Source organism: Synechococcus sp. W65.1, from assembly GCF_047461615.1.
In the GTDB taxonomy this organism is placed as follows: Bacteria; Cyanobacteriota; Cyanobacteriia; order Thermostichales; family Thermostichaceae; genus Thermostichus.
Genome location: NZ_JANSHI010000010.1, coordinates 1 through 42,618, shown reverse-complemented (window position 1 = coordinate 42,618; position 42,618 = coordinate 1). Strand labels below are relative to the sequence as shown.

Here is a 42,618-nt window from a genome sequence, read left to right as displayed (position 1 = left end):
TATTTGAAGTCGAGGACTATTTTCGCGATGTCACTCTATTTAAGAAAAACCCTGCTGCCTTAGAGCCAGGACTCTGTACTGAGCTTCAGAGAGTTTCCGGCAAGAGTCAATACTTTTTAGCTTATCAAAATGGAAAGTCAGCAGCTCGGATCCATCCCACTCTCTTACCCAATAGCGTACATAGCTTTGATATTCCAGAATGTCATACCTTGGTAACATCATTCCCCTCTATTTTGCACTACTTAAACTTTCGGGTTCCCTTTCACTTGGCCTCACGGGACGCTTATTGCTCAGGAGATAGAACTTGCATGGCAGCTCTTTATCAAGAGTTCATACTTTACAACAATCCTGAAACCAACCAGAACCTCATCGAAAAGGGTATTCTTACTCGCATCTCCTACCCATCACAGTTACTGTCCTCGCTCTAGTTCACTGGTTTAGCCTAGAGCCCTTGCCTACTCTTGAGGGAGACTGGAGCAACTGAAATAAAAAAGCTCCCCACAGGGAGCCACGGAGTACATAAAGTAGAGATAGAAACTAGTCAAAGACGTTGCAGCTCTTACCAACGAAGGTAGGTAAAGTCGTCACTACTGGTTCCTGTGCTCCCAGCCCAATGGTGCATTGAATGTTCTTACCAGACTTGTTGATGTATGGAGCACCCTTGGATGTTGTGTCCCACCTTAGTGCGTGAGGATTACTGGTCGAACGCTCACTAGCCACTGGTGTCTGGTAGTTGGGAGCCCTCCACGGATCGTTCATGTACTTGTCATTATTTTCTCCACCGTGCTCGATCCTAGAATACTTGTCAGGATAGACGCCGAAGTCGAGTCGGTAGACTTCAGAGGCACGGCCTACTTCAGTGAGAGCCGCTTGAGCTTCGGCTGTACGGGAGCGGCGCACTTGGTTTAAGAACTGCGGGATTGCCACTGCAGACAGCACACCCACAATTACAATCACCACCAACAGCTCAATCAGGGTGAAGCCCTTGGCTTTGGAGAGAATTTGCTGAGCCAGTTTGGCCCGAAACAGAGACTGACGAGACTTCGCGCTCATGGTACTCGATCCTTTGACAACCTAGAGAGTGAACCGTGCAGGTTACCTGCCGCTATTAACTTACCCCGCTGGCGGGCAGTTCATAACAGTCCCCTCCCACGGAGTGCAATTGCGGATCTCTGCTAGGGGCAGCCCAAAAACCGGTGGTCTAGCTGAGCTGGCTGCAGCGGGGCAAACTAGGACTAGTGATCTCCTTCCCACCCATGAACCCTACACTGCAAGCCCAGATCCTGGAAGCTAGGCAACTGCTTCAGCAGGCTCCCAATGCCTTTGCAGAGTGGCTGGTGGCTTTCTACCGAGAGCAAGACCGAGAGCAAGACGCAAAGGGTTGGCGGGAGTTTTTGCGGGGCTTCTGTGACCTCCCCTCATCTTCATTGGCTGATGAGTCGGCTTCTCCCTCTGAGCCAGAGGCAATCACCCTATCGGCGCTGGAGCAGGCCTTGGTTGCCAACCGGCTGAACCTTGCCTACCAGCTCTACACACCTTTGGTAGAAGCAGGAATCCTGCCGGCGGAGAAGGTGGTAGAGGTGTTGCTATCCTTGGCAGAAAGCCTGGAAAAAAGCTCCACTGAAGATTCGCAGCAACAACGTTTCCAGGTTTGCCTGAAGCTGCGCGAGCTGGCTTTTGAGCTGGATCCATTCCGGCGGGATAACACCCAAGTTTTGCTGATGCGGGCTCTGCAAGCTCAAGACGAGCTGGCCGTGGGCTTTTACGGGCAGGCTTTGGCGGAGCAATTGGCCAGTTTGGGAGAAGAGCAGACCCTAGACATTACCCAGGAGCCCCTCCTGACTCAACTTCTCACTCGGCTATGGGATGACGGCTACCTGGATTTGTTTTTTGAGGTGGCCACAGCTTTACAAGCTCGTCTTTTGGAGGACCAGAAATCCGGATTTGCTGCTTTGCTAGCCCAGCTGGCTCATGCTGTGGATCCCGAGCAGGCGAAACGCTATGAAGGTTTGTGGACGATAGAGGACTTAATCGGTGACTTTTTTCAGAGGGCAGCCCGCGCCTTCTTCCAGAACTCTACCAGTGATGGCTATTCCATTTTAGGAGAAGCTCTCATCACGGCGGCCGAGAGCTCACAGGTGCAAGAGAACTTTACTCTTCGTCTATCCCTTCTATCAGAATCGCTGGAAAAGTTGATCCATGCTGCACAGCTGGAACGGGTAAACTTTGTTATCCAGAAAATTATAGACTTAATTTTATCGAGGGAAGCCGACTTAGGATCACTAAGAATTAACGATGAAAATCTACTCGAGAGTCTAACGATTGCTAAAGCCATTCTGTTTCGAGTTTGCTTTTGTTGGAGTTATCTAACTGACGATTGCTCTCTGATTCGTCATTACCAACAAATTGGTGGTAGAATCTTTAACGACTGCCTAAGCTTAATGGCTTCTCAGCGAGACTTTCTTTGGTCGGAATATTGGCAGAAGAATCAGCGAGACTACTGCGGATCTGGCAGAACTAAGCGAAAGCTGAGGGTAGGCTTTCTGGGTAACTGCTTTCAGCGACATTCGGTTGGCTTTCTCAGTGAGGCTACTCTCAGGAACCTATCTCGCGATCTTCTGGACGTTGTCTACTACTACTACCAGGGGTGGAAAAATGAAGATATGGCCAGTCATGACAATATGTATCAAAAGTTTCGCTCTCACGAAAATCTCCATTTTCGCTTTTTTCCAGGAGAAACCAAGCCGCCTCAAGTAGCTGCTCAAGCGCGTGAGGATCGCATCGATATCATGGTTTTTATGGACTCCCTTACCAGTCACGATGCCAGCATCGTAGCAGCTTTGCGGGTCGCTCCTATCCAAATTGGTTGGCTTGGCGGAGATGCTGTTGGTTTGCCGGAATTTGACTACTTCTTTGCCGATCCCTATATCCTTCCTGAGGAGGCCCAATCTGACTACCATGAAAGAATTATTCGCTTGCCCAGCTACTGTGCTGTTGATCATCTGGACGTCTGTGCTGCCAACGAGGTAGACTTTAAGACTAGTCTGAGAATAGAGCCGAAAAATGTTGTTTTCCTAACCGCAGCTAGTGCTTACAAACGTACTCCCAAATGTATCGACGCTCACCTGCAAATCTTAAAGGCCGTTCCCAACGGAGTTTTGATTGTCAAAGGATCAGGAGAAATTGCTACGGTTATTAGACGCTACCAGGAAAGAGCCAAAGAGCTGGGCGTTCTCGATCGCGTCCGATTTCTTGCTCGAGCCAGCAGTGTGGAAGAGCATCGTGGCCAACTAGCCTTAGTGGATCTCGTTCTGGATACCTTCCCCTACACAGGTGCAACCCACACCATGGAAGCTCTCTATATGGGTGTGCCAGTCCTTACCCTAGTGGGCAGGCATTACTATGGCCGAATGAGTTACAGCCTGCTGAAAAATGTTGGCCTCGAGGATTGCATCACCTGGTCGGTGGAGGAGTTTATTGAGCGTGGGATCCAGCTAGGCAATAATCCAGAACGCTTGGCTAAAGCTAAGCAAACTATTCGAGATTCATATCACAGATCAATAGTATGGGATCCAAAGCGGTTGGCTAAAGCCATGGAGAGAGTTTTCTTCGAGCTAGCTTATGAGCATCAACTTATTCAATCTATTCCTCCTCTAGAAGATCGCCAAGCTGAGCCCAAGCCCGCTGAGTCTATTCGTCTTCATATTGGAGGTAAGCAGCCTCATCCAGACTGGAAGATTCTAGATAGTCAGGTAGGAGACCATGTGGATTATGTTGGAAGCGCCATTGATCTCAGTCAATTTGAAGATAACTCTATAGAAGCCATCTACGCTCCCTATATTCTGCAGCGCTTTAACTACACACGTGAACTACCTACTGCTCTCAAAGAGTGGCACCGGGTTTTGCGCTTTGGGGGCCAGTTGATGATCAGTGTCCCAGATATGCCTACTCTCTGCCGTCTTTATCTGAAGGATGAAGTTTCTTTAGAGCAGAGGTTTCGCATTATGCGTATGATGTTTGGTGACCAAGTAGATGAGCAAAACTACCATAAAGTTGGCTTCTCGTGGGAATACTTATTTGCTTTACTTGCTCAGGTAGGTTTCAGGGTTATTCGAAAGGTGGACAGATTTGGGCTGTTCAATGATTGCAGCGATATGGTCTTTCTCGGGGAACCAGTTAGCCTAAATGTAGTTGCAACTAAGTAGGGGTGCAACTTCAGCAACCGGAATACGGTGTGTTGAGCTGCTTGTCGATCTAAAAGCTTACTCAGGAGTTAGATTTGCAGTTTAACCCAAAGAGCGCAGGGACTCCATTAGCTGCTTGGGTGTCATCTGCTCGTAGGGTTCGAAGGGCTGGTGAATCCAAGGGTTATCGGGCAAATAGTCCACATAGTAATCCGGTTGATAGATGGAGGCTGCTTTGTACCAGAGTACACCGGTGCGGATTTCCTCGATGTAAAAGCCGTAGTGGTGCTTGAGCCAGTGGACAGAGCGCTTCAGGGTCATGCCGGAATCGACCAAGTCGTCCACCAACAACACGTGGCTGCCCAGGTTGGCGGTAGTCATGGCCAGATCCCGCGAGAAAATTAGCTGCCCTCGCTGACGATTGCCAGGGCCGGAGTAGGAGGAAGCAGCAAGAATTGCTAGAGGGAGATCGAATAGGCGGGCTAGAGTGTCGCCAATACGCAGCCCGCCCTTGGCGATGCAGACAATTTGGTTAAACTCCCAGCCGCTTTCGTAAACCTTGACGGCCAGCTCTTCGATTTTGCGGTGGTAGTCGGCCCAGGTGATGGAAATCTCGTGCAAGGGATCCCTCTCCAGCTCTAACTATCTATATCGCACCTAGCCAGCTTGGAGATGGCAACCTAGTTCAGGGGGATCACCTTTACCCAGTGGGAATAGGCGGGATCCCGGTTTTCCATGATGGCTGTTAGCTTCTGCCGCAGTTGCTCGGTAATGGGGCGGGACGACGGCAGGACGTACTGCTCGATCTGGCGGATGGGCGTGATCTTGGCGGCGGTGCCAGTGAGGAAGGCCTCGTCAGCGATGAACAGCTCTGACTTATCGACAGGGCGTTCTTGGGTGGGGATCCCTAGGTCGCGGGCCAAGGTGAGGACGCTGTCGCGGGTGATCCCTTCCAGGATGTCTTGGTCGAAGCTGGGGGTAATCAGCACGCCGTTGCGCACGATGAAGATGTTCATGCCCGAGGCTTCGCTCACTTTGCCCTGGGAGCTGATTAAGATAGCTTCGTCGAAGCCAGACTGTACTGCCTCGGTCTTGGCCAGGGAGGAGGTAATGTAGGCACCAGTGATCTTGCCCCGCAGCGGTAGGCTGCGATCCTCCTGGCGGGCCCAGGAGCTGATGCGGCAACTTACCCCTTCCGGCGAGAGGTAGTCTCCCAATTCCAACCCGTACACAAAGAAGTCTTTCTCGATGTTGTGCAGCCGCGGTGAGATGCCTAGGTCGGAGGTATACACCAAGGGGCGGATGTAGAAAGAGGTGGAAGGGCGGTTTTTCCGGATCAGCTCCACAATGACCTGCTCGATCTTCTCCGCAGGCAAATCGAAGCAGAGTAGGCGGGCACTCTGGCTTAGCCGTCGGCAGTGGCGATCCAGGCGAAACACCAGCACTTGATCCGGATTTTGCGGATCGGGGATCCCGCGCAGGCCGCCAAACGCTGCCGTTCCGTAGTGCAGAGCATGGGTGGCAATGGAGATCTTCGCCTCGGCAAAGGGAACGATCTGGCCCTGAAAGTAGGCGTAGGGCAGAAAATCGGGCATGGTCGGCACCTACTGCAGCAGGAAAAGGGGTAGGAATATTATCGCCGATTGACGCAGCAGCGGGAGTCCGCCGTTCTCTAGCCCACCTGACGGGCGCCAGAGAATCAAGGGCCGGAGGCGCTCTAAGCTAGAATGCTGTCTATCCGTCTTGCTGCTCCCCTGATGGACGACCCTCCTTTAGGCTCGGCACCTAGCTCTAAGCTTGCGTGGGGAGAGGCGTCTCTCAGTCTCCTCTGGATTATTGCCCTTCTCCTCATCAACGCTTTCTTTGTGGCGGTGGAGTTTTCCTTGGTTTCGGCGCGGCGCTCCCGCATGGTGCAGTTGGCCGGTGAGGGGAACCGCCAGGCGGCAATGGTCCAAAAAGCCCAGGAGCAGTTGGAGTATGCCCTCTCCACCGCCCAATTGGGCATCACCCTAGCCAGCGTCCTGTTGGGCTGGATCGGGGCTACCCAAGTGGCGCCGACGCTGTTCTTGGCTCTGAGGCAACTGCCCTGGTTTCAGGGTATGGATCCCGCTCTTGTGCAAGGTGGGTCGGGGGTAGCGGTATTTTCGCTTCTCACCTATTTGCAGATCGTGTTGGGGGAGCTGCTCCCCAAGACTCTGGCCATTCTCTACTCGGAGCCAATTGCCCTAAAGCTGGCCTGGCTCAACCGACTGGTAAGCCGCTTTTTACATCCTTTTGTGGAGCTCCTGCGGTTTTCCTCCCGCTGCGTGCTGCGCCTTTTGGGCGTCCGCGTTCCGGAGGCTACTTCTTTTTACAGCACGATGACGGTGGAGGAGCTACAGCTGCTGATTGCCTCGTCGGTGGAGTCGGGCAACATCGAGGCGGAGGAGCGGGAGCTGTTGAGCAACATCTTTGAGTTTGGCGAGACAGTGGCCAGCGAGGTGATGATCCCGCGCACCAGCATCGACGCCGTGCCCGAAACCGCCACAGTCCAGGAGGTGCTGGCGGAGGTGGCCGAATCAGGGCATTCCCGCTACCCGGTCTACGGCGAGTCTTTGGACGACATCCGGGGGCTGATTCACGTCAAGGAGCTCATTGGCGAGCTGGCCAAGGGATCCTTAGATTTGCACAGCCCCATTGCTCCCTTCATTCGGGAGGTTCACTTTGAGCCGGAAAACAAGCTGATCGCAGAGCTCTTGCCGGAGATGCAACGGCACCACTGGCCGATGGTGGTGCTAGTGGATGAGTTTGGCGGCACAGCGGGCCTGATTACCATTCAGGATTTGGTGGAGGAGATCGTCGGCAAGCTCTCCGATGGGCCGGATCCCAAAAGGAAGGAGCCGGACATCGAGGAGCTGGACGAAAACACTCTCCTTATCCAGGCCCAGTTGGACATCGAAGAGGTCAACGAGCGCTGCCACCTTAACCTCCCCTTGCATGAGGATTACCAAACGCTGGGAGGCTTTTTGATTTACCAGATGCAGAAGATCCCGCGCGTAGGGGAAAGGTTTACCTACCAAGGCCTCGAGTTCCAGGTGGTGCGCATGGAGGGGCCGCGGGTGGATCGGGTGAAGGTTGTCCGCCATCGCCGCAACTCTCCCAGCCCCCTGCCAGCACTCCCCCCTGCCCAGACGGCGAAGCCTGGCAGTTGAGGAGCTAGGTTTTGACGACTTTGAGGGTCTGCAGCCGCACGTCTTCGGGGCCGTTGATGAAGCCGCCCGCCTCGTGCACCAGCAGCAGATAGTCCACTGCCTCTTGGGTTACCTCTTCGCCAGGCACCAAAATGGGGATCCCGGGCGGGTAGGGGGAAATGATTTCGGCACAGATGCGGCCCACAGCTTCTTGAAAAGGGATCCGCTCGATGGGGGCAAAAAAGGCCTGCCGCGGCGAGAGCCGTTGGGGCGGGAGGGGGGGGCGTTTCAATTCGGCCAGGCGCCGCAGTTTCTCGGCCATTGCCAGGGAAGGCGGGGATCCCTGGGCATACTTCGACAAAGCCGCAAAGCTCTCCACCAGCCGGTCGATATCCCGCTGGGTATTGCCGAGGCTAACAATAAAGACCACGTTGTGCAGGGTAGACATCTCCGGCTGCACGTGGAAGTGCTCGTTGACCCAGTCGTGGGCGTCGAAGCCAAAGAGGCCCAGCCCCGACACCGTCACGGTCAAGCGGGTGCGATCCAGATCGAAAAAGCCGGGAGTGGAGCCAATGCGCTCCGGGCCGAAGCAGAAGATGCCTGGGATGCGGTTGAGGCGGGCGCGGGCCTGATCCGCCAAAGCCAGGGCTTGGCCCAGGAGAACTTCCCCTTCCAGGGCCATCTGCCGCCGCGCCACGTCCAGCGACATCATGAGCACGTAGTTAGGGCTGGTGGACTGCAGCAGCTGCAGGATGTTGCGGACTCGGTTGGGATCGACTCGGGATCCCTTGAGGTGCAGCATCGATGCCTGGGTCATGCCGGAGATGACTTTATGGGTGGACTGCACCACCAGGTCAGCCCCGGCTTCCAAGGCGGAGAGGGGCAGTTCTGGGTGAAAGCCAAAGTGGGGCCCGTGGGCTTCGTCCACTAGCAGAGGCAGGTTGTGGGCATGGGCAATGGCTGCCAGCGCTTCTAAGTCGCAGCAAACCCCATAGTAGGTGGGGCTGACCACCAACACGCCCTTGGCGTCGGGGTGCTGGGCCAGGGCTTGCTCCAGGCTGGCAGGGGTGATGCCGTGGGCAATGCCCAGCTCCAAGTCAAAATCTGGCTCAATGTAGACGGGCACGGCCCCAGAGAGGATCACGCCGGCGATGGCCGACTTGTGACAGTTGCGCGGTAGTAGGATCTTGTCCCCTGGGTCGCACACCGCCATCACCAGGGTTTCTACGCCACAAGTGGAGCCGTTGACCAAAAACCAACTGCGATCGGCGCCGTAGGCCGCTGCGGCTAGCTCCTGCGCCTCCCGGATCACGCCGTCGGGATCGTGGAGGTTGTCCACCTCCGGCAGCTCCGTCAGATCCGCTCGGAAGACGTTTTCTCCCAAAAACTCCCGCAAATCGGTGGCGATCCCCCGTCCCTGCTTATGGCCGGGCGTGTGAAAGGGAGCCTTATCCAAGCTGCAGTAGTGGCGGATGGCCTCAAAAAGAGGGGCCCGCTCCTGGGCTTTGCGATCCAGCAGGCGCAAGCGATGAGACGCTCTGGACAGATGAGATAGAACCACAGGCCACTCCTCAACACACCAGGTGGACGTCTCTGTAATTATTCACCCCAGTGGGGGTTAAGTCCACCGCCGCTACATTTCCTGCTAGCCTGGGTTTCAGGTAGCTTTTTGCCTGCGATGCTTAGTATTGCTGGCTGGAGTTGCCCCCACGGTTGGGGCTTTGCCAATCGGCCTGTTGCCGGGATCCCTTTGCTGCTGAGGGGGGCGTGAGCGTCAAGCTAGGGCCTGCGCTGACATCCCCTTCTCCGGAGGTGCTCCCAGCTTTCTCCAAAAACGAGTCCGCGCCGACATCACTAGCTACGAGGCCAACGCATATCTGGAGTTTTTCGGCCTACGGGGCTCTCTAGAGGCGGAGCTGCCCAAGGTGAGAGGGTGTAGAGAAGAACTGCGGGATGGACGGTATACTTTAGGGCTTCTGTTATTCTCCCAAGGTTTCCTTTCAACAATGGCAGGAAAGCTACCAGAAAAAAATGCAAGGCTTCTTTGGCCGAGATGTGGAGGTGCAACTGGGGCAGCCCCAAGAAAATCAGGTGGAATTGGCGCTTCTTGCCCGAGGTGGATCCCAGGCCACTTGAAGAAGCCATTAGCTGCTGAATGCAACTCAACGGATCCCGAAGCTAATGCAGCCAGTAACTCAGGACTGTCGAGAGTTAACTCATGAGGGGTGTGGGGAGCTATGGGTCCTGCGCTGTGCCTATAGTATCAGTGTTGGGAGGATGTCACGAAACTTGGCAGTTCGGCATAACCCTATTTTACGGATTGGGAATTTTACGGATTGGGAGGAAGACCAAAAGCAACATTATCATCCATAATGTAGGGCGTTAGCATGAAGACCACTTCATTGCGCTCGTTATCTACACTCTGAGAGCGGAACAAAGCACCCAAAAGAGGCAAGTCGCCTAGGAAAGGCACTTTTTGAACGTTAACGATGTCCCTGTCTTGAATGAGGCCAGCAATAATAAAGGTTTGCCCATCTCTTAACCTGAGCTGAGATGCTTCCAGCCGCCTTTTGTCGATGTTAAAAAGTTGAATGCCTGCAAAGTCTCCGCCTTGCAATACTTGAATGGGTATAGGAATAGAAATTTCCGGCTGAATGGTCAGGGTGACAAACCCATTGTCATCTATCCTAACTTCTGAGACGTTAAGGATAACCCCAGCATCCTCTCGCTGCAAACGCTCAGTCGTAATTGGAGGCTGGTTTTCGCCCTGGGGTATGGTGATGACTTCAACGTTAACAGGCACGCTGGTTCCAATGCTAATTCGACTGGATCCGCCATCTGCCACCACAACTTTGGGGTCAGTTAGAATTTTTCCAGTTCCATTTCGTATTGCAGACTGCACTCTTAGAGCCAAAGACTGCTGCAGCCGGTTGAGAGTGTTAAATATTCCCGTGATGGATCCTGATGGGCTTGCAGGGCCGATAGAGCTTACCGAGGATCCCGCAGGTTGATTGAGCGGTTGACCACCAAAATCGGCGTCTCCCAAGGTTCCAAGGGCAAAGTTGCCAGATGCCCCTCCCAAGTTAACTGATAAGCTTTCGTTTTTGTTCAAGCGAATATCAACTGCTCTCAGGGAAATCAAAACCTGTCGCCGACGCACATCCAACTGGGCAATCTGAGCAGCTACAATATCCTGCTGTTGTGGCGTGCCAATCACAGTAATAGAGTTGGTGCGTGGATCCTCAAAAAATTGAGCACCTGGTGCAACGGCGTCTAGAACTCCTTTGAGCCGCTCCACCAACTCCTTGGTAGCGACTGCCTGATTCAAGCGGTAGTTCCGCACCAGAACCCCTGCCACTCCTGGCAACGTTTTTCCAATGAATACAGTCTGACCCCGGCGCTGAGCCTGCAACTGTTTCAGCCGCAAGATATAGTTGAATGTCTCCTGCAAGGGCGAGTCTTGCACGTCCAGAGAGATGGTTAAGTCGGGCGGGACATCGTTGAGCACCACATTCAACCCTGCTCGCCGCGCCAGCAGGCTCAACACATCGCCTACGGGAGCATCCTTTAGGGTCAAGCTAATCTTGGCTGTGGATCCAAGGTCAATCGGAGGAGGATCAGGCAAGATGGTGCCGATGGCAATATCTCCAGCAGGAGGGGCCACAGCTCTCCCCTGGAAGGGGGATCCAGTGGGCAAGCTTCCTGGCGGCAATTGCGGTTGGTTAAGCTGGCCCACGGAGGGCACCTGAGAAATGACCGGCCTAGGAGAAGCTGGCTGAGGAGTAGGAGCTGTCTGAGCTGGCGGGGAAGAGGGGGAGTTTTGGGCAAGAGGCTGAGGAGTAGCAGCTGCCACGGGGGGAGAAGGAGAGTTTTGAGCAGCCGGAGAAGAGGCAGGGGTTGCCGGTGGGGCACCAGGCTGAGCTCGAGTTGGCGAGGCTGGTTGATTGGGCACTACTTCTTGGCTGGGCGCTGCAGCTACAGGAGCTGGCAGGGCAGAGGGCAAGCCCTCAAACTCGAAGACTAACTGCGTTGGGCTACGCTGGGCCAGCAAGCCTTGGGGAGCTGCCGCAACGCCGGCAATTTCTACCCGCACGCTGTCACTACCTATTTGCTTGGCTTCGATGAAGCGCACTCCCGGCAGGGGAGAATCCTGACGATAGCGGCCTTGACCTCTATCCAGTTGGGCATTGGCGATATCCCCAATCCAAGACCGGCCCTGTTGGGTAAAGAACACCTGCGGACGGGCGCCCCCCGTGGTTTGGATCTCCAGTCTCATGCGGTTGCCGTGGGGCACTAGCCGAATATCGGTGATACGGCTGAGGCTTTGCGGATGGGTGGAGGTCAATTGTTGGGCAGCAGCCTCATCAGGCCGGCTTTCTACGGCCAACAGGGGCAGAGAAAGGATCAAGCTCAATGCCCATCCCCAAGCAACTCGACGGCTCATTATCCTCACACCTCACTCCCTTGTCCAAGCGTGTTCCTGCTTGACCTTCAGCACAGGTCTAGGCCGTGCTTCCCTAATCAAAGCCGAAATTTTGGCTTTTGCCACTACCTGTAGAGGCCTTTTTCTCCAATCTTCCCTACAGTCACACTAGATAGATGTCCCTCACCTCTGGGTTGCCCCTTGCGACAGAACCCGCTGTCAGCCACCAGAGCCTAAGCAGGGTTCAGGCTGACCTATTGACCGGGTGCTGGCTGCTCTGGTTCAGATTGAGTAGGGGCGAGCTGTTCTGGTGCAGGGGAGGGTTGTCCTTTGGGCGCAGGGGCAGTACCCAAGGGAATGTCTTTGTTGTAGTAATAGGCGGTCAAGTCGAAGGCGACGTTCAGCTCCCCCCTCCCTTGAACGGGATTGAGGGAGAGGTTGCCCACGCGAAACAGAGCCCGAAAACGCTCGATGTCTCTCATGAGGTTGATAATGTCAGCGTAGGGACCCTGCACTGTGACGCGCGTGGTCTGCACCTGGATGGCTGGAGCAATGATTGCGGGCACTTCGGGGTTGTCCGAAGAAGCCGGCGTTAAAGGAGAAGGGCTGAAACTGAGCAACTGACTGTTAGGTTGCCCCTGCACCAGGCGGTTGAGATCGATCAGCTGAGTGTCGGCATTCTCAGGAGTAGCAAACAAAGCGCTGAGCTGTTGCTGCTGCCCGCGAGCCCTCTCGATCTGGTTGGGCAGATCCTGCAGGCTGGCAACCCGGCCCTGCACCTCCTGCAACTGGCTGGTTTTTTGGGCCACCTCTCTTTCCAAGGCTTGCACTTCTTCGATCAGAGGACGGAGTTGGGTGAAGGCCAGAAAGCCCGCCATGCCCACACCCAAGATTCCAATCAGAAGTCCAATGCGAATGGGAGTTAGCTCGACACCCAGCAGTACCGGCGGCCCTGCTGGAGGTGCCATCAGTTGTTCATCGTGAAAACTTTCCAGCGAGCCAGTCATCAGTTCGCCTCCGCTTGACGCAAGGTACGGATCTTTTCAACTAGGCCTATTGCTCCCCGCTGTTCCAGCTCACGGGTAAACTCTGGGTCGGGATCCCCGATAGTCCGAACAGTAACTGTTATGCTGTAAGCAACGCTGGCTTCAGTTTCAGGTGTGCCCTCCGCTCGAGAGGCACTGTTGAGAACGGCGCTGGTTACGAAGTTGGAATCCAGCAAGGTGAGCAAAAAGTCGTTCACCAAGGGAAAATCCAGCGCCTCTCCTTGTATGTTTACGGTGTCCCCAGAAGCGCTGATGTTGGTTATCCACACCCCTTGGCCAGGGATCCGGCGCCGCACTTCCTCCAAAATGGCTGACCAGGGCTGGATGGATCCCAGGAAAGAGCGGAAGCCCTCCGTCTGGGTGCGAATGGTTTGTAATTCTTGGCTGAGGCCCTGGAGTCGGGTTAACTCGGCATTGGCTGTGCTGAGTTCCCCTTCGAGGCGGGTTCGCTCTGCCCTTAGGGCATCTCTTTGGCGCAAGAAGTGGGCCTGGAAGTACAAAAAACCCCCCATGGCCACGGCAGCCGCAGCAAACCCCAGGCCAAGGGCCAGGGCCCAGCTCCCCGCTCCTGCGACAGTGGGTGGGGCAGCTATTGCCTCTGCCCCTGTCTGGACGGAGGCGGGAACTTCCGGTCTTTCTTTAAGAAAGTTGATCTCTGGGGTGTACATCTGTCGCCTCGCTTAGGTATTGCAGGTCATCCCTTGCCGGCTTCCCGCATGGCCAGACCCAGAGCTACTCCCATCGCCGGGCGCTCCTCTAGAGGCACCTCGATGGCATCCGGCACAAGGATGTTGCCAAAAGGATCCGCCAGCTCTACAGCCATGCCCAACGACTGAGATAGGAAAGCATCCACCTGGCCGATAGTGGCCCCGGAGCCGGCCAGAAAGACCTTCACCACCGGGAAGTTGCTTTCCGTGCTTGTGAAGAAGTCAATGGAGCGCTTCAGCTCATCGGCCAAGTCGGTAACAACACGCGCCACTGCGGCCACGCCTGGGTTGCTGGAAACCGCCTGCCCACCGCCAAGCAAAACCTCGTTGGGGTTGAGCAGGGGTAACCTCAGAGTTCGCAACAGCTCGCCAGTGCGACTGAAGGGCAAACTGAGAGACTGGGTCAGCACCTGCCGCATGTGGACGGTGCCGATGTTAACCGTGCGGGTAAATTGGGGGATGCCGTTGACCAAGATGCTGATCTCGCTGCTGTCGTAGCCGATGGAGCTGAGCAACACTGCCTCTTGAGGGCTGTACTGGAGGAGCTGGTCGCGGATGGTGCGAATGAGGGAGAAGCTGGCCAGCTCCACACAGCGCGCTTTCAAGTTGGCTGCTTGCAGCACCGCCAGGTAGTTGTCCACCACCTCCTTGGGGATTGCCACCAGCAGCACCTCGATGCGCTCAATGCCATCCTGGGAAAGGTCAAGGCCCAGGGGTTGGTAGTCCACATCCGCCTGATCCCGCGGGTAGGGGATGTAGAGTTCCGCCTCCTGCTCCAAAACCACCCGCCGCAGTTCATCGGCAGGCAGATCAGCCGGTAGGCGAAGGAGGCGAACAATGGCCTCCCGCGCCGGCACCGCGGTTGCCACCGGCAAGTTGGTGGGCACCTTGTACTCGCTGAGCAATTTAGCCAAGCTCAGGCCAACGGTGTTGGGATCGAGGATGCGCCCCTCGGCCATTGCCCCCTCGGGCATTGCCACGCTGTGGTAGTGAGCCAGCCGATAGCGGCCACTACCCTGCTTTTTGAGTTGGGCGACGGCGATGCGCTCGGGGTTAATCTCCACCCCAAGCATGGTTTGGGCTTTGAAACCGCCAAAGAAGCCGAACACGCTGGGAAACCCCACCCTCTGCGCCACTGCTAGACGCATACTACCCAATCTGTTGGGGGGTTACCACCACTCGTAGTTGACTGCTGGCAAAGATTTGTGATAGCAGACCCTCCCTTCAACCCCTTCTAAGCAGGCGAGGCCTGCCCGTGACTACACCTGAGGTGGGAAAGGCAGAACTTGCGGCTAGAATCGTAGTCTGTAATTGCCCCTTTTGGGAATGAGAACTTGTGAATTTGACCTAGCCATCCCGGCGCCGGCCCGCCTGTACCGGGGCAGGGGCATTCTGGGGACTGTACCTCTGACGGTTCTGGGATCCCGGGTGTTGGTCATTGGGGGGGAGCGATCCCTGGCCGTGGCAGAGCTGCCCCTGAAGCGCAATTTTGCTCGGGATCCCGCCGTCCAGGTTTACTGGACTACCTACGGGGTTGACTGCAGTGAGTCGGAGCTGGCTCGCCTGCAGGCACTGGCCACAGCAGAATCGGTAACCGGCATTTTGGGGGTAGGAGGCGGCAAGGCCCTGGACACGGCCAAGCTGGTGGCCCATCGTTTGAAGATTCCAGTGGTAACGGTGCCCACCTCTGCCGCCACCTGTGCCGCCTGGAGTGCCCTGTCCAACATCTACTCCGATGCAGGCGCCTTTCAGCGGGATGTGGCCTTGGATCAAGCTCCCGATGCCCTGATCCTGGACTACGAGCTCATTCTGCAAGCCCCAGCGCGCACGCTAGTGGCTGGGATCGGAGATGCCTTGGCCAAGTGGTACGAGTCTTCTGTAAGCAGTGGCAACTCGGAAGATGCCTTGGTGATTGCTGCTGTGCAACAAGCCCGTGTCCTGCGGGATCTGCTGTTCCAGCAATCCTTGGCGGCCTTGAGGGAGCCGGGCGGAACAGCTTGGAAGCAAGTGGTGGATGCCTGCATTTGCCTAGCGGGGATCGTCGGCGGCTTGGGAGGGGCCAAGTGTCGCACCGTGGCCGCCCACGCTGTCCACAATGGCCTTACTCATCTGAGGGGGCACCGGGCCACCCTGCACGGGGAGAAAGTGGCTTTTGGCATCTTGGCCCAGCTCCGCCTGGAAGAGATCTTGCAGGGAAGCCAGTTGGCGCTGGCGGCCCGCACTCAGTTGCTGGAGTTCTACCGCCAGGTGGGACTTCCCCTGAACTTGCGGGATCTACAGCTAGATCACCTGGGATCCGCCGAGCTGCTGCACGCTGCCCAAGTGGCCTGCCAGCCGGGATCGGATATCCACCACCTACCCTTCCCTGTTAGCCCCGAAGCCCTGCTGGTGGCCCTCACCACCACTGACGTGACCAGCTCCAGCCCCGTCCTGCCACGGGTGTAAGTCATTGTCCTTGGCAGGCTCCCCTGCTACGAACTTGGCGGGCCTCGCCGTATGCCGCGGAGGTGGCGCCTGCTAAAATCAGGGTTCCGCCTACCCAAGTCCACCCATCCGGGATCTCGGCAAACACCCAGAACCCGAGCAGGCTAGCCCAGAGGAGGCGGGAGAAATCCAAAGGCAGGAGCATCGTTACGTCGGCTAGCTTGTAGGCTTGGGCAAGGGCCACCTGGCCAAGGCTGCCCAACAGTCCCATCGCCACCATCCACAGCCACTGCTCCGGCGAAGGCCAGGTCCAAACCCAAACGGCAGCCAAGAAGGAAAGGGGAGTCTGCAACAGGCCCATGTAGGCAGTGATCGTGAGGCTGGACTCGGTGCGGGCGAGGATCTTAAGCACGATGATCACCCAGCCAAAGAGCGCCGCCGCCGCTAAGGCTAGCCCTGTGCCCAAAGAGAACTCGCGGAAGCCTGGCCTTAGCATCATTAAAGTCCCGACAAACCCCAGGCCCAAACCCAGCCAGCGGGAGGGGCGCATCTGTTCCCCCAGCAGCCAAACCGCCATCATGCCAGCAAACAAAAGCTGGACAAAGCTCAGGGCCGTGGCTTCTGCCAAAGGCAACAGGCTGGCCGCCCAGAAGGAAAGCAGCATTCCCAGGGTGCTAATTGCCGAGCGCAGGAGGTAAAAGCTCATCTTGGCAGTGTGCAGAGAGTGGATCCCTGCTCGCAGAAGCAGCGGTACCAGGGCAAGAAACCCGAATAGGTTGCGCAAAAACACAATTTCAAAAGGGTGCAGGGCGGGAGTGTTGAGCCGGATGATTACCCCCAAGCAGGCAAAGCAAAAGGTGGCTAGCAGCTTTAGGGCAACTCCTTGCCAAGCCCTCTTGTTTCTTTGCTCAGCAAGGCGGCTCCCTTGATGGCTGTACCTCCTCCTTGGAGTCACAGCTCACACCCAAATGGTTTAGGGACAGAGTTTTCGGCATCAAACTCTCAGCTTAACCAGACTTTTAAGGATCCAGCCTGCGCTCCTAGGCACCCTCTGCTGTCTACCAGACTGCTCCAAGGGGCAGGGCAAAACGGGACCCCTAGCTTTTCTTGAGAATCTCCTTGAGGTAGCCAATGACCGTTTCCGGCTTGAGGTGAACCATACAGGGGTGGCCTTCCACTAGGCAGGCTTCGTTTTTGAACTTGTTTTCTGCGCAGACCCGACATTTATAGGGAGTCTGGGTAACGTAAACATGGGGCAAGCGAGGTGCCCACAGTCGCACGGGGCTAGCTCCATCGCCGTCGGCATCGTTGCCAAATAGAGCAATGGTGGGACAGCCTACAGCTGCCGCAATGTGCATTGGCCCCGCATCCACGGAGATACAGACCCGCGCCCGCTTCAGGGCCCCCGCCAGCTCGAGGAGGGTGGTTTTGCCCCGCAAGTCAATCATCTCCGTCTCAGCCAGCAGTTGCTCCTCGCCGTCGCCGTGGTAGAGGGATCGCTGTAGCTCGGGGGCGCTACCTACTAGCCCCACCTGCAAGCCCTGGCCCTGGCACCACTGGATTACCTGGCGCCAGTATTCAAGCGGCCACATCTTGGCGCGGCGGGTGGTGGTGATGTGCACGAGGACCTCCGGCACCGGAAAATCGGGATCCCGGCTAGGGAGCTCTAGGCGGAAGAAATCCGTCTCTACGTAGGCCAGGCGGCAGAAGATCTCGGCAATGTAGTTGCTGGTGAGGATATCTCTATAGCGCTGCAAAAACTCCAGGCTGTTCCAGTCGTCGTCCTGGAGCATGCGCTGCACCGGGTCGGAGCCGGGATCCAACTTGCGGCGAAAATCCAAGGTCAGGCCAGCCCCGGCAATGTACTGGGGTCGCAGGGCCGTTACCGCTACCAGGTTGAGCTCGCTAAACTCGTCGCAATTGATGGCCAGATCGTAGGGACCAGCTTGAGCCACGCGATCCCGCACAGCGGCCGCTAGGGCCTCGAGGTAATCGGGGCGGCGGCTGTAGAGGGGGAAACTGAAGTCGATGTAGGGGCAGTGGAGCTCAAAGTCGCGGGTAATTTCGCTGCCAAAAAAATCCAGCACACAGCCGGGGTATTTTTCCTTGAGGCCACGCAAGAGGGGGATGGTGACCACAAAGTTGCCCACCTTGCTGGAAGAAAATACCGCTAGATGTGGCCGTTCCCGCAGGGGTTGGTTGGCAAACCGTTGCATAGGGCTATGCCGTCTGGGTCAGTGGTGTAGAGCCCTCTCGCTAGGCTAGCATCCCCAGGCCAGCCTTCCAGCCAAGTCCTTGGGGAGGGGCTATACCTAGGGCAAGCTGGCTTGGCTGCCATCCCAGATGACCACCACAGCAAAGCGATCCAGAAAGCCATCGGCGGCGTTCATCTGGCGCAGATTGAAGGCATCTTCGGCAGAGATCACCAGGTCATAGCCCAAGGTGCGCAGGGCGCGGATGCGGTGGGGCCGCTCCCCAATGCGGTTGACTAGCGAGCGGGCCTGCTCTTCCGAGGTGGCGTAGGCGGCTGTGCCCTCGCTGCCCACAAAGGCGGCGTTGAGATCCTGGCCAAGGTTGATGGGCGGGTAAACAGGGTTGCCATCGGGATCCAAAAGGCGCATCGACTGGCTGGGCAGAAAATCCAGGCCGCGGGCATCGACCAGCAGCCCTGTTACCTGGGGCTGGGGCCGCTGGGATCCCGCCTCCAGGCCAGTTCCACCCCCTGACCCTTGGCCTGTGCCCACCCCTGAGCCAGGACTGGAGCCGCGCACCCCGCTCTGGCCGCTGCCAGGCCCGATTACTCCCCCTTGCCCAGACCCCAAGCCACCGCCGCCGGAGCTGGGGCCAAACTGGCGCAACAAGTCCAAATTGAAAATCGGCCCTTCTGATCCTGCGTTCTCGTCAGGAAATAGCTGGTCGGGAGTGACCGAACGCCAGGGCGCTTCTTGTTTCTCAAGGGTTGGGGTAGGGGATCCCCCCTGAAGGCGGCGGGGGGGAGGAAACAGCGTCTGCGCCTCGACCGCTTCCCCCGGCAAGACAAGTCCCCCTGCCAGGAGTCCCAGGGCTGCCGCCTTGATCCGGATCCCTGCACCTTGAGTTCTCATGCCCACACCTCTTGGCCTGAAAATCCGCAGCCGCTCGTTCCCCCATGCTATCCAGGCGGGGGTGGTTCGGCAGGGGATCGCGCGCAATCCTCCTTTCTTTTTGATCCCCAGCGATCCCCAAGCTCTTGACCAATAGGAAGAAATACGTGAACATAGGGTCATCATTACTGATCCCCGCTGATCCCAACCTGTAGTCATCATCGGTTGGAAGACGCAAAGCCGGCTGTCACCCCAGTAGGTCAGGGGTTGCGCTTAGCCGCAAGCTGGGATCAGCCTTATCGGTTAGCCAGTTGAGTGTGCGCACAAGCCCGATTTGTTGAGGAGAGGAGGCCCCGACCATGCCACCAGAGCGGATCCCCTTAGAAGAAATGACCATCCGGCAGTTGCGGGAAGAAGCGGCCCGCTATCAGATCCCCAAGTACAGCCGCATGACCAAAGACCAGCTTATCGAGGCCATTCGGGAGGCCAAAGCTAAGTCTGGGCGCCCTGTCGATACCATGCCAGCGCCCAGCGGGCAAGAATCGGTTACCCAAACGAAGTTTGTGGGTCCGGAGGTTGCCAGCAAGCCGGATCTGGCCGATGTGGATAAAGGGCTGGGGGATCTGCCAGGTGGCTATGGCGAAAGCCGCATTGTTCTGCTGCCGCGGGATCCCCAGTGGGCCTACGCCTATTGGGATGTGCCCAACGAGGCCAAAGAGAGCAAGCGCCGCGAGGGAGGTCAGCAGTTGGCGCTGCGCCTCTATGACGTAACGGATATCGATTTCGACCGCCAGCCGGCCCACAGCATGCAGGAGTACCCCTGCGACGAGTTGGCGCGGGAATGGTACCTGCCGATCCCGGTGAGCGATCGCTCCTACCTGGTGGAGATTGGCTACCGGACGGCGGATGGTCGCTGGCTCGTGTTGGCCCGCTCGGCGGCGGTGATGGTGCCGCCAGTCTTCCCTTCTGACTGGTTTGAAGAGCACTTCCTGACAGTGCCCTTTGACATGCCCCTCCAGGGCCGCACCCTCTACCAGCTCACCGAGCCCTACAAGCGCAGCGCTACCGGCATGGGCGTGGTGGCCTACAAAGGCGACGAGCCGCAGCGGGAGAGGACAGCGGATCCCTTCCTGGACATGGTGGGGGCTTTCGAGGCGATGCGAGTGGCGGGATCCTTGTTTGGCAGCCACCAACTGGTGCCGGAGCAGGCCATCAGCTCGTTCATCGTTCCGTCCGGGGTGGGCATGATGGGCATGGCAGAAGTGCCTGCTGCTCCTTGGATGGCCTCTGGCTCGGGGTTGGGGCTGTTCTCGGGCGCTTCCGAAGTGCTACCGCGGCGCTCCCGTAAGTTCTGGCTGGTGGCCGATGCCGAACTCATCGTCTATGGAGCCACGGAGCCCGATGCCACCGTCACCATCGGGGGGCGCAAGATCCAGCTCAACCCTGATGGCACTTTCCGCTTCCACATGGCTTTCCCCGACGGCAACATCGATTTTCCCATCTTTGCTGTAGCTGCCGACGGCGAGCAAACCCGCGAGATCCACATGACCTTCGATCGCCGCACCCTCTCTCGCCGCACCAACACCAAAGAGGAGGCCCTTGAGGAACTGCTGCCCTAGAGGTTCTGCTCTTGCCCTTCCCCCTGGTTGCCAGGGGGATTTTTTTGGTCGGTAACCGAGGACTTGCCGACCCTGGAAGAAGCAGGCTAGAGTAGAAGAACGACGCGGGGTAGAGCAGCCTGGTAGCTCGTCGGGCTCATAACCCGAAGGTCACTGGTTCAAATCCAGTCCCCGCTATAACATCTGCAAACAGGAGGAGAGCTTCTTTACGTTGTCTTGGGCCAAAGCCAGGAAGACGGCGCATGGATTCGCGGGAAATTGAGGCGTTGATACAGGCTGCCCTACCCGGCGCCAAAGTGCATGTAGAAGATACAGTGGGCGATGGCAACCATTTTCAGGCTGTTGTTGTAGCTGAGCAGTTCCAAGGCCTGTCCCTCATCCAACAGCACCGGCTGGTGAACGAGGCCTTGAAGCCCTACCTTCAGGATGGCCGTCTCCATGCCCTAGCTCTCCGTACCTTTACTCCTAGCCAGTGGGAGGAGCTTCAGGGAGCGGATCCCGGTTCAGCTCTTCAATCATCCCCATTCCCTCCTTCTTGAGCTACTAGCCAAAGCTGATACGGAGCAGAGAAAAGTCATCTTCAAGAGCCGCCCTGCCGCGGAAAGATTGGATGTGTTGCAGAACGTGATCGACGCCAATGCAGGCATGGGCGCCTAGGAACGACTTCCAGTTCTCTATCCCCCAGATCCCTTCCGAGCTGGACACTTCGTAAACCCCGTCGCTGAACACGTAGAGACAACTGTTCGCCGGGATCCGCACTTCGTCCCTGGCAAAGTCCTGCTCGGGCCAAACGCCAATGGGCAAATTGGGTGTCTTCAGCTCTAGGGGGATGGGATCCGATTGAGCAACCAACAGAGCGGGGGGGTGGCCAGCGCTGGCAAAAGAAAGCAAGCGAGATCCCGGCTGGTAAACCCCATACCAGAGGGTGAAGTACATGTCATGGTGGGAGCCCATTGGGAAGGACTGGTTGAGGGCGCGCAACACCGCATCTGGCTGACGCAGGTCGGTGTCGGGCAGGCTCTGGGAGCGCAGCTGGTTCACCACCGACACGGACAAGAGGGCGGGTCCCACCCCGTGCCCTGAGACATCCAGAAGGTAAATAGCTAGGTGATCCTCGTCCAGCCACTGGTAGTTAAACGAATCGCCCCCCAGCTCCTGGGAGGGCAAAAAGCACCACTCAATCGCTATCTGGTGAAGGGGGAAGTGGGCCGGTTTGGGCAAAAGCGAGCGCACATAGCTAGCTGCTTCGGCCAACTCCGCCCGCAGTCGAGCAGTTTGCTGCTGCAGGTCATAGCTGAGCTGGTGCAAGCGCAGACCAGCCCTCACCCGCGCCCGCAATTCATTGGGATCGATTGGCTTGCTGAGGAACTCGTCTGCTCCAGCATCTAGGCCCTGGATGCGGTCTTCGACTTCGGTGCGAGCGGTAAGCAAAATGAAGAAGGTGGTGGAAAACTTGGGATCAGCCTTGATGCGCCGGCAGACTTCCAGCCCATCCATATCAGGCATCATCCAGTCGCAGATAATCAGCCCTGGGACTAGGAGATGGGCCTTCTCCAGCCCTTCCGAGCCATTGCTGGCTATCTCGACGGTGTAGCCTTGCCGCTCTAGGGATCGCTTCAACAGCAAGCAAATGGTGGGATCGTCGTCAACAATCAGAATAGTCGTCATCCCTGCCCTCCTATCCCCGAGGCTGAAACCGCGTTCAGGCGCTCTGCCAGAACGCCCCTCTCCTCACTCGCTTTATCTGGTCGCTAACCCGCAAGGAGGGAGTTGCCGCCAGTTAGCCCGCTAGCAGTAGTAGAGGTTGCTTCCGCAATCCCCTCTATCTCTCTCTGACGCTCCCAAACCGTAATTGCCCGCTACCCAGAAACTAACTTTCTCAGGATACTGAAGAATGGGGCTAAAGACCTTCCAGGATGCCCTTTCCCTTTGCCGCCAGGGAGAGTCGCCAAGTCCCTTGGGAGATGCAGATCACACCTACCTGGGAATACTTCCTTCTATAGTCTACCTGCAGATTCGAGAGCGTCTAACAGTCCCTTCTCCCTCGCGTTGGGGTGGTGTCCCATGAGCGCATCTCCACGATGGCCATCTTCTTCTCCACTTGAGGATGGACGCACCGCCCCGCCGCCCATGCCAACTGGAGCCCTCGAGGGGGAGATTCGTCTGGAAGACCTGGACGAGAAGCAATGGCTGGCCAGCTTATCGTCGGTGGTGCTTAACCCCGCGGCTTGGAGCTGCTTCAGCCTTAGCGAAACCAGCCGCCTGCTGCGACCTTTGCAAATTTCCCCTGATCTAACAGGAACTCTCATCCTCTCTCCCAACGCCACCGCCGAGATTGTGTACAAGTTTCTTACGCGCGACGGTCGGATTGGAACCATGAAGGGGCTGATCTCGATCGAGTCCTTTCGCAGCGAGCGGCTGTACTCCGTTTACGAGCAACTGCGTATTGAAAAAGTCATACCGGTTTTTAGCGAGTCGGTCGTCGTGCAAATCGTGGATCAGCTAAAGCCGATTTTTGCCCGCGACTTGGACGAACTGCTCTGGCAAGAAAGCTTTTACTTCACCCCCCAAGATCTGCGCCAGCCGGAGTTTTGGCTGCGCGGCCTGCGGCCGGAGGCGATCCCACGCCGCTTTCGGCCCCACCTGCAAAGGGTGTACTCCCACATCATGGGGGTGTGTCGCAGCCTGCCCAACATCGCTTTTCAACTGTGTCTGCGGGCCTACTTGGAGTACAACGACGTCAAAAACCACCATCTCCTCGCCCTGCTGCTTAGCAAGTATTTCTATACGCTCTACCGCATCGGTGGGCTGGACGGCTGGGAAAGTCGGGATCCGGTGGAGGTGGGATCCCTGTGCTCTTCCAATCGACGAGCTCGGCTGCGGGCTCTTTCTCACTTGCTGACTCTGGACAACGACAGCGACGAACCGCTGGCAAGCCTCGGGAGTCCAGGGCCGGGCGGCAGTTATTTCAGCGGAGAGTGGGAGCCTGCTGCTAGCGAGGTGCCGAGTACGGAAGAAATCGAAAAGCTACGGCAAGATGTAGAGGCAGCGCGCAGCCAGGCCGCTGAGGCCCAGCAGTTGGTGGCTCAATATCAGGAAGAGAAAAAACAAGAGCTGCTCAACCGCCTCCAGGATCCAAAGAAGTTTCTCCTTTTCAGCCTCCATCAATTTTTCGACACCCTCTTGGTCTCCTTACCCGTAGAGGTGAAAAGCGAGTACGGGTCAGCTTGGGTACCGCGCACCTCCTACTTGGACGAGAAAGACCGGGACAACCTGACCGAGCATTTGCACTGGATTACCAGCGAGGCCTATTTGCTGAGCATCCCCTTTGCCGAGTCAACCATCATCGGCTACTGGCGGGTTTTGGCCGATTCGTTCTACAGCCAATGGATTTTGAACCAGTACAAGCAGTTGCAAAGCTACGGAGTGGATCTGGAGCAGCAGGGCATCCAAATCCTGGAGCGAGAACAATTTTTGCATGAAGTGCAACTGCGCTTTGCTGCCCGCCACCGCGAGATCGTGACTCAAAATGTGGAGAAGATCAGCCAAATTCTAGTGGATAGCCTGGCCAAGCGGGTGGCCCTTAACACCAGCCAGCAAAGCTTTCAGGCGATGCGAGCCAAATTGACCACCGTTTTGGATATGGAGATCTCCCGCAAAGATATAGGGGAAGTGCGGCGGCTGATCGACTACTTTACCGATGTGTTTTTGGGCAAGCAGGAGGAGTTGCGCTCGCCCTATCCGGTGGGCACGATTTTACAGGTCAAAGCGGCCATTGAAGCTCGCCCCCCCGACAGTCGCAGCCGCATTGGCCTGGAAATCTTAAACCAGATCTACCGCGAGTACGTCCCTGTCCTGCAGCAGGCGAGGGATCCCACAGGCAGGCAACTGGCCTCAGAATAGGGCTACGTCTCGGGTTAGGCGATCGAGAGTCCCCATGCGCTACCGCCAGCTTGGCCACAGCCCTCTCCAGGTTTCAGAGATCTGCCTGGGCACCATGACGTTTGGTGAGCAGAATACCCAGGCCGAGGCTTGGGAGCAGCTCGACTACGCAGTGGAGCACGGGATCAACTTCATCGATACGGCGGAGATGTACCCGGTGCCAGCGCGGGCGGAGACCCAGGGAGCTACAGAACGCTACATCGGCGAGTGGCTGCGGCACCAACCCCGGGATCGCCTCATCATAGCCACCAAGATCACCGGCCCCGGTCGGCCCTGGCACTGGATCCGCGGCGGGTCTTTGTCGATCACCCGCGACAACCTCAAACAGGCAGTGGCCGGTAGCCTCAAACGCCTAAAAACCGACTACATCGACCTCTACCAAATCCACTGGCCGGATCGCTATGTGCCGCTGTTTGGGGGCGTGGCCTACGACCCTTCTCAAGAGCGGCCCACAGTTCCCATTGCTGAGCAACTGCAGGGGCTGGCGGAACTGGTGCAGGAGGGCCTAGTGCGCTACATCGGCCTGAGCAATGAAACCCCCTGGGGACTCTGCGAGTTCTGCCACGTGGCCGAGCAATTGGGCTTGCCCAAGGTGGTCTCGATTCAGAATGCCTACAGCCTCCTCAACCGCACGTTTGAAATGGGCTTGGCGGAAGTCTGCCGCCACGAGCAGGTGGGGTTGCTGGCCTACAGCCCCCTGGCCTTTGGGCTGCTGACGGGCAAGTACCTAGGGGGCGCCAAGCCGCCGGGATCGCGCTTGGTTTTGTTTGAGAGCTTTGGCCAGCGGTACCGCAAGCCCAATGTGGAAGAGGCCGTAACCGCCTATGTCCAGATTGCCCGCCGGCACGGCCTGACCCCTGCCCAGTTGGCTTTGGCCTTTGTGCGCAGCCGTTGGTTTGTCACTAGCACCATCATCGGGGCCACCAATCTCGCCCAGCTCAAGGAAAACCTCAGTTGCCTGGAGGTGGAGCTATCGCCTGAGATCCTGGTGGAGATCGAGGCGGTGCACCAGCGCTACCCCAATCCTGCCCCCTAAAACGGCTGGCAAAACCGGCAGCCGGATAGAACTTTTTGGAAGGTTTCCCTGTCTGAGTGCGCAGTTTGGCTCGTCTTCTTCAACCCTTCTGATATCAGCACCTAATGGGGTGCTTAGTACATTGCCGGGCTCAATGGACAGCAGATTATCGGCGGCTTCCCGGACGGCACCTTTTGCCCCAACGATGTCCCCAGCCGCGCCCAGGCCATCACTGTCTTGACCTGCGCTGCCACTAACGGCAAGCTCCTTGAGGATCCCGGCCAAATCGACGCTATCCTGGCCGGCTTCGAAGACGCCAACCTGGTTCCCAACTTCGCCCCTGCCCCCATCGCAACAGCGGTTCAGGAAAACTAGCGGACGTGCCCGGCCAATAGGCCTTAATAGTGCTTCTTGGCCCTTGCCACCCCTACATCTAGGGGGGTGAGGCCAGTCAGGATGCTAAGCTACTGCCAGGTGTGACTGGATGGGATCCATGAGCTCAGCGTTGCGGCCATTTTTGCTGTCGTGGCAAAGGGTTGGCTTGAGGTGGCTGGTGGGCGGAGTACTGTGGGCTGCTGCGGCTACTGCAGTTGCTGCCCAGCAGTTTGAGTTTACTCCCCAAGCTCCTCAGCCCAGTCCCGTCCCCACCCTCCCTCTGCTCAGCGACCCGCCCGGTTCCACGGCTCCGCAAGCCCTGCCGCCGGTGCCTCAGGTGCCGCAAATGCCGCTGGATCCCACGACCCCGGTTTTGGATCCAATCCCGGTGGTGCCCGCTCAAACAGCCCCAGGTGAGCAAGCTTCTCCAGGCGAAGCCTATTCCTACCAGCGGCGGCCCGACCTTAGCCCAGGGGGAAACCGGGCCGGAGCCACGCGGGGCGAGCTGCCAGCCGGTACCCGCCTTCTCCTCACAGTCTACCGCCCCATTACCTTCCAGCCCTACCAGGCCATCAGTGCCCATCTGGAGGTCGCTGAGCCGGTGGTGGATCGCTTTGGCCAGGTGGTGATCCCGCCAGGGAGTGTGGTGTGGGGCACCTTCGAGCCGGTCTACCAAGAACTGAAGCTTTCTAGCCGGGAGGTGGAGGGCGCCAGTTCCCAAGAGCGGGTTGTCGGCAGCCGCTTTGTGGCTCATCGCCTCACCATTGGCTCTTCCACTTATCTCGTCAGAGGTCAGTCTTCTCTGCTGCCGGTTGGGCTGGATCGCAACACCGATATGGGCACCACCGTCGCGCGGGGAGCGGGCTACGGAGCAGCGGGCGGGTTGGCCTTAGGGGTGCTTACTGGGGGATGGGGTTTCTTGCCCATCTTGGCCGGCAGTCTCGTGGGCGCAGCTGCCAGCGCTACCAACATTGACCGGGTGGTGACGCTGCAGCCCAATACCCTGGTGGAGCTGGAACTCACGGACAGCCTGATCATCCAATAGCGTGGGCAGTGTTACCCCGGCTTGCTGAGGCCGGAGCAGTCAGCGGCAGGTCGGTAGAGTAGAGAAGAGCCCCTAGATTGCCCCATGGCCGTCTGGACCTACGTTGTGCCCCCCTTGGCCGGGCTGGTGATCGGCTACTTCACCAACGACATCGCCATCAAGATGCTCTTCCGGCCCTATCGCCCCTACCGGGTCTTCGGCTGGCGCATTCCCTTTACCCCCGGCCTGATCCCGCAGAATCAGCCCCGCCTGGCCAAGCAGATTGCCAAGACCATTATGGGATCCCTGCTTACGCCGGAGGAGCTGCACAACTTGGCTCGCAAGCTGCTGCAAACCGAGCGCATGCAAGCAGGGATCCGCTGGCTGCTAGGGGTGGCTTTGGATCGGCTGCAGGATCCCCAGCACCAACAGCAAACGGCGCAAGTGCTAGCTCGCATCCTGGCGGATCTGTTTAACGAGTCGCTGCCTCGCCTGGTGAAGGTGCTTGCCCGTCAGGAAACCTTTTTGGAGGGGCCAATTAACCAACTGTTCGACCAGGTGCTGCTGGAACTGCGCCTCAATGCGGAGCAGGCCCGGCAGCTTTCGGAGTGGATCCTGAACCAGGCGCTGCCCCCAAAGGTGCTGCGGCAGAACCTAGTGGACTTTCTTACCGATCGCAACATCGAAGCCTTGGATGAAGAGTTTCGCGAGCGGGCCACCGGCTCCTACTGGGTGGTAGCCAACTTGTTTGGCCTCAAAAACGCCCTGCTGCGTCTGCGCGCCTATTGCCTGGAAGATCCGGAAGGTGCAGAAGCCCTCTTGGCGGATCTGCTCAAAGACCTCAACGCTTCGCGCCGCCTGACAGAGCTCTTGCAGAACCTCTCGCTGCAAAACCTGCCCCTTTCTGCTGTGCGCCAGTTGCGCCGCACCCTGCGCGACGGGATCCAAGACTACCTGCGCTCCCAGGGAGCCGATGCCATTCGCAGCTTGGGAGAGAGGATTGACTGGGAAAAGGTAGCCAGCTTAGTGTTGGGGCGGCTGCGCAGCTCCAAGGCCGTAATGGCTTCCATCGACCAGATCAGTGCCGATCTCGCCTTGATCCTGGAGCGCTACCTGGAGCGCGACATAGAATCTCTCATGATGCAGGTGATCCCCGTGTTGAACTTGGATCAGGTGATTGCTGACAAAGTTAACGCCACTTCCCCTGCTGAGCTGGAGCGGGCCATTCAGCAAATTGTGCGTCAGGAACTGCAGGCCATCGTCAACTTAGGAGGGCTGCTGGGATTTCTGGTTGGCTGCGTACAAGTGCTGTTTTTGCTGAGGTGAGCTGTTGGCTGCCGTTAGGATAGTGGAATGAGGTTAACAATTCTCCACACCTCCGATCTCCACGCCAACCTGCATCCCTGGAACTACTTTACCGGGAGCCCTGCAGAGCACGGCCTAGCTAAGGTAGCCACCCTGATCAAGGAGGTGCGGGCTAGCAGCCAAGACCCGGTGTTGCTCATTGATAGCGGCGACACCATTCAGGGATCCCCCTTAGGCACCTACTACGCCCAGGTGGAGCGGACCTCTCCTCACCCCATAGCCCAGGCTCTCAACGCCCTTGGCTACGATGCCTTCACGCCAGGCAATCACGACTTCAACTTTGGGCTGCAGGTGCTGCAGGATTTCGCCGCCGACCTCCGCTGTCCCACCCTCTGCGCCAATATTCTCCGCCACAACGGGGATCCCCTCTTCCAACCCTACGTCATCCGGGAAGTGGGCGGGATCCGCGTTGGCCTGTTGGGGCTGACCACTCCCCGCATCGACACCTGGGAGCGTCCCGACTACATCGCAGGGCTGCGCTTTGCCCCCCTGCTGGAAACGGCCCAGCACTACCTGTCGCTGCTGCGGCCTCAGGTGGACGTGCTGGTGCTGATTTTGCACAGCGGCCCTGACCAGTTGCCCCCTCTGCGCACCCCCGAGGCCTGGCTTAGCCTGGAGCGCTCCGGCTGGGTGAGCAACAAGAGTCTGGCAGGAGAAAACGAGCTGCTGGCTTTGGCCCAGCTTGAGGGCATCGATGTCATCCTTTCCGGCCATACTCATCAGACCATTGCGGGCTTAGGGGGAGCTAAGGCCCTGGTTGTCCAGCCCGGCTACTGGGGTAGCCACCTTTCCCAAGTTTCCCTAGAGCTGGAGCGCCACGGCAGTGGCTGGCAAGTGGTTCGCAAAACCGCCCAGTTGCTGGCGGCAGAAGGGATCCCGGCCGATCCCCAATTCCTAGCCCTCACCGAGCCCTACCACCAAGCTACCTTGCGCTACATCCGCCAGCCCATTGGCTATGCCTGCTGTGCCTATCGCGGCGGGCTGGCAGCCCGTTTGGGAGCCAATCCTCTAGCGGAGCTGCTGCATCAGGCCCAACTGCAGGCGGTGCGGGAGGCCGGCCTCTCGGCGGAGCTCTCTCTGGTTAACATCTGTAGCAATGCGGGGTTGGCGGCAGGCCCCATCTTCCTGCAAGACGCCTACAGCCTCACCGTCTACGACAACACCCTCTGCCTTCTGGAGATCACCGGCGACATTCTGCGGCGCGCTCTTGAGCAGACGGCTGGGTATTTTCGCCAGTTGGATCCCAAGCACCTGCCAGCCGATCCCAAGGCTGTCGTCGCCCCCGAGGCTCGCGGCTACACCTTCGACCTCTACCACGGTATCCACTATTGCTTTGACCTCACTCGGCCCGTGGGCGAGCGCCTGGTCAGCTTGCAATTTCGCGGCCAGCCGGTGCAACCGGAGCAAACCTTTCGCCTAGCCATCAACCACTACCGCGCCGGTGGAGGCGGTGGCTACAGCATGTTCCAGGAAGCCCAAATGCTCTGGATCTCTGCCGAGAGCATCCGCGATTTTCTCGCTCGCCACATCCGCACCCATTCCCCCCTCCAGCCCATCTACAGCCACAACTGGCACCTCATCCCCAACTTGGCCGAGATCTACTTTCCCCGGAGCTTGGATCGATCCCAGGAGAGTCTGCTGGTGGGCTAGAGCCACCAACGCCACAACTGGCCGCTAGAGCAGCCGGTAGAATACGATCAGCATAGAGCCTGGTTTGGCTGAGTACAGCAGTGGTTCTGAGGCGCCAAACTCGGCAGTTGTGGCTACTGCTTGGTGCTTGTCCTTATGACTGCTGAAGAAAAGCAACCGATGCCCCCAGAAGAGACCTATCCTGAGCTCCAGGAAGAAGAAATCAACGTGGAAGCAGAGCTGGAGAAGCTCATTTTGGAAGACCGTGAAGCAGAGGTCGGCACCTCCCCTAGCGAGGCTTCTCCAGATCTCAACGAGACCCTCAGGCAGCTCCAGCAGGAGTTGGAAATAACGCGCCAGAAACTGAAAGAGAAAGAAGACTCCTACATACGCCTTTACGCTGACTTTGAGAACTACCGGAAGCGTACTCAGCGAGAACAGGAGGAGCTTAGCCAAAGGGAACGACGGCGATTTGTGCTGGAGATCCTGCCGGTTGTAGATAGCTTTGAGCGGGCCCAGCAGCAGTTAAGGATCGAGACTGAGCGCGAGCGGGAACTGCACAACAGTTACCAGAGCGTCTATCGCCTACTGGTGGAGTCTTTGAAAAAAATGGGCGTATCCCGCATGAAATCAGTGGGCCAGCCCTTCGATCCCAGCCTGCACGAAGCCATAGCCCGCCAACCCAGCAGTGAGTACCCCGAAGATGTGATAGTTGCCGAATATCGGCCAGGCTACAAGCTGGGCGATGTGGTGATTCGCCATGCCATGGTAGCTGTCTCTGCGGGCAGTCCTAGCCCTGAGCCTTCTTCGCCAAGCGAGGGGGCCAACCCTCAACCCAGCGCTGAAGATACCCCTGATTCTTCCCAAACTGCTCCCAGTCCCTAGCAAAACTGCTTCCATGAACCTTGACCAGTAGAGCCTAACCCCCTTCAGAGAGCTACAGTGAAGGTGAAAGCACCACCTGAAGGTTTCTGGGGGACTCTGGGCAAAATGATTCGGTGGGATGGCGTTTGATGCGCGGGAAAAAGGGCTATGGGGAAGGTTGTCGGGATTGACCTAGGGACTACCAACAGCTGTGTGGCAGTCTTGGAGGGGGGTCAGCCCGTGGTGATTACCAATGCTGAGGGAGGGCGCACCACCCCTAGCATCGTCGGCTTTGCCAGGAACAATGTCCGCTTGGTGGGACAACTGGCCAAGCGCCAGGCCGTCACCAATGCAGAAAACACCATCTACAGCATCAAACGCTTTATTGGCCGCACCTTTGCTGAGACTGAAGAAGAGCGGAGGCGGGTTCCCTACAAGGTGATCCCTGGCCGGGACAACATGGTGGAGGTGGTGGCGCAGGATCGCGCCTACACCCCCCAGGAGATCTCCGCCATGATCCTGCAAAAGCTAAAGGCCGACGCGGAGGCCTACCTAGGGGAGCCAGTGACCCAGGCCGTGATTACCGTCCCTGCCTACTTCACGGATGCCCAGCGCCAGGCTACCAAAGATGCCGGTACTATCGCGGGGCTGGAGGTGCTGCGCATCATCAACGAGCCGACAGCGGCAGCTCTCGCCTACGGGCTAGACAAGCAGGATCAGGATCTGCGCATCTTGGTCTTCGACCTGGGTGGGGGTACCTTCGATGTCTCTGTGTTGCAGGTGGGCGGCGGCGTGTTCGAGGTAAAAGCGACTGCTGGCAACAACCACTTGGGCGGGGATGACTTCGACCAGCGAATTGTGGATTGGCTCATCCGTCAGTTTCTCGAGACGGAAGGGATCGACCTTTCTCAAGACCGCATGGCCCTGCAGCGGATGCGGGAGGCGGCGGAGAAAGCCAAAATCGAGCTCTCCAGCACCCAGGTTACCTTGATCAATTTGCCTTTTATCGCCGCCGACGACTCTGGCCCCAAGCACCTGGAAGTGGAGCTAACCCGCGCCAAGTTCGAAGAGCTGGTGCGAGATCTGGTAGAGGCCACCGTCGAGCCTACTTTCCAGGCCCTGCAGGATGCGGGCCTCTCCCCGGAGGACATCGACCGCGTGCTGCTGGTGGGAGGATCGACGCGGATCCCGGCTGTTCAGGAGAAAATTCGGCAAATCTTCAAAAAAAATCCAGATCGCTCTGTCAACCCTGACGAGGCAGTGGCCCTTGGCGCAGCCATCCAGGCAGGCGTGTTGGGCGGAGAGGTCAAAGACCTGCTCCTGCTGGACGTGATCCCTCTCTCCATTGGCGTGGAAACCTTGGGGGGGGTGTTCACCCGCATCATCGAGCGCAACACCACCATTCCCACCAGCAAAACCCAGATCTTCTCCACAGCCACTGACGGCCAGACAATGGTGGAAATTCACGTCCTGCAGGGGGAGCGGGCCATGGCTAAGGATAACAAGACCTTGGGCCGTTTTCAGCTAACTGGGATCCCGCCAGCCCCTCGCGGAGTGCCCCAGATTGAAGTCTCGTTTGATATCGATGCCAACGGTATCCTCAAGGTCTCAGCCCGCGAGAAGAGAACAGGGCTTGAGCAAAGTATCACGATCACCAACCACGGCGGCCTCAGCAGCAGTGAGATTGAGCGGATGCGCCGGGAGGCGGAACTCTACGCGGAAGAAGATCGCCGCCGGCGCCAGTTGGCGGAAGCCCGCAACCAGTCAGACAGCCTGCTCTACAACTACGAAAAGACACTGCAGGACCATGCTAGCCGCCTCAGTGAGGCCTGCCGCCAGCGGGGGGCCCGGGCAGCGGGCACATTGAGGGCACTGCTGTCAGATGATAACGTAGACTTAGCGACTTTGCAGAAGGCAATGGAAGAGCTGAGGGCAGCGCTGCTGGAGATGGGGAGCGAGATTTATGGACCTCGCTGAGCAAAGTTGCCGTTAGGTCGTCTAGCCAGTTGTGTCTTCAGCGAGTTTGAGCTTTCTTTTTCTGAAGCGTTTCTATGGCCCGCGACTACTACGAAATCTTGGGGGTTAGCCGTGGTAGCTCCAAGGAGGAGATTAAGCGCGCCTATCGCCGGCTAGCTCGCAAGTACCACCCCGATGTCAACAAGGAGCCAGGGGCTGAGGATCGCTTCAAGGAGATCAACCGCGCCTATGAGGTGCTCTCCGATGACGAGCTAAGGGCCCGCTACGATCGCTATGGCGAGGCAGGGCTAAGCGGAGCAGCAGCAGCCAGTGGGTTCCAGGATTTCGGTGGCATTGGCAGTTTTGCTGACCTGTTTGAGAGCTTTTTCACCAATTTTGCCGGAGCAGGGATCGGCTATGCCCGTAGCCGCCAAGGGCCGGTACGGGGGGATGATTTGCGTTTTGACCTGAAGCTGGAGTTTCTTGAAGCCATCTTCGGGGGCGAAAAGCAAATCCGCATCAGCCACCTGGAAACCTGTCCTGTCTGCGGGGGCAGCGGCGCTAAACCGGGCAGGGGTATGAAAGCCTGTCCCACTTGTGGCGGCATTGGCCAGGTGCGACGGGCCACCCGAACGCCCTTTGGCAGTTTTACCCAGGTCTCCACTTGTCCCACCTGCGGAGGAAGCGGCCAGGTGCTGGAGGAGCCCTGCTCCCACTGCAACGGAGAGGGAGTGATCCAGACTACCAAGAAGCTGCGCATCAACATTCCTGCTGGCGTGGACAGCGGCACCCGTTTGCGGGTTGCAGGCGAAGGAGACGCCGGTCGGCGTGGCGGCCCGCCAGGAGATCTCTATGTCTACCTGTCGGTCGAGCCGGATCCCGACTTTCAGCGGGATGGCCTCACCATTCTCTCCGAGGTGCGGGTGAGCTATCTGCAAGCTATCTTGGGAGCCAAAGTCTCGGTGCCCACGGTAGACTCAAAAGCCGGCCTAGAGGAAGAAACGGAGCTAGTCATCCCCCCTGGATCCCAGCCAGGCACGGTGCTGGTTTTGGAGGGCAAGGGGGTGCCGCGTCTTGGCAACCCAGCGGTGCGGGGTGACCACAAAGTCACGCTGGTGGTGGAGATCCCCACCCGCCTCAGCGCGGAAGAGCGAGAGTTGCTCCTACGCTTGGCTGAGCTGCATGGAGAACGCACCAACAAGCGGGATGGCTTCTTGAGCGGGCTGTTGCGTGGGCTAGCCCAAATGCCTGGCCATCGGGAGCGGGAGGAGGAATGATGGCAGAGGCAGTTCCCCCCCAAGACGTAAAGCTGGTTCTGGATCAGCGCGGGATCCCCTGTCCGCTCAACTACGTGCGCGCTAAGTTGCGCCTAGAACGCATGGCCCCAGGGGAGCTGCTGGAGCTGTGGCTGGATGCAGGGGAGCCCCTGGAGCAGGTGCCCAAGAGCTTGACGATGGCGGGCCATTCCATTGAAGGGCAACAAGCGGCGCCCGAGGGATATTACATCCTCTGGGTACGCCGTGGGAACTTGGCATGAGCCACCGGAGGGAGGGGCAGGGATCCACTTGCACCGGCTGGGTGCGAGCTGCCCAGGCCAACTTTTATCGCGTGCGCATCGATCCCGAGCTGGCTGCCCTCTTTCCCGAGATCGAGGGGCATTTCCCCGCCCAAAAGCCGCTGCCGGCAGAGCTCCTCTGCACAGCGCGGGCCAAGCTCAAAAAAGGGAGACAGCAGGTGATGGTGGGAGACTGGGTGGAGGTTAGCCTGCCCCCAGCAGCTGCTCCTCTTTGGCCAGAGCGGGGGGCGATTGAGGCCATTCTGCCGCGGCGAACTCAGCTGTCGCGGCCGGCCATTGCCAACGTGACCCAGGTCCTGGTGGTGGTGGCTCTGGCGGATCCGGAGCCTGACCCCGACGCCCTCAGCCGTCTGCTGGTGCAAGCAGAGGCCAGCCACCTGCGGATTCAGGTGGTGTTCAACAAGTGTGACTGTGTCGAAGCGGCGGTAGCCGAGGAGTGGCGGCAGCGTTCGCAGCGGTGGGGGTATGAGCCCCTGTTGGTCAGTGCCCTGACTGAGGCCGGGATCCCCGAGCTCCGCCGTCGTTGTCGGGATCAGATCTCCGTGGTAGCCGGCCCCTCGGGGGTAGGCAAGTCCAGCTTGCTCAACCGGCTGCTGCCAGGTGTTCAGCTGGCCACCCAAGCGGTGTCAGAGAAGCTGCGCCAGGGGCGGCACACCACCCGCCACGTGGAGCTGTTCCCTCTGCCAGAAGGCGGTTGGATTGCCGATTCGCCGGGGTTCAATGCTGGCGAAGGGATCCCGCCGGTTTCGCCTCAGCAGCTAATCCACTGCTTTCCGGAGGTGCGGGAGCGACTGGGCACCTGCCAGTTTCGCGATTGCCTGCACGATCGGGAGCCGGGTTGTGGGCTGCGGGAGCTAGACTGGGAGCGGCGAGCGTTCTACCTGCAGCTTTTACACGAACTCCAGGAAGCGCAAGCGGCAAGTTTCAAGCTAAGCGGGGAAAGACATCACTTTTCCTGCCGCAAGCAGAGCCGTCAGGTCCTAACCAATCCCGAACTCGACTGGCAGGAGGATTGAGGCAGCCTCTGCCGCAGCCAAGGTTATTGTCTCCGCCGCTTGCTTCATGATGTGATGATGGTGGTACCTCTTGGGCCATGCTCCTCCAGAAACAGCCTAAGCCTAAAGCTCTCGCGTAGCAGCTCTTATGGCTCTCTCGGATCCCCTTGGCCTTGTTGTGCAGGCGGTGCAGCAGGGCGGGTATGCAGACCGGGTGAAAAAGCTGGTTTACTTCACTTGCACCCGCACTTGGACCAACGACGCCAGCAAGCTGAGCGAGGAGGAGCTAAGGGCCCTGTTGGAGCAGCTCTGCCGTGAGCATGCGACCCTTGAGGACCTGGGCCAGCGTTTTCGCGACGCCATCCATTGCCTTAACAAAAAGGCCGAATACGCCCGCGTCGCCAAACTGCTGCTGAGCAAGCTCCAGCCCCTCTACCAGCCTTCTCAGCTACCCCAAAGGGATCCCAGCAGCTCAGCCAGGGAGGCTCCTCCGCTGGAGTACGGCGGCCTACACCTGCGCAAGCAGGCCTACGATCCGTTTGAGCTGCGGGCTGGGCTGATGCAGCAGACCAGTCCGTTGCGGGCCAAGCTGGTTCTGTTTACAGCGCTGTACCACAAGCTAGAGCCCACAGGGCAAGGGTTGGCGACCCTGAGGCGCTATAGCCTCGACGAATTGCTCAAGGCCCTCTACGAAGCCTGCAACTCCCCCCAGGAGCTGGAGGCGCGGCTGCAGCAGGCGGTGCGGCAACTCCAGGAACCTGAGCAAGATGCCCAGGCAGCCAATGCCCTGCTGCAGATGTTGCAGCCCCTCTACGCTTATGTGCCCCTAGAAACGGTTGCCGGCGGGGGGCTGGCTGCCGAAACCCCCACTGCTGATCTCGACTGGCTGAAAGGGGAAAGTGAGGCTGGGGGGGTGGAGTCCAGTGGCATGAGCTGGCTGGAGCCGGAACTTTCCCTAGCTGGCCCTCTTGCCATCGCAGCCCAAGAGCTCCCAGAACCCTGCCGCCAACTGCTGCAGCGCAGCGCCGGATCCCTGATGGTTACCCTCGAGAACACCCTAAGCGACTTGGGCAACGCCCTGGACGAGATCCTGCAGGACGAGGATCCAGCCCAATACCTCACCCTCAAGCACCAGGTGCTGCGCGGCTTTCTCAAAGACTTTGAGGGATCCGCCGCCTTGTTTAGAGGGATCCTCGAAAAGCTGGAGCAATCCGAGTGGCGCTTGTTAAGGCCGACAGAAGAAGGGGTCGAGACGCCACCTCAGCCAGGAGATCCCTATGCGGCCCTGCGGCAGGTGCTGGCCAATAGCGATCTGGCCCAGCAGAAGCCTCACCTGCAGCAGGAGGTCATGCGCTTGGTACGGCGCAGCAGTGGCACGCTCAAAGCCGCCATTGAAAATGCTCTGAGCGAGTTGGGACAAGCCTTAGAGGAGCAGTTGCAGAGCCATCCTCTCGAGGAGGCCCTAGTTCTCAAGTACCAGACCTTGCGCGCCTTTTTGCAGGAAATCGAGGCTATCTCGACCAAGTTCACCACCTTCCTAGCGCGCATGGAGGAGGCGGAGCGCCGTCTGTTTGGCCTGGCCTGAGAGTCGGGCCTCTTAAAATGGCTGCTAGGAGCGGACCAGCCTGCTATGGATGCTAAAGATCTGCTCCGGCTGTACCGAGGGGGGTGCACTTCCTTCGTAGGCGAGAACCTGGCCGCCCTTGACCTCAGCCGAGCCGATTTAATTGGGATAGACCTCTCCCAGGCCAACCTGCAGAGAGCCAGCTTCATCTTTGCCTACTTGGGGCGAGCCAAGCTAAGCAAAGCCAACCTGGTGGGAGCCGACCTCAGTGGAGCCAACCTCAACCAGGCCGACTTGAGCGAGGCAGATCTCAGGGATGCTCAACTGCACGGTGCCACCTTGCAAGGGGCGGACTTGCACCGGGCCAACCTGAGGCTGGCCCTGTTGATTGACGCCAACCTCATCGATGCCGATCTCCGCTGGGCCGACTTGACCAGCGCCAACCTGGAGGGGGCTTGCCTGCGTGGAGCCAATCTCCGCTACGAGAGCCGCCGAGGAGCGGTGTTGCGTAGCGCCAACCTCAGCCGCGCCGATCTTAGGGGGGCCAACCTATCGGGAGTAGATCTGACGCGGGCCAATCTCAGCAGGGCCAACCTCAAAGAGGCTAGTCTAGTTGGGGCGCACTTGCAGGGGGCCAACCTGCACCAAGCCTGCTTGCAGGGAGCCATCCTCAGCAACGCTGACCTAAGGGAGGTTTGCTGTTTGGGCGCAAACTTGCAAGGGGCGCAGATGGGAAAGGCCAATTTGAAGGAGGCGAAGCTTAGCCAGGCCAACTTGGCAGAGGCCAACCTTAGCGAAGCAACTCTAGAGGGTGCCGATCTTTCTGCTGCCTGTCTGTGCTCGGCCAAGCTGGCGCGGGCGGATCTGAGTCGAGCCAATCTGGCTGGAGCTGATCTGCGGTCTGCCAACCTTGTGGACGCCTACTTGGGTCGCACCAACCTAGAAAATGCTGATCTCAGCAACGCCCTCCTCACGCGCGCCGATCTGAGCACGGCCAACCTCAAGGGGGCCAACTTGCGTGGAGCCACGCTTCCCGATGGGCGAACTGGCTAAGGCGGGGATCCACCCCGCTAAAGGTGAGGTTTTCCGCTGTCTGAGGGGCATGGCAACCGCTACTCTACCAGGGGAGGGGTGGGAGCAGAGGGATCCGTGAACAGCCGCCGATTTCTGTCCCTGCTGGAGGCCCTCTGGGCTGAGCTGCCCCTGCCAGAATGGTTGCCGGGGGCAGGGGGGCGCGTCTGGCAGCAGGCAGTGGCTGCGTTGCTGCGGCTATGGCAGGAGGTGGGTCAATTTGGCGTGGTTATCGGCGGGCCGGTACCCTGGTGGCCTTTTTGGATGATAGGGGATCCGCCCTCCCTAGAGGCGTTGCCATGCCGCCCCGGAGAGCTTGCGCGGGAGACCCCCTGGCTGTTTACGCCGAATTGGCCGCCGGAGTCTATCCCAGCTCCTGGCCACACCGTGATCCCTCTCTTGCCCCAGGATCCGCTGGTGGAGGAGCCATTTCTGCTGCTACTTACGCCTGCTTTTGCCGTGATAGCCGTCCAGGGGTACCACCCCCACACCCGCCAAAGGGGAATGATGCTCTCTTTCGAGCCGGAAGTGGTGCGGCGGGCCTGGCAGAACTTGGAGGAACGGGTGCAGCAGAGCAAACCCGAGCAGCTAGCCGCTTGGCGGGAGCTGGCTCTCCACTACCCCCTGACCAAGCCTCCTGGGCGGGTGCTGGCTCGCTTTAGCAGCTTCCTCTTGCTGGGTTCACTCGCTGAGGCGGGATCCCCGCCTGCCCGCCTGCCTCCCGCCAGAACCGAAGGGGAAAGCCGGGCAGCCCGACCCAGAGAAAAGTCGCAGAAGCCCCCTTCCGCTGTGGCAGAAAACACCCGCACCCCTGCTGCGCCAAGCTCCCAGAGCAGCCTCTCGGAGGCGGAGCTATTGCGAGCTCTCATCCACGAGATCCAGACTCCCCTCAGCACCATCCGCACCCTGGCCAGTCTCATCCTGAAGCGGCAGGACCTGCCACCGCGGGTGCGGGAATACGTGGAAAAGATTGACCGCGAGTGTACCGAGCAAATCAACCGCTTCAGCCTCTTTTTCCAAGCCACTGAGACAGTGATGCCCCCTGCTGGGAAAGGGGAGGGGCGCCGACTGCAACTGGAGCCGATTGCGCTGGTGGATCTAGTGCGGCAAAACCTGCCGCGCTGGCAAGACCAGGTAGAGCGGCGGGGATCCCGCTTGGAGTTGGAGATCCCTGCCGAGCTGCCCGATGTGGTCAGCGATCCCAAGGCCCTGGAAGCGGTGCTATTTGGAATCATCGACCGCCTGGCCCGCAGTACCCCCGCTGGCAGCCACATCCGCGCCCAATTGCTCAGCGCTGGCGAGCTGGTGAAGCTGCAGTTTCAGGTAAACACCCCCGAGGGGAGTGACACCTCTAGCTTGGAACTCAAGTCCCCTCAAGCAATTGGCCAGTTGCTGGTGGTGCAGCCAGACACTGGGGCCATTAGCCTCAGCCTGCCAGTGGCCCAAACCCTGTTCCGGGCCTTGGGGGGCTATCTCACTGTGCGCCACCGGGCTCGGCAAGGGGAAATTCTCAACATCTACTTACCCCGCCAGCTCTAGTCCGGATCCCAGGCTCGAGGAGATAGGGCTAGGATCCATTTATGTGCCCCAGGAGAGCCGAGAGGGGGGATCCATGCCAGCAAGAAAAAAAGTTGCCCAGCCCCAGCCAGAGCCTGAGCCTGCCTACAAGGCCAGGGCTGCCAGCCCAGGGGAAAGGATCACGCTGCCTGTTCAGCAGCTTTCCACCCTCATCCACCAGATGCGCAACCCAATCACGACCTTGAACATGCTGGCCAAGCTGCTGCAAAAGCACTTGCCCCCTGAAGATCGCAACCACTGGATTGGGCTCAGTATCGAAAAAGAGTGTAAGCGCCTGCAAGACTTGCTGGGCGAGTTCGAGCGCCTGGATGGAGTTCCAGGCCCCCTGCAGCTCCGACCCCTCGCCCTAACTGACTTGCTCCAGGAGTGGATCCCTCTCTACCAAGCCCTGGCAGAGACCCAGGGGCATCGCTTCCAAGCCGTTTTGCCCTCCTTGCTGCCCCCAGTTCAGGTGGATCCCCGGGCTCTGCGCCAGGTGTTGGACAACCTCATCGACAACGCCTGCAAATATACCCCTCCGCCAGGCACCATCCAGCTTAGGGTGGAGGTTAGGCCTGCAGAAGAAGAGGCCAACGAACCTGCTCGGCAGGAGGTGTGGATTGCCGTCTGTGACAGCGGCCCCGGCATCCATCCCGAAAACCTGGAGCGGATCTTCGATCCGTTTTTTCGCGCCGATCTCACCAAGCCCGGGCAGGGCCTGGGGTTGGCCATCAGCCGCGACTTGGCCACCCAAATGGGAGGAGATCTCCAGGTGGAAAGTTCCCCCCAGGGCTCCTGCTTCCGCCTCCGCTTGCCCCAAGCCTCCTAGAGGTTAAACCTCTGCAAAACCTTGAAAGCTAGCCAGGAGTTGTACAATGGCCCCTTCTGACCACGCCAAACCCGAAACCGCCACCGGCAAATCGGCCCGCATCCTGCTGGTGGATGACGAGCCGGGCCTGCGGGAAGCGGTGCAAGCCTACCTCGAGGACAGCGGCTTCGAGGTGATCCCGGCTGCCAACGCCCAACAGGCTCTGCAACTGCTCAGCACGGCCCAGCCCCAGCTAATCATCTCTGACATCATGATGCCGGGCATGGATGGCTACCAATTTTTGGCGCAATTGCGAAAACTCGAGCCCTACAGCCATCTGCCGGTGGTATTCCTCACCGCCAAAGGGATGACCACCGACCGCATCCAGGGCTACCGGGCCGGCGTCGATGCCTACTTGCCCAAGCCCTTCGATCCAGAAGAGCTGGTGGCCATTGTCTCCAATCTCATTGAGCGCTCCCGCGCGGCTAGCCCCTCGGAAGTGGTGGCCCGCGAGCTGGCCTCGATTCGCGCCCTGTTGTCGGAGCGTACCCTGGCTGCCGCTCCTCCTCCACAGCCCTCTGCCCCTACCCCCTTGCCTCCACCCATCAAGGTAGAGCTGACGCCACGAGAACAGCAGGTGTTGGAGAAGGTGGCGGAGGGGTTGATGAACAAGGAGATCGCCAAGCAACTGCAGACCAGCGTGCGCAATGTGGAAAAATACGTCACCCGCCTCTTGAACAAGACGGGCACCAGCAGCCGCACGGAGCTGGTGCGCTACGCCCTCACCTACGGCCTGATCCGGTTGTAGTCCGCTTCCATTACTTGCGCTCCCGCCTCCTGAACCAGCCGATCCCCAGCCCAGGCTTGCAGCTCCTTCGCCTCTTCCGGTTTGGTGGAAAAGGCCAGCGCCAGGGGCGCCGACGGAGGAACCAGCGCTGTCTCTGGCAGAACATCGTCAGGAAGCCTGAGCTGACAGGATCCCAGAAGCCAAGAGCTTCCAACCACAATCAAGAGAGGGGGAGAGTTTGGGGACGAAACTGGAGACGAAGCTGAGGCTGCGTGATAGCTACTTAGGCAGCTAGTGGTTGTAGCCAATCGCAGCACTTGGGCAGAGGCCCACGAAGCCAAGTTCTTAAGTAGAAGTTGCGCCTAGCACCATCTTCCCTTTAGCCTTAGCAAACCGAAGCGCATGGAATACTTGCCCCGTGCGCTACCGACGAGATTGGAATAGTGAGTATCCGAAGAGGTAGTTCTACCTTCCCTAGGAGTCCTCCCTTTTCCAAAAGTTGAAACCCTTGCTATGCTTGGGCAGAGTCACTTTCTCCGCCGGTAGGGAAGAGCACTAGAGGTTACTAGCTGTGACACAAGCCAAGAACTTCGAGCAGTTAGGAGCTTTATTTTGGCAAGGATCTTACTCTGACTTTTTTGCCCAAGCTGAGCAAGAAGGTATCCCTTCAATTCTCCTGGAGACCATTGCTCTATCCATTGCCCCTGAGTTTGCGGAAAGGTATGGGGGTGGATCTCCGGAAGGATTGCTGTGGCCACAGGCAAGGCGATTTTTGCAGGTTCTTTCGATTGTCTATCAGCCTGTTGCAGAACGCATGCGGCAGGAAGCCTTGAAGCTGCCCGCACGCGACTACCAGCGACTCCAGCTCCTGGGACACAGCCTTGACTACTTCGCCAAAGCTGGGGAAGAGGATTCTGTGTGGCTGGTGTTAAAACAAATCCTAGCAGATTGGCCACCGGATACTTTTGTCAACTCTCTTTACAATCCTCAAATGGGAGAGGAGGTGGCGCGCCTGTGGCTATTCCAGATTACTCGATACCTTTATGACCTCTTTCAAGACGAACCTGATGCCTTTTCATCTCAAGTTAGTTCCCTCTATCATTTCTACCATCGAGAAGCTGCTGTTGCTTATAGTCATTGGGTCGGTCAACAACGAAAAAATGACTCTGCTCAGCCAGAGTGGTACATCCCACCAGAGATTCGACTGGATGAACCTTTCGGGACAGCTCTTGCAGAAATCTGCAGGGATTCTTCTCTGCAAGTGGTAGTCGAGATAGGAGCAAGTAGTGGCGAGGGATCTACGGCTGTTTTGCGATATGCCCTTCCCAAATCTGCTCGTATTTACAGCATAGAAGCTCATCCTGAGCGCTACAGGGAGCTGGCTAAGAGGGTAAGCGAGGATCCCCGCTGCATTCCCATTCACGCTGCTGCCCA

General features: G+C 58.5%; 35 protein-coding genes, 1 tRNA gene and 2 pseudogenes. 26 read left to right on the top strand and 12 right to left on the bottom strand.

All coding sequences use genetic code 11. From position 1 onward, the window contains the following. Positions 1 to 428, top strand: a pseudogene (locus tag NW806_RS07095) (glycosyltransferase family 2 protein); the annotation flags it as partial. Positions 429 to 537: 109 nt separating this feature from the next. Here the strand turns inward: NW806_RS07095 and NW806_RS07090 are convergent. Continuing rightward, complete coding sequence (locus NW806_RS07090) at positions 538 to 1,053, bottom strand: type IV pilin protein (RefSeq protein WP_414410550.1); 516 nt, start codon at positions 1,051 to 1,053, stop codon at positions 538 to 540. Between the two features lie 203 nt (positions 1,054 to 1,256). Here NW806_RS07090 and NW806_RS07085 point away from each other — a divergent pair, with 203 nt between their 5' ends. Continuing rightward, on the top strand, positions 1,257 to 4,205 hold the full coding sequence (locus tag NW806_RS07085) for a methyltransferase domain-containing protein (RefSeq protein ID WP_414410549.1): 2,949 nt from the start codon (positions 1,257 to 1,259) through the stop codon (positions 4,203 to 4,205). Between the two features lie 81 nt (positions 4,206 to 4,286). Here NW806_RS07085 and NW806_RS07080 read toward each other — a convergent pair whose 3' ends face one another. Both NW806_RS07080 and NW806_RS07075 read right to left on the bottom strand, forming a co-directional pair. Continuing rightward, on the bottom strand, positions 4,287 to 4,805 hold the full coding sequence (locus tag NW806_RS07080; protein WP_414410548.1) for a phosphoribosyltransferase: 519 nt from the start codon (positions 4,803 to 4,805) through the stop codon (positions 4,287 to 4,289). A gap of 59 nt (positions 4,806 to 4,864) precedes the next feature. Beyond that, complete coding sequence (locus NW806_RS07075; RefSeq protein WP_414393039.1) at positions 4,865 to 5,779, bottom strand: branched-chain amino acid transaminase; 915 nt, start codon at positions 5,777 to 5,779, stop codon at positions 4,865 to 4,867. A gap of 162 nt (positions 5,780 to 5,941) precedes the next feature. On the opposite strand from NW806_RS07075, the gene NW806_RS07070 reads away from it, so the two are divergent. Beyond that, complete coding sequence (locus NW806_RS07070; RefSeq protein WP_414410547.1) at positions 5,942 to 7,375, top strand: hemolysin family protein; 1,434 nt, start codon at positions 5,942 to 5,944, stop codon at positions 7,373 to 7,375. Positions 7,376 to 7,379: 4 nt separating this feature from the next. On the opposite strand, the gene NW806_RS07065 is transcribed toward NW806_RS07070, so the two are convergent. From NW806_RS07065 to pilM, 5 genes are all read right to left on the bottom strand, one after another. Then, positions 7,380 to 8,915, bottom strand: coding sequence for an aminotransferase class I/II-fold pyridoxal phosphate-dependent enzyme (locus NW806_RS07065; protein ID WP_414410546.1), 1,536 nt, complete (start codon positions 8,913 to 8,915; stop codon positions 7,380 to 7,382). Between the two features lie 768 nt (positions 8,916 to 9,683). Further along, positions 9,684 to 11,798 carry an AMIN domain-containing protein gene (locus NW806_RS07060; protein ID WP_414410545.1) on the bottom strand — a complete coding sequence of 705 codons (2,115 nt, stop codon included), beginning with the start codon at positions 11,796 to 11,798 and terminating at the stop codon, positions 9,684 to 9,686. A 233-nt stretch (positions 11,799 to 12,031) separates the two neighbouring features. After that, positions 12,032 to 12,784: a hypothetical protein gene (locus NW806_RS07055; protein ID WP_414410544.1), complete on the bottom strand. Its 753-nt coding sequence runs from the start codon at positions 12,782 to 12,784 to the stop codon at positions 12,032 to 12,034. Then, entirely contained in the window at positions 12,784 to 13,491 is a 708-nt protein-coding gene (locus NW806_RS07050; protein WP_414410543.1) for a PilN domain-containing protein, read from the bottom strand. Before NW806_RS07050 ends, NW806_RS07055 begins: the two co-directional genes overlap by 1 nt. Before the next feature lie 26 nt (positions 13,492 to 13,517). Next, positions 13,518 to 14,678: a type IV pilus biogenesis protein PilM gene (pilM, locus tag NW806_RS07045; protein ID WP_414410542.1), complete on the bottom strand. Its 1,161-nt coding sequence runs from the start codon at positions 14,676 to 14,678 to the stop codon at positions 13,518 to 13,520. Positions 14,679 to 14,856: 178 nt separating this feature from the next. On the opposite strand from pilM, the gene NW806_RS07040 reads away from it, so the two are divergent. Beyond that, positions 14,857 to 15,975 carry an iron-containing alcohol dehydrogenase family protein gene (locus tag NW806_RS07040; protein WP_414410541.1) on the top strand — a complete coding sequence of 373 codons (1,119 nt, stop codon included), beginning with the start codon at positions 14,857 to 14,859 and terminating at the stop codon, positions 15,973 to 15,975. 1 nt (position 15,976) lies between these two features. Here NW806_RS07040 and NW806_RS07035 read toward each other — a convergent pair whose 3' ends face one another. The 3 genes from NW806_RS07035 to NW806_RS07025 form a co-directional block, all read right to left on the bottom strand. After that, positions 15,977 to 16,909 (bottom strand): DMT family transporter, encoded by a 933-nt coding sequence (locus tag NW806_RS07035; protein WP_414410540.1) that lies wholly within the window; start codon positions 16,907 to 16,909, stop codon positions 15,977 to 15,979. A gap of 142 nt (positions 16,910 to 17,051) precedes the next feature. Beyond that, positions 17,052 to 18,170 (bottom strand): glycosyltransferase family 9 protein, encoded by a 1,119-nt coding sequence (locus NW806_RS07030; RefSeq protein WP_414410539.1) that lies wholly within the window; start codon positions 18,168 to 18,170, stop codon positions 17,052 to 17,054. A 96-nt stretch (positions 18,171 to 18,266) separates the two neighbouring features. Further along, a complete protein-coding gene (locus tag NW806_RS07025) occupies positions 18,267 to 19,058 on the bottom strand; it encodes a hypothetical protein (protein ID WP_414410538.1) in 792 nt (263 codons plus the stop codon). Between NW806_RS07025 and NW806_RS07020 the strand changes: the two genes are divergently transcribed. The 4 genes from NW806_RS07020 to NW806_RS07005 all read left to right on the top strand — a co-directional run bounded on the left by NW806_RS07020 (position 19,057) and on the right by NW806_RS07005 (position 21,195). Continuing rightward, entirely contained in the window at positions 19,057 to 19,194 is a 138-nt protein-coding gene (locus tag NW806_RS07020) for a hypothetical protein (RefSeq protein WP_414410537.1), read from the top strand. The genes NW806_RS07025 and NW806_RS07020 overlap by 2 nt on opposite strands. A gap of 202 nt (positions 19,195 to 19,396) precedes the next feature. Further along, entirely contained in the window at positions 19,397 to 20,656 is a 1,260-nt protein-coding gene (locus NW806_RS07015; RefSeq protein WP_414393016.1) for a DUF4912 domain-containing protein, read from the top strand. A 103-nt stretch (positions 20,657 to 20,759) separates the two neighbouring features. Beyond that, a tRNA-Met gene (locus NW806_RS07010) sits at positions 20,760 to 20,833 on the top strand. Between the two features lie 65 nt (positions 20,834 to 20,898). Continuing rightward, a complete protein-coding gene (locus NW806_RS07005) occupies positions 20,899 to 21,195 on the top strand; it encodes a BolA family protein (protein ID WP_414393014.1) in 297 nt (98 codons plus the stop codon). A 4-nt stretch (positions 21,196 to 21,199) separates the two neighbouring features. Here the strand turns inward: NW806_RS07005 and NW806_RS07000 are convergent, their stop codons facing one another. After that, the gene (locus tag NW806_RS07000; RefSeq protein ID WP_414410536.1) at positions 21,200 to 22,324 is read right to left on the bottom strand and encodes a PP2C family protein-serine/threonine phosphatase; all 1,125 of its coding nucleotides are present in this window, start codon (positions 22,322 to 22,324) and stop codon (positions 21,200 to 21,202) included. 396 nt (positions 22,325 to 22,720) lie between these two features. Here NW806_RS07000 and NW806_RS06995 point away from each other — a divergent pair, with 396 nt between their 5' ends. The 18 genes and pseudogenes from NW806_RS06995 to NW806_RS06910 all read left to right on the top strand — a co-directional run. Next, entirely contained in the window at positions 22,721 to 24,559 is a 1,839-nt protein-coding gene (locus NW806_RS06995; protein ID WP_414410535.1) for a hypothetical protein, read from the top strand. Positions 24,560 to 24,593: 34 nt separating this feature from the next. After that, positions 24,594 to 25,634: an NADP(H)-dependent aldo-keto reductase gene (locus NW806_RS06990; RefSeq protein ID WP_414410534.1), complete on the top strand. Its 1,041-nt coding sequence runs from the start codon at positions 24,594 to 24,596 to the stop codon at positions 25,632 to 25,634. A 120-nt stretch (positions 25,635 to 25,754) separates the two neighbouring features. Then, a pseudogene (locus tag NW806_RS06985) lies at positions 25,755 to 25,832 on the top strand (hypothetical protein); the annotation flags it as partial. An 18-nt stretch (positions 25,833 to 25,850) separates the two neighbouring features. Continuing rightward, a complete protein-coding gene (locus NW806_RS06980) occupies positions 25,851 to 25,988 on the top strand; it encodes a hypothetical protein (protein ID WP_414410533.1) in 138 nt (45 codons plus the stop codon). Between the two features lie 118 nt (positions 25,989 to 26,106). Beyond that, positions 26,107 to 27,033 carry a hypothetical protein gene (locus tag NW806_RS06975; protein WP_414410532.1) on the top strand — a complete coding sequence of 309 codons (927 nt, stop codon included), beginning with the start codon at positions 26,107 to 26,109 and terminating at the stop codon, positions 27,031 to 27,033. An 84-nt stretch (positions 27,034 to 27,117) separates the two neighbouring features. Further along, entirely contained in the window at positions 27,118 to 28,338 is a 1,221-nt protein-coding gene (locus tag NW806_RS06970) for a DUF445 domain-containing protein (protein ID WP_414410531.1), read from the top strand. A gap of 27 nt (positions 28,339 to 28,365) precedes the next feature. Then, positions 28,366 to 30,027: a bifunctional metallophosphatase/5'-nucleotidase gene (locus NW806_RS06965; protein ID WP_414410530.1), complete on the top strand. Its 1,662-nt coding sequence runs from the start codon at positions 28,366 to 28,368 to the stop codon at positions 30,025 to 30,027. 135 nt (positions 30,028 to 30,162) lie between these two features. Beyond that, the gene (gene grpE / locus NW806_RS06960) at positions 30,163 to 30,891 is read left to right on the top strand and encodes a nucleotide exchange factor GrpE (protein WP_414410529.1); all 729 of its coding nucleotides are present in this window, start codon (positions 30,163 to 30,165) and stop codon (positions 30,889 to 30,891) included. 147 nt (positions 30,892 to 31,038) lie between these two features. After that, a complete protein-coding gene (dnaK, locus tag NW806_RS06955; RefSeq protein ID WP_414410528.1) occupies positions 31,039 to 32,847 on the top strand; it encodes a molecular chaperone DnaK in 1,809 nt (602 codons plus the stop codon). 74 nt (positions 32,848 to 32,921) lie between these two features. After that, entirely contained in the window at positions 32,922 to 34,103 is a 1,182-nt protein-coding gene (gene dnaJ / locus NW806_RS06950; RefSeq protein ID WP_414410527.1) for a molecular chaperone DnaJ, read from the top strand. Next, positions 34,100 to 34,363 carry a sulfurtransferase TusA family protein gene (locus NW806_RS06945; protein ID WP_414406188.1) on the top strand — a complete coding sequence of 88 codons (264 nt, stop codon included), beginning with the start codon at positions 34,100 to 34,102 and terminating at the stop codon, positions 34,361 to 34,363. The genes dnaJ and NW806_RS06945 overlap by 4 nt, the downstream gene beginning before the upstream one ends. Continuing rightward, positions 34,360 to 35,418, top strand: coding sequence for a ribosome small subunit-dependent GTPase A (gene rsgA / locus NW806_RS06940; RefSeq protein ID WP_414410526.1), 1,059 nt, complete (start codon positions 34,360 to 34,362; stop codon positions 35,416 to 35,418). The genes NW806_RS06945 and rsgA overlap by 4 nt, the downstream gene beginning before the upstream one ends. A gap of 127 nt (positions 35,419 to 35,545) precedes the next feature. Next, entirely contained in the window at positions 35,546 to 36,982 is a 1,437-nt protein-coding gene (locus tag NW806_RS06935) for a hypothetical protein (RefSeq protein WP_414410525.1), read from the top strand. Positions 36,983 to 37,027: 45 nt separating this feature from the next. Further along, the gene (locus NW806_RS06930; protein WP_414410524.1) at positions 37,028 to 38,014 is read left to right on the top strand and encodes a pentapeptide repeat-containing protein; all 987 of its coding nucleotides are present in this window, start codon (positions 37,028 to 37,030) and stop codon (positions 38,012 to 38,014) included. Positions 38,015 to 38,110: 96 nt separating this feature from the next. After that, positions 38,111 to 39,571, top strand: coding sequence for a sensor histidine kinase (locus NW806_RS06925; RefSeq protein WP_414410523.1), 1,461 nt, complete (start codon positions 38,111 to 38,113; stop codon positions 39,569 to 39,571). Positions 39,572 to 39,614: 43 nt separating this feature from the next. After that, positions 39,615 to 40,418 (top strand): sensor histidine kinase, encoded by an 804-nt coding sequence (locus tag NW806_RS06920; protein ID WP_414410522.1) that lies wholly within the window; start codon positions 39,615 to 39,617, stop codon positions 40,416 to 40,418. A gap of 46 nt (positions 40,419 to 40,464) precedes the next feature. Next, positions 40,465 to 41,205, top strand: a complete 741-nt coding sequence (locus NW806_RS06915; RefSeq protein WP_414410521.1) for a response regulator — start codon at positions 40,465 to 40,467, stop codon at positions 41,203 to 41,205. 550 nt (positions 41,206 to 41,755) lie between these two features. After that, positions 41,756 to 42,618, top strand: an 863-nt coding sequence (locus NW806_RS06910; protein ID WP_414410520.1) for a hypothetical protein, incomplete at its 3' end; no start/stop codon positions are given.

Bases quoted from the DNA above. Each gene is read 5' to 3' on its own strand.
- NW806_RS07005 (WP_414393014.1), top strand. From the start codon at position 20,899: ATGGATTCGCGGGAAATTGAGGCGTTGATACAGGCTGCCCTACCCGGC.
- NW806_RS06975 (WP_414410532.1), top strand. From the start codon at position 26,107: ATGAGCTCAGCGTTGCGGCCATTTTTGCTGTCGTGGCAAAGGGTTGGC.
- NW806_RS07025 (WP_414410538.1), bottom strand. From the start codon at position 19,058: ATGAGAACTCAAGGTGCAGGGATCCGGATCAAGGCGGCAGCCCTGGGA.
- NW806_RS07000 (WP_414410536.1), bottom strand. From the start codon at position 22,324: ATGACGACTATTCTGATTGTTGACGACGATCCCACCATTTGCTTGCTG.
- NW806_RS06965 (WP_414410530.1), top strand. From the start codon at position 28,366: ATGAGGTTAACAATTCTCCACACCTCCGATCTCCACGCCAACCTGCAT.
- NW806_RS07030 (WP_414410539.1), bottom strand. From the start codon at position 18,170: ATGCAACGGTTTGCCAACCAACCCCTGCGGGAACGGCCACATCTAGCG.
- NW806_RS07055 (WP_414410544.1), bottom strand. From the start codon at position 12,784: ATGACTGGCTCGCTGGAAAGTTTTCACGATGAACAACTGATGGCACCT.
- NW806_RS06935 (WP_414410525.1), top strand. From the start codon at position 35,546: ATGGCTCTCTCGGATCCCCTTGGCCTTGTTGTGCAGGCGGTGCAGCAG.
- dnaJ (WP_414410527.1), top strand. From the start codon at position 32,922: ATGGCCCGCGACTACTACGAAATCTTGGGGGTTAGCCGTGGTAGCTCC.
- NW806_RS07085 (WP_414410549.1), top strand. From the start codon at position 1,257: ATGAACCCTACACTGCAAGCCCAGATCCTGGAAGCTAGGCAACTGCTT.
- NW806_RS07090 (WP_414410550.1), bottom strand. From the start codon at position 1,053: ATGAGCGCGAAGTCTCGTCAGTCTCTGTTTCGGGCCAAACTGGCTCAG.
- rsgA (WP_414410526.1), top strand. From the start codon at position 34,360: ATGAGCCACCGGAGGGAGGGGCAGGGATCCACTTGCACCGGCTGGGTG.
- pilM (WP_414410542.1), bottom strand. From the start codon at position 14,678: ATGCGTCTAGCAGTGGCGCAGAGGGTGGGGTTTCCCAGCGTGTTCGGC.
- NW806_RS07015 (WP_414393016.1), top strand. From the start codon at position 19,397: ATGCCACCAGAGCGGATCCCCTTAGAAGAAATGACCATCCGGCAGTTG.
- NW806_RS06930 (WP_414410524.1), top strand. From the start codon at position 37,028: ATGGATGCTAAAGATCTGCTCCGGCTGTACCGAGGGGGGTGCACTTCC.
- NW806_RS07040 (WP_414410541.1), top strand. From the start codon at position 14,857: ATGAGAACTTGTGAATTTGACCTAGCCATCCCGGCGCCGGCCCGCCTG.
- dnaK (WP_414410528.1), top strand. From the start codon at position 31,039: ATGGGGAAGGTTGTCGGGATTGACCTAGGGACTACCAACAGCTGTGTG.
- grpE (WP_414410529.1), top strand. From the start codon at position 30,163: ATGACTGCTGAAGAAAAGCAACCGATGCCCCCAGAAGAGACCTATCCT.
- NW806_RS07060 (WP_414410545.1), bottom strand. From the start codon at position 11,798: ATGAGCCGTCGAGTTGCTTGGGGATGGGCATTGAGCTTGATCCTTTCT.
- NW806_RS06945 (WP_414406188.1), top strand. From the start codon at position 34,100: ATGATGGCAGAGGCAGTTCCCCCCCAAGACGTAAAGCTGGTTCTGGAT.
- NW806_RS07020 (WP_414410537.1), top strand. From the start codon at position 19,057: ATGCCCACACCTCTTGGCCTGAAAATCCGCAGCCGCTCGTTCCCCCAT.
- NW806_RS07070 (WP_414410547.1), top strand. From the start codon at position 5,942: ATGGACGACCCTCCTTTAGGCTCGGCACCTAGCTCTAAGCTTGCGTGG.
- NW806_RS07075 (WP_414393039.1), bottom strand. From the start codon at position 5,779: ATGCCCGATTTTCTGCCCTACGCCTACTTTCAGGGCCAGATCGTTCCC.
- NW806_RS06970 (WP_414410531.1), top strand. From the start codon at position 27,118: ATGGCCGTCTGGACCTACGTTGTGCCCCCCTTGGCCGGGCTGGTGATC.
- NW806_RS06915 (WP_414410521.1), top strand. From the start codon at position 40,465: ATGGCCCCTTCTGACCACGCCAAACCCGAAACCGCCACCGGCAAATCG.
- NW806_RS06990 (WP_414410534.1), top strand. From the start codon at position 24,594: ATGCGCTACCGCCAGCTTGGCCACAGCCCTCTCCAGGTTTCAGAGATC.
- NW806_RS07050 (WP_414410543.1), bottom strand. From the start codon at position 13,491: ATGTACACCCCAGAGATCAACTTTCTTAAAGAAAGACCGGAAGTTCCC.
- NW806_RS06995 (WP_414410535.1), top strand. From the start codon at position 22,721: ATGAGCGCATCTCCACGATGGCCATCTTCTTCTCCACTTGAGGATGGA.